Annotated in this window: 51 protein-coding genes (1 of these 51 only partly in view); 24 read left to right on the top strand and 27 right to left on the bottom strand. The window is 61.7% G+C overall.

All coding sequences use genetic code 11. The features are described 5' to 3' along the window. The 3 genes in view from ENGE1_RS12775 to ENGE1_RS12765 are tightly spaced (at most 13 nt apart) and all read left to right on the top strand, a layout consistent with a single transcriptional unit that may run on beyond the window. Window positions 1-161: the 3' end of a nucleoside recognition domain-containing protein gene (locus ENGE1_RS12775; protein ID WP_045288720.1), read on the top strand. The gene continues 553 nt to the left of window position 1, outside the view; only the last 161 of its 714 coding nucleotides appear in the window; its start codon lies off the left edge, out of view; the stop codon is at window positions 159-161. Further along, window positions 158-622, top strand: coding sequence for a YjiG family protein (locus tag ENGE1_RS12770; protein ID WP_043085313.1), 465 nt, complete (start codon window positions 158-160; stop codon window positions 620-622). Before ENGE1_RS12775 ends, ENGE1_RS12770 begins: the two co-directional genes overlap by 4 nt. A gap of 13 nt (window positions 623-635) precedes the next feature. Then, window positions 636-1,748, top strand: coding sequence for a M20 family metallopeptidase (locus ENGE1_RS12765; RefSeq protein WP_048253005.1), 1,113 nt, complete (start codon window positions 636-638; stop codon window positions 1,746-1,748). A 41-nt stretch (window positions 1,749-1,789) separates the two neighbouring features. Here the strand turns inward: ENGE1_RS12765 and entH are convergent, their stop codons facing one another. From entH to entC, 5 genes are read right to left on the bottom strand one after another with little or no spacing between them, the layout of a single operon-like run. Further along, on the bottom strand, window positions 1,790-2,203 hold the full coding sequence (entH, locus tag ENGE1_RS12760; protein ID WP_043085316.1) for a proofreading thioesterase EntH: 414 nt from the start codon (window positions 2,201-2,203) through the stop codon (window positions 1,790-1,792). Continuing rightward, a complete protein-coding gene (gene entA / locus ENGE1_RS12755) occupies window positions 2,203-2,958 on the bottom strand; it encodes a 2,3-dihydro-2,3-dihydroxybenzoate dehydrogenase EntA (protein ID WP_048253004.1) in 756 nt (251 codons plus the stop codon). Before entA ends, entH begins: the two co-directional genes overlap by 1 nt. Next, the gene (locus ENGE1_RS12750) at window positions 2,958-3,809 is read right to left on the bottom strand and encodes an isochorismatase (RefSeq protein WP_048253003.1); all 852 of its coding nucleotides are present in this window, start codon (window positions 3,807-3,809) and stop codon (window positions 2,958-2,960) included. Before ENGE1_RS12750 ends, entA begins: the two co-directional genes overlap by 1 nt. Before the next feature lie 12 nt (window positions 3,810-3,821). Further along, the gene (locus ENGE1_RS12745; RefSeq protein ID WP_048253002.1) at window positions 3,822-5,432 is read right to left on the bottom strand and encodes a (2,3-dihydroxybenzoyl)adenylate synthase; all 1,611 of its coding nucleotides are present in this window, start codon (window positions 5,430-5,432) and stop codon (window positions 3,822-3,824) included. Window positions 5,433-5,441: 9 nt separating this feature from the next. Further along, window positions 5,442-6,617, bottom strand: coding sequence for an isochorismate synthase EntC (entC, locus tag ENGE1_RS12740; RefSeq protein ID WP_048253136.1), 1,176 nt, complete (start codon window positions 6,615-6,617; stop codon window positions 5,442-5,444). A 193-nt stretch (window positions 6,618-6,810) separates the two neighbouring features. On the opposite strand from entC, the gene fepB reads away from it, so the two are divergent. Continuing rightward, window positions 6,811-7,752 (top strand): Fe2+-enterobactin ABC transporter substrate-binding protein, encoded by a 942-nt coding sequence (gene fepB, locus ENGE1_RS12735; RefSeq protein WP_234450629.1) that lies wholly within the window; start codon window positions 6,811-6,813, stop codon window positions 7,750-7,752. Window positions 7,753-7,754: 2 nt separating this feature from the next. On the opposite strand, the gene entS is transcribed toward fepB, so the two are convergent. Then, window positions 7,755-9,038, bottom strand: coding sequence for an enterobactin transporter EntS (entS, locus tag ENGE1_RS12730; RefSeq protein WP_048253001.1), 1,284 nt, complete (start codon window positions 9,036-9,038; stop codon window positions 7,755-7,757). A gap of 108 nt (window positions 9,039-9,146) precedes the next feature. Here entS and fepD point away from each other — a divergent pair, with 108 nt between their 5' ends. From fepD to fepC, 3 genes are read left to right on the top strand one after another with little or no spacing between them, the layout of a single operon-like run. Then, window positions 9,147-10,151 (top strand): Fe(3+)-siderophore ABC transporter permease, encoded by a 1,005-nt coding sequence (fepD, locus tag ENGE1_RS12725; RefSeq protein ID WP_043085325.1) that lies wholly within the window; start codon window positions 9,147-9,149, stop codon window positions 10,149-10,151. After that, window positions 10,148-11,140 (top strand): iron-enterobactin ABC transporter permease, encoded by a 993-nt coding sequence (gene fepG, locus ENGE1_RS12720; RefSeq protein ID WP_048253000.1) that lies wholly within the window; start codon window positions 10,148-10,150, stop codon window positions 11,138-11,140. The genes fepD and fepG overlap by 4 nt, the downstream gene beginning before the upstream one ends. Continuing rightward, the gene (gene fepC, locus ENGE1_RS12715) at window positions 11,137-11,937 is read left to right on the top strand and encodes an iron-enterobactin ABC transporter ATP-binding protein (RefSeq protein WP_045288727.1); all 801 of its coding nucleotides are present in this window, start codon (window positions 11,137-11,139) and stop codon (window positions 11,935-11,937) included. The genes fepG and fepC overlap by 4 nt, the downstream gene beginning before the upstream one ends. A gap of 4 nt (window positions 11,938-11,941) precedes the next feature. Here fepC and cfa read toward each other — a convergent pair whose 3' ends face one another. From cfa to fes, 4 genes are all read right to left on the bottom strand, one after another. Next, a complete protein-coding gene (cfa, locus tag ENGE1_RS12710; protein WP_043085333.1) occupies window positions 11,942-13,090 on the bottom strand; it encodes a cyclopropane fatty acyl phospholipid synthase in 1,149 nt (382 codons plus the stop codon). 170 nt (window positions 13,091-13,260) lie between these two features. After that, window positions 13,261-17,127, bottom strand: a complete 3,867-nt coding sequence (entF, locus tag ENGE1_RS12705) for an enterobactin non-ribosomal peptide synthetase EntF (RefSeq protein ID WP_064360629.1) — start codon at window positions 17,125-17,127, stop codon at window positions 13,261-13,263. Next, entirely contained in the window at window positions 17,120-17,335 is a 216-nt protein-coding gene (locus tag ENGE1_RS12700; RefSeq protein ID WP_043085336.1) for an MbtH family protein, read from the bottom strand. Before ENGE1_RS12700 ends, entF begins: the two co-directional genes overlap by 8 nt. A gap of 23 nt (window positions 17,336-17,358) precedes the next feature. Next, entirely contained in the window at window positions 17,359-18,573 is a 1,215-nt protein-coding gene (fes, locus tag ENGE1_RS12695) for an enterochelin esterase (protein ID WP_048252998.1), read from the bottom strand. A 199-nt stretch (window positions 18,574-18,772) separates the two neighbouring features. Between fes and ENGE1_RS12690 the strand changes: the two genes are divergently transcribed. Both ENGE1_RS12690 and entD read left to right on the top strand, forming a co-directional pair. Then, complete coding sequence (locus tag ENGE1_RS12690) at window positions 18,773-21,028, top strand: TonB-dependent siderophore receptor (RefSeq protein WP_048252997.1); 2,256 nt, start codon at window positions 18,773-18,775, stop codon at window positions 21,026-21,028. Between the two features lie 51 nt (window positions 21,029-21,079). Next, the gene (entD, locus tag ENGE1_RS12685) at window positions 21,080-21,727 is read left to right on the top strand and encodes an enterobactin synthase subunit EntD (protein ID WP_048252996.1); all 648 of its coding nucleotides are present in this window, start codon (window positions 21,080-21,082) and stop codon (window positions 21,725-21,727) included. Here the strand turns inward: entD and ENGE1_RS12680 are convergent. After that, complete coding sequence (locus ENGE1_RS12680; protein ID WP_043085348.1) at window positions 21,719-23,782, bottom strand: choline transporter; 2,064 nt, start codon at window positions 23,780-23,782, stop codon at window positions 21,719-21,721. The genes entD and ENGE1_RS12680 overlap by 9 nt on opposite strands. Before the next feature lie 128 nt (window positions 23,783-23,910). Between ENGE1_RS12680 and betI the strand changes: the two genes are divergently transcribed. The 3 genes from betI to betA are packed head-to-tail and all read left to right on the top strand — an operon-like array spanning window position 23,911 to window position 27,693. Further along, window positions 23,911-24,516, top strand: coding sequence for a transcriptional regulator BetI (betI, locus tag ENGE1_RS12675; protein ID WP_043085349.1), 606 nt, complete (start codon window positions 23,911-23,913; stop codon window positions 24,514-24,516). A gap of 11 nt (window positions 24,517-24,527) precedes the next feature. After that, window positions 24,528-26,000 carry a betaine-aldehyde dehydrogenase gene (gene betB, locus ENGE1_RS12670; RefSeq protein ID WP_064360628.1) on the top strand — a complete coding sequence of 491 codons (1,473 nt, stop codon included), beginning with the start codon at window positions 24,528-24,530 and terminating at the stop codon, window positions 25,998-26,000. A 13-nt stretch (window positions 26,001-26,013) separates the two neighbouring features. Then, window positions 26,014-27,693 (top strand): choline dehydrogenase, encoded by a 1,680-nt coding sequence (gene betA, locus ENGE1_RS12665; RefSeq protein WP_048252994.1) that lies wholly within the window; start codon window positions 26,014-26,016, stop codon window positions 27,691-27,693. On the opposite strand, the gene ENGE1_RS12660 is transcribed toward betA, so the two are convergent. The 5 genes from ENGE1_RS12660 to ENGE1_RS12640 form a co-directional block, all read right to left on the bottom strand. Beyond that, entirely contained in the window at window positions 27,680-28,375 is a 696-nt protein-coding gene (locus ENGE1_RS12660) for a GNAT family N-acetyltransferase (protein ID WP_048252993.1), read from the bottom strand. The genes betA and ENGE1_RS12660 overlap by 14 nt on opposite strands. Window positions 28,376-28,429: 54 nt before the next feature. Next, window positions 28,430-29,860 carry a GntP family permease gene (locus ENGE1_RS12655; RefSeq protein WP_048253135.1) on the bottom strand — a complete coding sequence of 477 codons (1,431 nt, stop codon included), beginning with the start codon at window positions 29,858-29,860 and terminating at the stop codon, window positions 28,430-28,432. A 129-nt stretch (window positions 29,861-29,989) separates the two neighbouring features. Further along, window positions 29,990-30,985 (bottom strand): 4-hydroxythreonine-4-phosphate dehydrogenase PdxA, encoded by a 996-nt coding sequence (pdxA, locus tag ENGE1_RS12650; protein ID WP_048252992.1) that lies wholly within the window; start codon window positions 30,983-30,985, stop codon window positions 29,990-29,992. Window positions 30,986-31,007: 22 nt separating this feature from the next. After that, window positions 31,008-32,309, bottom strand: coding sequence for a four-carbon acid sugar kinase family protein (locus ENGE1_RS12645; protein WP_043085354.1), 1,302 nt, complete (start codon window positions 32,307-32,309; stop codon window positions 31,008-31,010). 135 nt (window positions 32,310-32,444) lie between these two features. Further along, on the bottom strand, window positions 32,445-33,164 hold the full coding sequence (locus tag ENGE1_RS12640) for a DeoR/GlpR family DNA-binding transcription regulator (protein WP_043085355.1): 720 nt from the start codon (window positions 33,162-33,164) through the stop codon (window positions 32,445-32,447). Window positions 33,165-33,333: 169 nt separating this feature from the next. On the opposite strand from ENGE1_RS12640, the gene ENGE1_RS12635 reads away from it, so the two are divergent. After that, window positions 33,334-34,332, top strand: coding sequence for a KpsF/GutQ family sugar-phosphate isomerase (locus ENGE1_RS12635; protein WP_048252991.1), 999 nt, complete (start codon window positions 33,334-33,336; stop codon window positions 34,330-34,332). A gap of 215 nt (window positions 34,333-34,547) precedes the next feature. Here the strand turns inward: ENGE1_RS12635 and ENGE1_RS12630 are convergent, their stop codons facing one another. Next, window positions 34,548-35,885 carry an aspartate aminotransferase family protein gene (locus ENGE1_RS12630; protein WP_048252990.1) on the bottom strand — a complete coding sequence of 446 codons (1,338 nt, stop codon included), beginning with the start codon at window positions 35,883-35,885 and terminating at the stop codon, window positions 34,548-34,550. A gap of 180 nt (window positions 35,886-36,065) precedes the next feature. On the opposite strand from ENGE1_RS12630, the gene ENGE1_RS12625 reads away from it, so the two are divergent. From ENGE1_RS12625 to ENGE1_RS12615, 3 genes are all read left to right on the top strand, one after another. Beyond that, window positions 36,066-36,830: an SDR family NAD(P)-dependent oxidoreductase gene (locus ENGE1_RS12625; protein WP_048252989.1), complete on the top strand. Its 765-nt coding sequence runs from the start codon at window positions 36,066-36,068 to the stop codon at window positions 36,828-36,830. A gap of 95 nt (window positions 36,831-36,925) precedes the next feature. Next, entirely contained in the window at window positions 36,926-37,285 is a 360-nt protein-coding gene (locus ENGE1_RS12620) for a type II toxin-antitoxin system RelE/ParE family toxin (RefSeq protein WP_043085360.1), read from the top strand. Then, window positions 37,269-37,592 (top strand): helix-turn-helix domain-containing protein, encoded by a 324-nt coding sequence (locus ENGE1_RS12615; RefSeq protein ID WP_043085361.1) that lies wholly within the window; start codon window positions 37,269-37,271, stop codon window positions 37,590-37,592. Before ENGE1_RS12620 ends, ENGE1_RS12615 begins: the two co-directional genes overlap by 17 nt. Window positions 37,593-37,655: 63 nt before the next feature. Here ENGE1_RS12615 and ENGE1_RS12610 read toward each other — a convergent pair whose 3' ends face one another. From ENGE1_RS12610 to ENGE1_RS12595, 4 genes are read right to left on the bottom strand one after another with little or no spacing between them, the layout of a single operon-like run. Then, window positions 37,656-38,417, bottom strand: coding sequence for an amino acid ABC transporter ATP-binding protein (locus tag ENGE1_RS12610; protein WP_043085362.1), 762 nt, complete (start codon window positions 38,415-38,417; stop codon window positions 37,656-37,658). Then, window positions 38,410-39,075, bottom strand: a complete 666-nt coding sequence (locus ENGE1_RS12605) for an amino acid ABC transporter permease (RefSeq protein WP_043085363.1) — start codon at window positions 39,073-39,075, stop codon at window positions 38,410-38,412. The genes ENGE1_RS12610 and ENGE1_RS12605 overlap by 8 nt, the downstream gene beginning before the upstream one ends. Before the next feature lie 2 nt (window positions 39,076-39,077). Next, complete coding sequence (locus ENGE1_RS12600) at window positions 39,078-39,725, bottom strand: amino acid ABC transporter permease (protein WP_043085364.1); 648 nt, start codon at window positions 39,723-39,725, stop codon at window positions 39,078-39,080. Window positions 39,726-39,770: 45 nt separating this feature from the next. Next, window positions 39,771-40,622, bottom strand: a complete 852-nt coding sequence (locus ENGE1_RS12595) for a transporter substrate-binding domain-containing protein (protein ID WP_043085366.1) — start codon at window positions 40,620-40,622, stop codon at window positions 39,771-39,773. Window positions 40,623-40,830: 208 nt separating this feature from the next. Between ENGE1_RS12595 and pdxR the strand changes: the two genes are divergently transcribed. After that, a complete protein-coding gene (gene pdxR / locus ENGE1_RS12590) occupies window positions 40,831-42,291 on the top strand; it encodes a MocR-like pyridoxine biosynthesis transcription factor PdxR (RefSeq protein ID WP_048252988.1) in 1,461 nt (486 codons plus the stop codon). A 66-nt stretch (window positions 42,292-42,357) separates the two neighbouring features. Next, window positions 42,358-42,606, top strand: coding sequence for a DUF1158 domain-containing protein (locus tag ENGE1_RS12585; protein WP_043085369.1), 249 nt, complete (start codon window positions 42,358-42,360; stop codon window positions 42,604-42,606). A gap of 8 nt (window positions 42,607-42,614) precedes the next feature. Here ENGE1_RS12585 and ENGE1_RS12580 read toward each other — a convergent pair whose 3' ends face one another. Together ENGE1_RS12580 and ENGE1_RS12575 are read right to left on the bottom strand one after the other, a co-directional pair. After that, a complete protein-coding gene (locus tag ENGE1_RS12580; RefSeq protein WP_064360627.1) occupies window positions 42,615-42,950 on the bottom strand; it encodes a RamA family antibiotic efflux transcriptional regulator in 336 nt (111 codons plus the stop codon). 31 nt (window positions 42,951-42,981) lie between these two features. Further along, complete coding sequence (locus ENGE1_RS12575; RefSeq protein WP_048252987.1) at window positions 42,982-44,088, bottom strand: MBL fold metallo-hydrolase; 1,107 nt, start codon at window positions 44,086-44,088, stop codon at window positions 42,982-42,984. Window positions 44,089-44,273: 185 nt separating this feature from the next. Between ENGE1_RS12575 and ENGE1_RS12570 the strand changes: the two genes are divergently transcribed. From ENGE1_RS12570 to nfsB, 3 genes are all read left to right on the top strand, one after another. Beyond that, complete coding sequence (locus ENGE1_RS12570; RefSeq protein WP_064360626.1) at window positions 44,274-44,855, top strand: TetR/AcrR family transcriptional regulator; 582 nt, start codon at window positions 44,274-44,276, stop codon at window positions 44,853-44,855. After that, window positions 44,852-45,226 (top strand): MmcQ/YjbR family DNA-binding protein, encoded by a 375-nt coding sequence (locus ENGE1_RS12565; RefSeq protein WP_048252985.1) that lies wholly within the window; start codon window positions 44,852-44,854, stop codon window positions 45,224-45,226. The genes ENGE1_RS12570 and ENGE1_RS12565 overlap by 4 nt, the downstream gene beginning before the upstream one ends. A 110-nt stretch (window positions 45,227-45,336) precedes the next feature. Further along, window positions 45,337-45,990 (top strand): oxygen-insensitive NAD(P)H nitroreductase, encoded by a 654-nt coding sequence (gene nfsB / locus ENGE1_RS12560; RefSeq protein ID WP_045288044.1) that lies wholly within the window; start codon window positions 45,337-45,339, stop codon window positions 45,988-45,990. Window positions 45,991-46,024: 34 nt separating this feature from the next. Here the strand turns inward: nfsB and ENGE1_RS12555 are convergent, their stop codons facing one another. Then, window positions 46,025-46,894 carry a helix-turn-helix transcriptional regulator gene (locus ENGE1_RS12555; RefSeq protein ID WP_045288046.1) on the bottom strand — a complete coding sequence of 290 codons (870 nt, stop codon included), beginning with the start codon at window positions 46,892-46,894 and terminating at the stop codon, window positions 46,025-46,027. A 108-nt stretch (window positions 46,895-47,002) separates the two neighbouring features. Between ENGE1_RS12555 and ENGE1_RS12550 the strand changes: the two genes are divergently transcribed. Together ENGE1_RS12550 and ENGE1_RS12545 are read left to right on the top strand one after the other, a co-directional pair. Further along, complete coding sequence (locus tag ENGE1_RS12550; RefSeq protein ID WP_048252984.1) at window positions 47,003-48,424, top strand: MFS transporter; 1,422 nt, start codon at window positions 47,003-47,005, stop codon at window positions 48,422-48,424. An 84-nt stretch (window positions 48,425-48,508) separates the two neighbouring features. Beyond that, the gene (locus ENGE1_RS12545; RefSeq protein WP_064360625.1) at window positions 48,509-49,756 is read left to right on the top strand and encodes a mechanosensitive ion channel family protein; all 1,248 of its coding nucleotides are present in this window, start codon (window positions 48,509-48,511) and stop codon (window positions 49,754-49,756) included. A gap of 426 nt (window positions 49,757-50,182) precedes the next feature. On the opposite strand, the gene pheP is transcribed toward ENGE1_RS12545, so the two are convergent. From pheP to ENGE1_RS12530, 3 genes are all read right to left on the bottom strand, one after another. Next, a complete protein-coding gene (pheP, locus tag ENGE1_RS12540; protein ID WP_043085387.1) occupies window positions 50,183-51,574 on the bottom strand; it encodes a phenylalanine transporter in 1,392 nt (463 codons plus the stop codon). 106 nt (window positions 51,575-51,680) lie between these two features. Beyond that, entirely contained in the window at window positions 51,681-53,891 is a 2,211-nt protein-coding gene (locus tag ENGE1_RS12535; RefSeq protein ID WP_048273012.1) for a TonB-dependent receptor, read from the bottom strand. A 63-nt stretch (window positions 53,892-53,954) separates the two neighbouring features. Continuing rightward, window positions 53,955-55,037 (bottom strand): YncE family protein, encoded by a 1,083-nt coding sequence (locus tag ENGE1_RS12530; RefSeq protein WP_048252983.1) that lies wholly within the window; start codon window positions 55,035-55,037, stop codon window positions 53,955-53,957. Window positions 55,038-55,428: 391 nt separating this feature from the next. On the opposite strand from ENGE1_RS12530, the gene ENGE1_RS12525 reads away from it, so the two are divergent. Then, a complete protein-coding gene (locus ENGE1_RS12525; RefSeq protein ID WP_048252982.1) occupies window positions 55,429-56,073 on the top strand; it encodes a hypothetical protein in 645 nt (214 codons plus the stop codon). Window positions 56,074-56,112 lie beyond the last annotated feature (39 nt).

The raw sequence follows: 56,112 nt of genomic DNA, 5'->3' as shown, positions 1-56,112 counted from the left end.
CCCTCGTGGCGCTGGACGGCAGCGCGGCGGTTCCGACCTCCATCGGCGCCTGCATTGCGGTGATGTTCGTGATGAAAATCGTCGGCGCCAACCTGCTGCGCCTGGCCCTCACTCTCGGCGGGAAGCGATCCGCCGCCGCGGCACAGGGAGAAGCCTCATGAGCGCCCCCTCCTCTAACCCGGTCATCACCGATATCTTCGTCGAAGGCGCCCGCAAGGGCTGGAACATCGCCACCACCAGCACGCTGCCCAACGTGGTGATGGCCTTTATCATCATTAAGGCGCTGGAGATCACCGGCGCCCTGAAGGGGCTGGGGCTGCTGTTCGCTCCGCTGATGGGGCTGTTTGGCCTGCCCGGCGAAGCGGCGGCGGTGCTGATCGGCGGCTGGATGTCGATGGGCGGCGGTATCGGCGTCGCCATCGGCCTGTTCGATAAGGGCATCCTTACCGGCGAACACCTGGCCATTCTCGCCCCGGCCATCTACCTGATGGGTTCGCAAATCCAGTATCTGGGGCGCATTCTCGGGGTCATCGGCACCCGCGCTAAGCGCATTCCGCTGATGATCGCCATTTCGGTGATCAATGCCTTCCTCGCCATGCTGCTGATGAACATTATTCTTTAATTAAGGACGAACGATGGAACTGGAAAAATACATTAAAGAACTGCGCGCGCTGGTCAACGTCGACTGCGGCACCCACACGCCGGCGGGCGTTAACCGCATTGCCGACATCATGCGCGATCTCTGGCGGCAGGAGGGATGGCATGCCGACCTGGTGAATCTTGGCGATGAAGTGGGCTACGGCGTGTTTGCCACTAACAAACCGCAGGCGGCGCGCTACGACGTTCTGCTGGTGGGGCATATGGATACCGTCTTCCCCGAGGGCACGGTGGCGCAGCGGCCGATGAGCCGGGACGACGCCCGCCTGTACGGCCCCGGCGTCGCCGACATGAAGGGCGGCCTGCTCAATATCCTGTGGGCAATGCGTACCCTCGCCCCCGAGCACCGGGAGCGGCTCGCCATCGCCGTGGCGATGAATCCGGACGAAGAGACCGGCAGCGTCCACTCCCACGAATGGATCGGCGGGCTGGCGAAGCGTTCGCGCTGCGTGCTGGTGTGTGAGGCGGCGCGGGCCGACGGCTCGCTGGTCAAGGCCCGCAAGGGGATGGCGGGCTACCGGCTTACCTTTACCGGCGTCGCCGCCCACGCGGGCAACGAGCCGGAGAAGGGCCGCTCGGCCATCACCGCCTTTGCCCGCGCGGTGCTGGCGATTAATGCCCTGGCCGACAGCGGGTCCGGGACGACGCTCAACGTCGGCGTGGTCGAAGGCGGCAGCGCCGCTAACGTCGTACCGGAGAGCCTGACGGCCGAACTGGACGTGCGCTTCTGGCAAAACGAGGAGTACGCGCGGGTGGACGAGGCGCTGCACGCGCTGTGCCGCGAGGGCTTTCTCACCGGCGTGGAGACGCAGCTTGAGCTGCTGACCCACAAGCCGGCGATGGCCGCAGGCCCGGAGACGGAGCAGCTGATGCGCCTGGTGGAGCGGGCGGGCGAGGAAGAAGGGGTTGATATCCGCTGGCAGGCGGTAGGGGGCGGCAGCGATGCCAACCACACCGCCGCCCTCGGCATCCCGAGCCTCGACGGCTTCGGCCCGGTGGGCGCTGGCTTCCACAGTCCGGCGGAGTGGCTGGAGATAGCGTCGATTGCGCCGCGCATCGGGCTGCTGCGGCGGGTGGTATCAATGCTGTAAGTCAGTTATGCCGGGCAGCGCCCGCTGTCCGGCACTCCCACTCATCCCAGCACCATCGTACTCAGCCGGCAGGTGCAGCAGCGCCGCCCCTGCTCGTCGAATACCGTTATCTCCCAGCTCTGGGTCTGGCGTCCGAGGTGCAGCGGCCGGCACACGCCGCGCACCTTGCCTTTTGACACCGCGCGGTGGTGGGTGGCGTTCAGCTCGGTGCCGACCACCGCCTGGCCGTCAGCGGTCATCAGCCAGCCCGCCATCGATCCCAGCGTCTCCGCCAGCGCCGCCGACGCGCCGCCGTGCAGCAGGCCGAAGGGCTGGTGGGTGCGGCGATCCACCGGCATCTCTGCCTCAAGCAGATCGTCGCCCAGCCGGGTATAGACGATCCCCAGATGCTCCACCATGGTTTCGCCGCTGGTGGCGTTCAGTTCTTCAAGCGTTAAGTGGCGTCGCCAGATCATCAGGCCCCCAGGGTTGAGCCGCCGTCCACCACGATGTCCTGCAGCGTGATGTGGCTGGCGAGATCGGATGCGAGGAACAGCACGGTGCTGGCGATCTCCTGCGGGCGGGCGATTTTGCCCAGCGGAATGCCCAGCTTGAACTGCTCCCCGAAGCCGCGAATGCGCTGCTGCTCGGCGTCTTCGCTGACCCACAGCGTGCGCTGCATATCGGTGTCGGTGGAGCCGGGCGAAACCAGGTTACAGCGCACGCCGCTGGCCGCCAGCTCCAGACCGACGGTGAGGGCGAGGCTTTTCAGCGCCGCCTTCGACGCACCGTAGGCGCTCATGCCGATGCGCGGGGTGTGCGCGGCGTCTGAGGCGACGGTAACGATAGCCCCGCCCCGCTGCTGGCGGAACTGCGCCATCGTCTGTTGAAACAGGTTAAACGCGCCGCCGACGTTGACGGCGAAGGTCTGCTGCCAGTCGTCAACGCTAATCACATCGGTCGCGCCCATGCGCAAAATCCCGGCGGCGTTAACCAGTACATCCAGGCGCGGGGTCGCGGCCAGCAGGCGGCGGCAGGTTTCGGCCACCTGGCCCGCATCGGCGACGTCCAGCACTTCGGTGGTGAACGGGTAGTCGGCCTTGTCGAACTGCAGATCGAAGCCGACGACCTCCGCCCCGGCTTCAGCAAAGGCCAGCGCGGTGGCGTAGCCGATGCCTTTTCCGGCGCCGGTCACCCAGACGCGCCGGCCGTGAAAATCAAATCCGGCCATCACTTCACCTCGCGGGAGAGCAGCGCCCACCAGGCGTCGATGGTGGGGTTCTTCGCCAGCACCACGAAGTCGATATCGGCGTGAACTTTGCGCCAGCGCGCCGCCAGGGACATCATGCGCACCGAATCAAGACCGTAGTCAATCAGGTTTTCGTCGTCCATCGGCTCGTCGGATTCGTCGAGCAGCGGCAGAATGGCCGCCCGCAGCGCCGCTTTCGAGGACGGCAGGGTCAGCAGGTCTTCGGTCATCACCACCCGGCCCGAACGTCCGGCAACGTACTTCAGCGACATCAGATGCTCTTCGCGGCTGAAGTCCGCCAGCGCGTCGGCCACGAAAAACGGCTTAATGTCGCGCATGAAAGCGTCGGTGGCGGTGGTCATGCAGCCGATATGGGCGTATACGCCGGTGATGATCAGCTGATCGCGGCCGGTCTCCTTCAGGGACTGCTCCAGCGGCGAGCGGTGGAAGGCGCTGTAGCGCCACTTCACCAGCACCGTGTCATCGGCGTCCGGCGCCAGGTCGGCCACAATTTGCTGCTGCTCCGGGGAGCGGGTCAGGCCCGGTCCCCACATGTCGTTGAGCAGAGCGCGGTCCTCGTCGCTCTGCTCTTTCGGCTGGGCGGTGTAGTAGACCGGCATATCGTGGCGCTTGGCGAAATCGCGCAGCGCTTTGATATTGGCGACGACGGCCTGCATCATCAGACTGTCTTCGCCCCAGAAGTTGAGGAAGTACTCCTGCATATCGTGGATCAGCAGCGCCGCGCGCGCCGGTTCAAAGGCCCAGTCAACCTTGTTTGCCGGCATGTCGGCGGCGGTAGGCAGCGCATAGGCCTGCAGCTTAGGAATTGCCATTATTTATCTCCTTCAGGACTGAGCGCGCAGGGCCAGCCACTCGCGTAATTTTTTCTTATCCACTTTACCGACCGGCGTCAGCGGCAGGGCGTCAACGCACTCCACGCGGTCCGGCAGCTTAAATTCGGCCACGCCCTGCTCGCGCAGGAAGCGGCGCACGGCGACGGCCTTCAGCGGCGCGGTCACCACCAGGTAGGCGCAGCTCTTCTCGCCGAGCAGACTGTCCTCCATGCTGACCAGCGCGGCGTGGATCACCGCCTCGTGGCGCAGGAGCAGGTTCTCGACCTCTTCGGCGGCGATCTTCTCGCCGCCGCGGTTGATCTGATCTTTCTCGCGGCCCTGCACGGTGATGTATCCGGCGTCGTCGATTGAAATCAGATCGCCGGAGCCGTAGAAACCGTTGTCATCGAAGGCGCTGGCGTTGTGCTCCGGGCTGTTGTAGTAGCCGCGGAAGGTGTACGGGCCGCGGGTCATCAGGCGCCCTACTTCGCCGCGCGGCAGCGGATCGCCGTTTTCGTCGGCCACCCACACCTCATCATCCGGGCACATCGGATAGCCCTGGGTGTTAATAATGCGCTCCGGGGTATCGTCCAGCCGGGTGTAGTTCACCAGGCCTTCCGCCATGCCGAACACCTGCTGCAGTTGGCAGCCGATCTCCGCCGGAATGCGCGCCGCCAGCGTCGCCGACAGGCGCGCGCCGCCGACCTGCAGAAGCCGCAGGGAGCGAAGCTGCGCGTTACTGCCCCACTCGTGGATCGCCTGCAGCCAGAGGCTAACCGCGGGCGGCACCAGCGCCGCGACGTCAATCTGCTGCTGTTCAATCAGCGGGAAGCAGAGCGTGGCGCTCGGATCGGCGGCCAGCACCACGCAGCCTTCGGCCATAAACACGCCGAAGGCGCCCGGCGAGCTCATCGCATAGTTGTGGGCCGCCGGCAGCGCGCAGAGGTAGCGGGTGCTGCCGTCAAAGGCGCAGATTTCGTTGCTGCGGCGGATGCTGTAGAGGTAGTCGTTGTGGGTGCGCGGGATGAGCTTCGGCGTGCCGGTACTGCCGCCGGAGAGCTGGAAAAAGGCCACTTCGCCGGCGTCCGTCGGCGTCGGGACAAAGTTATCCGCCGGACGGGCAGCGGCCGCCGCCAGGTCGCGTTCGCCGCCGTCGCCGCGCAGCAGTACCGTGCGCAGGGAAGGATGCTCCTCGCGGAACGTCGTCAGAAAGCCGTCGTCAGCAAACAGGGCATGTTCGCGATCGGCCACCAGCACCGCCGGCTTAATCTGCGCGGCATAGGCATTGAGCTCGCTGCGCTGATGGCTGAACAGGGCGTTCACCGGCGCCACGCCGATGCGCAGCAGCGCAAAGAAGGTGATGTAGAACTCGGCGACGTTGCCGAGGTGGACCAGCGCCGTCTCGCCGCGCATCGCGCCTTGCTGCTGTAATGTACAGGCAAGATTGTCGATGCTGCGGTTCAGTTCGCGGTAGCTGATGCGGCGCTCGCCGTCGATCAGCGCCAGCGCATCGCTGCCGGCGTGGCGGGTCAGCAGATCGGTCAGCGGCAGATCCTGCCAGTAGCCCTTTTCGCGGTAGCGGGCGGCAAAGTCGTCCGGCCAGGGCGTAAATGCAACACTCATAGTCAATCCTTAATTGAGACCAAACGCGTTAAGCATGGTCGTCAGCTTCACGCCGGTCTCGCGCCACTCGCCCAGCGGCGAAGAGGCAGGCACAATGCCCGCACCGGCAAACAGACGAATATGGTTTTCGCGCACCCGGGCGCAGCGGATGGTCACCACCCACTCACCGTTACCCTCGGCATCGCACCAGCCGACAATGCCGCCGAACAGCTCGCGGTCGAACGGCTCCAGCTCGGCAATAAGCCGGGTGGCGACGTTGTGCGGGAAACCGCTCAGGGCGGGGGTCGGATGCAGGAGACAGGCCAGCGTCAGCGCGTTTTCATCGGCTTTTGCCTGCCCTTCGATGGGCGTGGCCAGATGCCACAGGGTCGGGGTGGTCACCAGCTGCGGCGAGTCGGGCATCACCAGCGATTCGCAGCGCGGCGCCAGCACTTTCTTCATCGCCTGGGTCACCAGCTCGTGCTCGTGCCTGTCCTTTTCCGAGGCCAGCAGACGGTTGCCCGCCTCCCTGTCCAGCGCGTCGTCCGGCTGGCGGCGGGCAGAGCCCGCCAACGGCAGGGAGCTGAAGTGGCGCCCCTCTTTGCGCAGCAGCAGCTCGGGGCTGGCGCCCAGCAGCACGCCGCCGTCGGGCAGCGGCACGTGAAAGTTAAAGCTCGCGGGGTTCTGGGCGATAAGGCGTTCCAGCAGCGCGCCGGTATTAACCTTCACGTCAGTATCCAGCTCGATAAGCCGCGAGAGCACGATTTTATCGACCTGCGGCGTCGCCGTAGCGGCCGCGCCTTCGGACACCATCGACATAAACGCCTGCTGTTCGGGGATCTCCCGGCGGGCCGCGATGTTCATCGGCGGTACGGCTGCGGCATACGGAGCCGCGTGCTGTTTCTGCGTGCGGGAGAACGGCGTGCTCTCCTGCGGGATAAACAGCGCCGAGGGTTGCGCGGTATCAAATGGGATCGCCCCCACCAGCACCGGCTTATCAATTCCCGCCGCCTTCGCATCGGCGAAAGCCTGCGCCAGCGCCTGCTGGAAATCGCTCTCCGGGGCATCGGCTCCGGCTACCGGCTGCGTCAGGCGGCGGAAGCACCCCGACGTGGTAAAGCTGCGGTAGGGCGACATAAAAAAGAAACTTTCTGGCGACAGAAACATTTCAGCATCCTGCATCTTCTCCTCCCATAACGTTTCCATATTATCCTCCAAAAAGATAAAGATAGTAAGAATAATTATCATTTATGATTTTGGGCGGTAAGCTAAAAGTAAAATGCCGCAATGTCAACGCTAACCCCATCCTCTGCTTGCATCCGCGGCGGCGCATAGTGAAAATGAGTATCATTATCCAGGCACAATACAGGACCCTTACCTCGTGAAATTAACCACCTTTTTGCGCAATACGCTGCTGATTATCGCGATTGCCGTTTCCGGATTAAACTCAGCACTTTCTGCAAACTGGCCCCGGCAAATTACCGACGCCCGCGGCAGCCATACCCTGCCCCACAAGCCGCTGCGCATTGTCTCCACCAGCGTGACCCTCACCGGATCGCTGCTGGCGCTCAACGCGCCGGTTGTCGCCAGCGGCGCCACCGCCCCTAACAACCGGGTCGCAGACGACCAGGGCTTTCTGCGCCAGTGGGGCGAGATTGCGAAGCAGCGCAAGCTGGCGCGCCTCTATATCGGTGAACCGAGCGCCGAGGCCGTCGCCGCTCAGATGCCGGACCTGATCCTCATCAGCGCCACCGGCGGCGACTCGGCGCTGGCGCTGTACGACCAGCTCTCGACCATCGCCCCGACGCTGATTATCAACTACGACGATAAAAGCTGGCAGCAGCTGCTCACCGAGCTTGGCACCATCACCGGCCAGGAGAAGCAGGCCGCCGAGCGTATCAGTGAATTTAACCAGCGGCTGGCGGCGGTGAAGGCAAACATGAAGCTGCCGCCGCAGCCGGTCAGCGCCCTGGTCTACACCGCCGCGGCCCACAGCGCCAACCTGTGGACGCCGGAGTCGGCCCAGGGCAAGCTGCTGGCGCAGCTGGGTTTTACCCTCGCCGAACTGCCCGCGGGCCTGCATACCAGCACCAGCCAGGGCAAGCGCCACGATATTGTCCAGCTCGGCGGTGAGAACCTGGCCGCCGGGCTGAACGGGCAGACGCTGTTCCTGTTCGCCGGTGACCAGAAGGACGCCGATGCGGTGTACGCCAATCCGCTGCTCGCCCACCTTCCCGCCGTTAAGGAGAAGCGGGTCTACGCCCTCGGCACCGAGACCTTCCGCCTCGACTACTACAGCGCCATGCGCGTCCTCGACCGCCTGCAGAAGCTCTTCGGTTAACCTTACGCTTTCTCCCCTCTCCCCGTGGGAGAGGGGCCGGGGGTGAGGCTATCCGGCTGCACGGCCTCCTGCCGGAAGCGACGCAGCTGCGCCAGCGCCAGCATCAGTACCGCCCCGACGATCGCCAGCCCCCAGCCGCTGGCGCTTGCCGCCGCCGCCGGCGTGAGCATCGCGCCGAAGCCGCCGAGCAGCGCCGCGCCGACGGCATCGCCGGTCACGTTCTGCGCCGTCCACAGGCCGTTAATGCGCCCGAGCATCGCCTCCGGCGTCTGGGTCTGGATCAGCGTGTACTGCAGCAGGGAGCTGACCGCGCTCAGCCAGCCGAACAGCGCCAGGCACAGCGCCGCCAGCGGCCACAGCGGCATCAGGCTGAACAGGCCTATGGCGACAAACGCCGCCATGCTGGTCGCCAGCATCAGCGCGCCCGGACGCGGGCTGTGCGCCAGCCGGCCGCTGGTCAGCGCCCCGAACGCCGCGCCGAGCGGGATCGCCGCATACAGCAGGCCAATCTGCGAGGCCGACATCTGCCAGCCCAGCGCCAGCGCCGGATAGAGCACCCGCACCGCGCTTGCCATCGTCAGCAGCGCGCCCATCAGGGCGATACCGCCGATCAGCGGGCTGCTGAAGAGAAAGCGCAGGCCGGTCATCAGCGAGGTCAGCGGATGCTCGCGCGGCTGCGGCGGCGGAGGTAGCTGCGGCAGGCGCAGCAGGGTCAGGGTAGTGATAAAGGTGCCGATGGCCGCCAGCAGATAGTTCCAGGAGAAGCCGCCGCTCGCCAGCAGCAGGCCGCCGACCATCGGGGAAATCACCGACCCCAGGCGCACCGTCAGCATGGTGATCGCCCCCGCCTGCATCAGATTCTCGCGCCCGACCAGCGCCGGGGTCGCTGCCAGCAGCGCGGTCACGCCGATAGAGGCAAACAGCCCGTCCCAGATGCCGAGCAGGTAGATAGCCGCCAGCGACGGCTCGGGCATCAGGGCATTGAGCCACAGCCCGAGAAAGCCGATGCCGCAGGTGCCGCGCGCCAGCAGAATCAGCTTTTTGCGCTCATAGCGGTCCGCCAGCACCCCGCCCAGCATCAGCCCGACGAACATCGCGCTGCCGGTGAGCGTCACCGCCAGCCCCACCTGCCAGGTCGAGTGGGTAAGCATCTGAATCTGCACCGGAACGGCAACGCCGAGCAGGCCCAGAGAGAGAATCGAGATAAAGCGGGCGATAAAGACGGCGCGAAACGCCGGATGGGTCTTCAGCAGGCTCAGATTGAGCAGCAGGGATTGTTTTTGCATGCGGGGCCTTAAGCGAACTTTCTACCATTTTTTTCTGCGCGCATGGTAACATAACCACACAAGATCGATAACGATAAGCACTATCATTATCATATCAGGGATGTCGATATGCCGTTCACACCCGCCGCACAGCGCGCCGTCGCGGTGCCCGGTTTTTTCATACTGCTACTGCTCGCCGCGGCACTCAGCCTGCTTATTGGCGCTAAACCGCTGCCCGTCTCCGTGGTCGTGGACGCCCTGAGCGGCAGCTGCCAGAGCGCCGACTGTACCATCGTCTTAGACGCCCGCCTGCCGCGCACTCTCGCCGGCCTGCTGGCCGGCGCCGCGCTCGGCCTGGCCGGGGCGCTGATGCAGACCCTCACCCGCAATCCGCTGGCCGACCCCGGCATCCTCGGCGTCAACGCCGGCGCCAGCTTCGCCATCGTGCTCGGCGCGGCGCTGTTTGGCCTCACCACGCCGCAGGAGCAGCTGGGCCTGGCCTTCTGCGGAGCGCTGATTGCCTCGCTGCTGGTGGCCTTTACCGGCAGCCAGGGCGGCGGCCAGCTCAGCCCGGTGCGCCTGACGCTGGCGGGCGTGGCGCTGGCGGCGGTGCTCGAAGGCCTGACCAACGGCATCGCCCTGATCAATCCCGACGTTTACGACCAGCTGCGCTTCTGGCAGGCCGGATCGCTGGACATCCGCTCCCTGCAAACCCTCAGGGTGGTTGTGCTGCCGGTGCTTATCGCCATCGCGCTGGCGCTGGGGCTCAGCCGCTCGCTCAACAGCCTGAGCCTCGGGGCCGACACCGCCACCGCGCTCGGCAACAAGGTGGCCCGCACCCAGCTGCTGGGGCTGCTGGCCATCACCGCCCTCAGCGGCAGCGCCACCGCGCTGGTGGGGCCGATTGCCTTTATCGGCCTGATGATGCCCCACGTTGTCCGCTGGCTGGTGGGGGCCGATCACCGCTGGTCGCTGCCGGTGACGCTGCTGGCGACCCCCGCCCTGCTGCTTTTCGCCGATGTGATCGGCCGCCTGCTGGTGCCCGGCGAACTGCGGGTATCGGTAGTGAGCGCCTTTATCGGCGCACCGGTGCTGATTTTCCTCGTCCGCCGCCGCGCCGGAGGTGGCCGATGATTGCCCCGCCGCGTCGCCTGGTTCTCAGCTGCGCGCTGCTGGCGGCGGCCGCTCTGCTGGTCTCCCTCTGGGGACTGTGCAGCGGCGCCGTGCCGCTTGACGTCAGCCAGGTCATTCAGGCCCTGACCGGCAGCGCGCCGCGCAGCGTAACGATGGTGGTCACCGAGTGGCGGCTGCCGCGGGTGGCGATGGGCCTGCTGGTCGGCGCGGCGCTCGGCGTCAGCGGGGCGATTTTTCAGTCGCTGATGCGCAACCCGCTGGGCAGCCCGGACGTGATGGGCCTCAACGTCGGCGCCTGGAGCGGCGTGCTGCTGGCGATGGTGCTGTTCGGTCAGCATCTGACGGCGGTGACGCTCACCGCGATGGCGGGCGGCATTGTGACGGCCCTGGCTATCTGGGCGCTGGCGTGGCGCAACGGCATCGATACCTTCCGGCTGATCATTATCGGCATCGGCGTGCGGGCGATGCTGATGGCCTTCAATACCTGGCTGTTGCTCAAGGCCTCGCTGGAGACCGCCCTCTCCGCCGGGCTGTGGTACGCCGGTTCGCTCAACGGTCTGACCTGGGCGAAGACCCTGCCCGCCGCGCCGCTGCTCCTGCTGCTGTTTTTTGCCGCCGCCCTGCTGGCGCGGCGCATGAGGCTGCTGGAGATGGGCGATGACAGCGCCTGCGCGCTGGGGGTCAGCGTCGAGCGCTCGCGGCTGCTGCTGATGCTGGTGGCGGTGCTGCTCACCGCCGCCTCCACCGCCATCGCCGGCCCGATTTCGTTTATTGCCCTGGTGGCGCCGCATATCGCCCGCCGCCTGAGCGGCACCGCCCGCTGGGGCCTGACCCAGGCCGCGCTGTGCGGCGCGCTGCTGCTGACGCTGGCCGACCTCTGCGCCCAGCGGCTGTTTATGCCCTACCAGCTGCCGGTGGGCGTGGTGACCGTCAGCATCGGCGGCCTCTACCTTATCGGTTTGCTTATTCAGGAGTCCCGTAAAAGATGACCACCTCCGAGGCCCGCCTGCGCGGGGATCAGTTGACGCTGGGCTACGGCAAAAAAATTATTGCCGACAACCTGAGCGTCGCCATTCCCGACGGCCACTTCACGGCGATTATCGGCCCCAACGGCTGCGGAAAATCCACTCTGCTGCGTACCCTGAGCCGCCTGATGACGCCCCGGCAAGGCCACGTTTTTCTCGACGGCGAACATATTCAGCGCTACGCCAGCAAAGAGGTCGCGCGGCGCATTGGCCTGCTGGCGCAGAACGCCACCACGCCCGGCGATATCACCGTTCAGGAGCTGGTGGCGCGCGGGCGCTATCCGCACCAGCCGCTGTTTGCCCGCTGGCGGAAAGAAGATGAAGAGGCGGTGACGCGGGCGATGGCCGCTACCGGCGTACTTGAGCTGGCGGCGCAGAGCGTGGATACCCTTTCCGGCGGCCAGCGCCAGCGGGCGTGGATCGCCATGGTGCTGGCGCAGGAGACGCAGATCATGCTGCTCGACGAGCCGACCACCTGGCTGGACATCAGCTACCAGATAGACCTGCTGGAGCTGCTGAGCGCCCTGAACCGCGAACAGGGCTACACCCTGGCGGCGGTGCTGCACGACCTCAACCAGGCCTGCCGCTACGCCACCCACCTGATTGCCCTGCGCGATGGGAAAATCATCGCCGAGGGCGCGCCGGGCGAGATCGTCACCGCCGGGCTTATCGAGAAGATCTACGGAATGCCGTGTACCATCGTGCCCGATCCGGTGGCGGGCACGCCGCTGGTGGTGCCGCTGGGGCGCTGGGCAAAGTAAGAAATCAGCGTCCGACCCGCAGCCCGCCCTCCACGCCGTGGGTAAACACCACCTGCCAGAGCTGAATGTTGCGGGCGCGAAATGCCCCGGCGCAGGCCTTCAGGTAGTAGGTGAACATATTGCGAAAGCGCGGGGAGTAGCGGTCTTCCAGCAGGTGCCAGCTCTCCTGAAAGCGCTGCTCCCACGCCATCAGCGTGCGGTCATAGTCGCTGCCGAAATTGTGCCAGTCCTCCATCACGAAATAAGGCTCGCTGGCTTTGGCAATGTGCAGCACCGACGGCAGGCAGCCGTTGGGGAAGATATACTTATTGATCCACGGATCGACATTGAGGTCGGTTTTATTCGAGCCGATGGTGTGCAGCAGAAACAGACCGTCGGGACGCAGGTTCCTGTTCACCATGCGGAAATAGGTGTCGTAATTTTTCGGCCCGACGTGTTCAAACATCCCCACCGAAACAATCCGGTCGAACTGCCGGTCGAGATCCCGGTAGTCCTCAAGCAGGATCTCCACGTCCATGTTAGCGCAGCGCTCCTGAGCAAACTGCTGCTGCTCGGCGGAGATGGTCAGCCCGGTGACCTTCGCGCCGTAGTGTTCGGCGGCGTAAGAGGCCAGTCCGCCCCAGCCGCAGCCGATATCCAGCAGCGTCATGCCCTCTTTCAGCTGCAGCTTTTCGCAGATCATCTTCAGCTTGCTCTGCTGCGCTTCGTGCAGGGTGGTGGCCTCTTTCCAGTAGCCGCAGGAGTACTGCATCCACGGATCGAGCATCAGGGTGAAGAGGTCATTGCCGAGGTCATAGTGCTCTTTACCGACGATCCAGGCGCGCTTTTTGGTCTGATGGTTGACGATCCGCGCCCCGGCAATGCGCAGCATATCCTGCACGTTAAGGTGTAAAGAGGATTCGAGATCGGCGTTGATGACGCGGGCGATAAACTCGTCCAGCTGGTCGCAGTGCCACCAGCCGTCCATATAGCTTTCGCCCAGCCCCAGCGAGCCCTGCTGCAGCACGCGCTTAAAGAACTTAGGATTGGTGACCTGAATATCCCAGGGCCGGCTGCCGTTGAGGGTGATACCCGCGCGGGCGAGAAGCTCCTCGCCAATCTGCTGCCAGTGGTCGGCCTTTGCCGGCGCGTTAAGTACGTTTTCCGTTGCCATATAACCTGCTTACGCTGCGTGAGCGCTTTATTTTATTTGTCATACAAATCTACAAATAGAGTACATCAGGCAGGATAAGTCGGAAAAATGAAATAAATGAATGGCAATGATTGCCGGATGGAATGGCGGCAGGCTTGTGCTTTTCGCTCAGGCACAAGCCCGCCCCGCGGCTAGCGGAGAATTTCCCGCAGCCGCGGCCCAATCTGCTCAAACGCCTGCGGCGAGATAATCTCCACGTGGGCGCACGCCTGGCGGTGCACCTCCAGCTCGCCCACCCAGGGCGCCCAGATCTGCTGCGGATCCATCCCCGGCGTCATGGTTTTTTCAGCGGCGAACAGCGTCGCCTTACCGTCGAAAGGCACGCTGTGGGCGGTGGCCAGCAGGCGTACCGCATCGGCGTAGTTGCCCTCGATGGCGCTGAACAGCTCCCCGGAGGCCTGTCCCTGCTGGGCGGCAAGAAACGCCTCGCGCTCGCGTTCGATCTCCGCCAGCACTTCCGGATCGAGGCCGTTGGCCTCTTTCTCGGACCAGTTCTGAGTCTCCGGCGGCCAGGTATCCAGCAGACCGAGGAAGGCCACCTCCGCGCCGCGCTGGCGCAGGCGGGCGGCGACGCCGTGGGCAAGCGTGCCGCCGAGGGAGTAGCCGAACAGGTAGTACGGCCCCTGCGGCTGCTGCACCAGCAGCGTTTGCAGGTGCGCGTCGCAGAGCTGGTCGAGATCCGCGCTGGTCGCCATCGGTCCGGCCGGGCGCGGCGACTGGATGCCGGTAATCGACCAGCGCGGAGAGAGCCAGCGCGCCAGGATGCTGAACTGCCAGGCGAAGCCGGAGGCCGGGTGGAAGCACCACAGCGTGGGGCCGCCGCCGTCGCGCAGGGGCAGCAGCGTCTCATACCCCAGCCGGCGGGCCTGCTCGTCGTCCTCTGCCGCCAGCAGCGCGCTGAGCCTGCCGACGGTGGAGGCGACCATCACCTGCCCCGGCGTCACCTGCCGGGCGAAGCGGCGGCTGAGCAGCGCCGCCAGACGCATCGCCAGCAGCGAGTGGCCGCCGAGGGCGAAGAAGTCGGCGTCAACGTCGCCCACCTCGCAGCCGAGCAGCGCGCTGAAGGCCTCTGCTACCGCAATCTCGGTCTCGCTCTCCACCGCTCTGCCCGCCGATGTTTGCGTCAGCTCCGGCAGCGGCAGCGCTTTTCTGTCGAGCTTGCCGTTGGCGCTGAGCGGCAGCGCCGCAAGCTGCACCAGCACCACCGGTACCATGTGCGGCGGCAGCTGCTGGCGAAGCTGCGCCAGCAGGGCATCGTCGTCAAGCGGCTGCCCCGATTCGCTGACCAGGTAGCCCACCAGCTGGCGGGCGTCGCCGCCGGTGGCGGCGGCCTGGTTAAAGACGCAGGCGTGGGCCACCGCCTGGGCGACGTCCGGCAGGCCCTGCATCACGCGGTCGATCTCGCCGAGCTCAATGCGCTGGCCGCGGATCTTAAGCTGATCGTCGCTGCGCCCGAGGTACTCCACGGCGCCGTTTTCCAGCCAGCGCGCCACGTCGCCGGTGCGGTACATCCGCTCGCCGGGGGCAAAAGGATCGGCGATAAAGCGGCTGGCGGTCAGATCCGGGCGGCCGAGGTAGCCCTGCGCCAGCTGTACGCCCGTCAGATAGAGGTCGCCCGCCACGCCGAACGGCACCGGGCGCATCATCGCATCGAGGATGCGCAGGCCGGTGTTCCACACCGGGAAGCCGATGGGCACGCTGCTGCCGGTCACCGCCGCCAGCTCAGGGCCGAAGGCCGGATACCAGCTGACGTCCACCGCCGCTTCCGTCGGGCCGTAGAGGTTGTGCAGCGGGACGCCGGTCAGCGTTTCCCACTCGCGGCATAGCCCGGCGGGCAGCGCCTCGCCGCTGCAGAAGACGCGCCGCAGGCTGCGGCAGGCGGCACTTTCCTGCTCCAGAGAGGCGACAAAGGCCGCCAGCATCGACGGCACGAAGTGGGTGGTGGTCACGCCGCAGTCGGCGAAAAACTGCTGCATCGCCAGCGGATCGCGGTGGGCGTCCGGCTCGGCCATCACCAGCGAAGCGCCGGCGATAAACGGCCACCAGAACTCCCACACCGAAACGTCAAAGCTGCACGGCGTCTTCTGGGCCACCACGTCGTCGTCGCCCAGCGGATAGTGGTCCTGCATCCACAGCAGGCGGTTGACGATCGCCTGCTGGCCGACCATGACCCCTTTCGGGCGGCCGGTGGAGCCGGAGGTGAAAATAATGTAGGCGGTCTGCTCCGGGCGCGATAGCGCCAGCGGCGCGTCGTCCCCGGCGGGCAGCAGGCTCTCGTAGCAGAGGGTTTCAACCCCGGTAAAGCGGCTCAGCTGCTCGTTGGCCGTAATCAGCAGCGACGGCGCGGCGTCCTCCAGCATCATCCGCAGCCGTTCGTCGGGATAGCCGGTATCCAGCGGCAGCCACGCGGCGCCCGCTTCAACAATGGCGTGCAGGGCCAGAGTGAGGAACACCGAGCGCGGCAGCGCCACCGCCACGCTGTCGCTGGGCTTCACGCCCCGGGCGCGCAGCAGGTTCGCCAGGGCCACCACCTGCTGGCGCATCTGGCGGTAGCTCAGCCGGTGGCGGGCATCCTCCAGCGCCGGGGCGTCCGGGGTCTTTGCCGCCTGGCGGGCCACCAGCGCGCTTAGCGTGGTTGCCTCGACCTCTTTGGCCGTGGCGTTAATCTCCGCCAGCCGCCGGTATTCATCGGCGCTGACCAGATCCACCGCGCCGCAGGGCAGCGCCGGATTGGCGGCAAACTGGGCCAGCATCGCCTCCAGCCGGGCGGCGTGGCGCTTCAGCTCCTCTTCGCCGTAGCGCTGCCGGTTCGCCAGCACTTCGACGGAAAGGCCGCCGGTCTCGTCCGGGAACAGCGCCAGCTCCAGATCGTTAACTGGGCCGGTCGCCAGGGTGTGGGTCGTGGCCATTGTGCCCGGCATATCGAGGCGGTAGTCAAAGACCTTGACGTTAAATACCGGCCCGAACAACGGCTCATCGCCGGCGGCCCGACCGCCGTCGCGGACGATCTGCTCGGCGTCGTAGCGCTGGTGGCGGCGCATCTTTTTCAACTGCCCGGCCAGACGGGTCGCCAGCGCGGAGAGCGTCTCCTGCGGGTGGATGGTCACCGCCAGCGGCAGAACGTTAAGCACCGGGCCGGTGGCGGTCAGTGCCGCCGAACCGAGGCGGCGCATAAAGATATAGCCTGCGGCGTAATCGCTGCGCCCGCACAGGCGGCCGAGCCACAGTGCCGCCAGCGCCAGGGCCAGATCGGCGCGCTGGACATCATCCGATGCGGCGGCCAGGCGGCTGAAGGCATGCCGGTCGGCGGTCAGCTTCAGGCGCCAGATATCGGTACTGGCGGCGCGTCCGGGCAGCGGCGCGGCGGAGAGCGACGCCGGGGGCGGCAGGTCGGCGCGCTGCTGCGCCCAGAATGCCTTATCGCGCCGGCAGGCATCGCTATCGCGGTAGCGCTGATACTCTTCCACCACCTCGGCAAACGGCGTAAAGGGCGAGTCCGGCAGCGGCTCGCCGGCCAGCAGCGCCGCGTAAATTCGCGCGATGTGGCGGGTAATGGCCGGGAAGCTGAAGCCGTCCACCAGCAGGTGATGATAGCGCTGATACCAGAACCAGCGGCGTTCGCCGACGCGGATCAGCCTGTGGCAGAGCAGCGGCGCGCCGCTGTCCGCGCGCGTATTCTGCTGCAAATCGCCCTGCATAATGGCCTCTGCGGCGGCCTGCGGATCGGCGGCGGCGCGCACGTCGGCCTGCGCCGGCAGCGCCGGGCGCCACGCCGGATCCGGGCGCTGCCACACATCGCCGTTCTCCTCTTCGAAGCGCATCCGCAGCGTATCGGCATCGGCCAGTCCGCGCACGATGGCCTGCTGGAGCAGCGCGGCGTCAAGCTCGCCCTCAAGCTCAACGTAGTGGGCCACGCTCCAGGCATTCGTCAGGGTCGAGAGCTTCTCCGCCATCCAGATCCCCGGCTGGGCGGCCACCAGCGGTAAACGTTCACTCATGGCAGGCTCCCGCATAGCTCCCCGGCATCAGGGTCGTCCAGCGCTGCGCCAGCCAGGTGTTGCAATCCTCCAGAGGCTGCGGTTGGCAAACGGGATGCCACCCGGCGGGCAGCGGACACTGCTGCGGCCAGAGGCTAAAGGCCGAGCGGGCGTTCTGCAGAATATAGAACTGCCCCTGCGCGTCGTCGAAGGGATTACTGACTTGCATACAAACTCCTCGGAAAAGTGCGCTCAATCGTCGTTCAGGGGCTGCGGCTGCCATAGCTGCATCAGCCCGGCGGTAAGGCCCCCGCGCCAGCAGAGCGCGTCGTGGCCGCCATCGGTCGGCTGCCAGAATACGGGACAGTGTTGCTGCGTGAGCTGGTGCCATAGCGCCTGATTGGCCTGAAAAATAACGGGTTCGCGCCGCCCGGCCTCCAGCCAGATGCGCAGGCCCTGCGGCCTGAGTTCACCGCGGGCCAGTTGTTCAATAATCACGCCGCCGCCCTCGCCGCGGCGGGGCCACCAGAAGGAGCCGGACTGGCTCAGCACGCGGCCGAAGCGCTGCGGCCAGCGCAGCCCGGCGAACATCGCCGCCAGGCCGCCGAAGCTCTGGCCGGCGACGACCGTGCGGGCGGGGCTGTCGCTAAAAGGCTCGACGGCGCGGACCTGCGGCAGCAGCTCCTCCTGCAGCGCCAGCCAGAAGTCGGCGTTGCAGGGCAGCTCCTCGCCGCGCGTAGCGGTGTCGATAGCATCCACCAGCAGGTAGACGGCGGGAGGCAGTTTGCCTTCGCGGGTCAGGGCCGCCAGCGCGGGCCAGACAGGCATACTTTCGGCCCAAAACTGGCCGTCGAGCAGCAGCGCCAGCGGGCGCGTTTTTTCATCCGCCTCGCCGGTGGTGTAGATCCACACCCGCCGGGTATTGCCGAGCCGATCGCTCTGCCACTGCATGAGGCGCGGTTCCCCGTAGGGTTCAGCGGGATGGTCCCAGCCGGGCTGCGGCGGCGCGTCGGGCATCGACAGAGCCGAAACGCCGTGCCCGCGCCCGCCGCGCCAGCTGCAGGCGTTAAGCGGGTCGGCAATCGCCTTCGGCAACAGCCGCCGCCAGCCGTCGCGCAGCAGCCTGCGGTCCGGGGCATCGCCGCGAAACAGCGCCGGGTCGAAATCGTCCTCGCGATCGGAAGGAATAAAGCAGTAGCTGCCGCGCCAGCCGGCGGGTAGCAGGGTTTGCCACTGCCAGACGTCGGTGCCCGGTAAGCGGGTAAGCGTTTGCGGAAATGCGTTTTGATGGTGGTCGGTGACGCCGGTGATGTACAGCCAGACGCGCGCAGTGGCGGAATGGTGTTCGCTGCCTGCGGGATCGCGCCAGTAAAAGGTGACCCGGCAATGATCTCCTTCCCGCTGCTGCCGCGGGCCGTCGAGGCTGGCCCACCAGGCATCGCTCCCTGTCGTTAACTTCTGCGTCACGTTAGCCCCGTGCCCACTGTGAAAATATGTGTCGTAGATAAAAATTTATCAACAATCATATTGATAATTATTTGCATTTGCAATAGCGTATTGCCGCGCAATTTCATATTAACGCCTCAAATCATCCGGGTATTTGCCCGGCTGAAGACGCTGGACGCGCGGGGGGCGGATAACAACGATGAGCAGGGCGATAACGATAATGCATAGCAAAGTAAAATCACTGGCTTTGATGGTCAATCTGGGTATTTTTGGCACCGCGCTCCCGCTGTACGCGGCGGACACTGCCGATACGAAAAAAGACGATGCCGATGAGACTATCGTCGTCACCGCCGCCCAGCAGAATCTGCAGGCGCCAGGCGTTTCAACCATCACCGCCGACCAGATCCGCAAAGATCCCCCGGCGCGCGACATCTCAGAGATCATCCGCAAGATGCCGGGGGTTAACCTGACCGGCAACTCCACCAGCGGCCAGCGCGGCAACAACCGTCAGATCGATATTCGCGGCATGGGCCCGGAGAACACCCTGATCCTGGTTGACGGCAAGCCGGTCACCAGCCGCAACTCCGTGCGCCTCGGCTGGCGCGGCGAGCGCGACACCCGCGGCGACACCGCCTGGGTGCCGCCGGAGATGATCGAGCGTATTGAAGTTCTGCGCGGCCCGGCGGCGGCGCGCTACGGCAACGGCGCGGCGGGCGGCGTGGTCAACATCATCACCAAGAAAGGCGGCAACGAGTGGCACGGTTCGTGGGACACCTACTTCAATGCCCCGGAGCACAAGTCAGAAGGCGCCACCAAGCGTACCAACTTCAGCCTCAACGGCCCGCTGGGCGGAGACTTCAGCTTCCGCCTGTACGGCAACCTTGATAAGACGCAGGCGGACGCCTGGGATATTAACAAAAGCCACAGCTCGGAACGCACGGGCAGCTACAGCGATACCATGGCCGCCGGGCGCGAAGGGGTGATTAATAAAGACATCAACGGCTCGGTGCGCTGGGACTTCGCCCCGATGCAGTCTCTGGAGTTTGAGGCGGGCTACAGCCGCCAGGGCAACCTCTACGCGGGCGATACCCAGAACACCAACACCAACGATCTGGTAAAAGAGCGCTACGGCAAAGAGACCAACCGCCTCTATCGCCAGACCTACTCCCTGACCTGGAACGGCGGCTGGGATAACGGCATTACGACGACTAACTGGGCGCAGTACGAGCACACCCGCAACTCGCGCACGCCGGAAGGTCTCGCGGGCGGCACCGAAGGGATTTTCGATCCGAAGGCGTCGCAGAAGTATGTTGATGCCGACCTGAGCGATGTCACCCTGCACAGTGAGGTTAATCTGCCGCTGCAGATGCTGGTCAATCAGACGCTGACGCTCGGCACCGAGTGGACGCAGCAGAAGCTGAAAGATGAGCTCTCCAACTCGCAAACCTTTATGGGCGGCGCGATCCCAGGCTACGACAGCACCAACCGCAGCCCCTACTCAAAGGCGAAAATCTTCTCGCTGTTTGCCGAAGACAATATGGAGCTGACCGACAGCACCATGCTGACGCCGGGCCTGCGCTTTGACCACCATTCCGTCACCGGCGACAACTGGAGCCCGTCTCTGAACCTCTCCCAGGGGCTGGGCGACGACTTCACGCTGAAAATGGGCATCGCCCGCGCCTATAAAGCGCCGAGCCTGTATCAGACCAACTCCAACTATATCCTCTACAGCAAGGGCCAGGGCTGCTACGCCACCGGCGCCAGCAGCGGTATCGGCTGCTACATGATGGGTAACGACAATCTGGATGCCGAAACCAGCGTCAACAAAGAGATTGGCCTTGAGTTCAAGCGCGACGGCTGGCAGGCGGGCGTGACCTGGTTCCGCAACGACTACCACAACAAAATTGAAGCGGGTACGGTGCCGATTGCCAGTACCAATAACGGTAAAACCGACATCTACCAGTGGGAAAATATCCACCGCGCGGTGGTTGAAGGGCTGGAAGGTTCTCTCAACGTGCCGGTCAGCGATACCGTGACCTGGACCAACAACCTGACCTATATGCTGCAGAGCAAGAATAAGAAGACCGGCGAACGCCTGTCGATTATTCCGGAGTACACCCTCAACTCGACCCTGAGCTGGCAGGCGCGCGCGGATCTCTCGCTGCAGTCCACCCTTACCTGGTACGGAACCCAGAAGCCGAAGAAGTATGACTATCAGGGCAAACGCGTATCCGGAACGGACAGCCGCGAGGTCAGCCCCTACAGCATCGTCGGCCTGAGCGCGACCTGGGACGTAACCAAAAACGTCAGCCTGACCGGCGGCGTGGAAAACCTGTTTGATAAGCGCCTGTTCCGCGAGGGCAACGCCCAGACGACCGGCGATATCAAAACGGGTGCCTATATGGCGGGCGCCGGGGCCTACACCTACAACGAACCGGGCCGCACCTGGTATATGAGCGTTAACACCCACTTCTGATATGCTGTCCCTCCTCCCCTCTTCCGGGGAGGAGTTTTAAGGGGCCGCGCCATGCATATCCACCACTCGATCCTTACTCTCGCCGGAATAAACCTCCACCGAATTGACTTCGATCCCGCCACGTTAACCGACGCCGATCTGCACTGGCTACCGCACCGCGCCGCGCTCGATCGCGCCGTGACCAAGCGCAGGGCGGAGCACCTCGCCGGCCGCATCGCCGCATTTCGCGCCTTGCAGGCACAGGGTATCGACCACATCGCGGGGATCGGCGAGCGGCGCCGGCCCCTGTGGCCCGCGGGCTGGTTCGGCAGCATCAGCCACTGCGAAGGCTGCGCGCTGGCGGCGGTAGCAAAACGTCCGGTCGGCGTGGATATAGAGAAAGTGATGGCGGCGGAGCAGTGCCGGGAGATGGCCTCCGGCATCGTCGATGCCGGAGAGCAAAAGGTGCTGGAGGAAAGCGGGCTGCCCTTCCCGCTGGCGCTCACTCTGGCCTTCAGCGCCAAGGAGAGTCTGTATAAGGCGCTGTCGCACCGCATCGCCCACCTTCCCGAATTTAGCGCCGGGAAGGTGGAGGCGCTCGGCGCATCAGCGCTGACGCTGCGCCTGAACGCCGGGTTTGACCCGGCGCTGGCGGGCGCCGTCTACCGCCTTCCCTGGCGGCAGTCGGACGATCGGGTGATCACCCTCTCGTCAGGCTGACTCCCGCTCAACCGCCGCGTCCGGGAAGGTGACGTTATTCCCCGGCGCCTCGCGGTGCAGGTGGATAAAGTTCATGTGCCGCTCGTACTGGTCGAGAATATCGGTGATGACCTGCTCTTTGCTGTAGTCCATCAGGTCATTCCCCTGGCTGCCCTCCAGCAGGAAGGTTTCCAGCCGGTAGTAGGTCGATTTGCCGTTGCGGGCGCGGATAGTGAAGCCCGGCACCGAGTAGCGCTGCGGCCAGATCTGATAGATGAAGTTCTGCTCATCGCCCAGGTGCACCAGCAGCGACAGGTGGCCGAGCTTCTCGCCCGGCTCCGGCGCCAGCTTCTTCAGCTCGACGTAGGCGCCGCGCAGCTTCAGCTCCTTCGCGACCTCCTCCATCGCCGGATAACAGACATTTTCCAGCATCTGCTCGGTATAGCGGCTGCCCGGATAGTTCATCAGGCGCGACAGGCGCTTCTTCCAGTTAAGGCGATCCTGCAGGCCGATGGCGCGCGGCGCGGTTTCGCGGCTGGCGCTGGCGCGGCGGTAGTCCTCGACTTTTAACGACTTATAGAGCCCGGCCATCACAAAGAAGATCACGAAGCTGAACGGTAGTCCCATGATCACCGTGGTGTTCTGCAGGGCGGAGATGCCGTTGGTCATCAGCATGCCGATTGTCAGCAGACCGATGGCAATGGACCAGAAAATGCGCAGCCAGTTCGGCGCGTCGCTGTTGATATCCTTCAGCTTCGAGGTGAAGTTACCCAGCACCAGCGCCCCGGAGTCTGCGGAGGTCACGTAGAACAGCAGGCCGGTAATGGTGGCGATGGAGGCGCTGAAGGTAAAGCCCGGATACTGCGCCAGCAGGCTGTAGAAGCCGCGCTCCGGATAGTTCATTGCCTGCTGCGCAAACGCCGCGCCGCCGTGCATAATTTCATGCAGGGCGCTATTACCGAACACCGACAGCCACAGCAGGGTGAAGGTAAACGGAATGATAAGCGTCCCCAGCACGAACTGGCGAATGGTGCGGCCGCGCGAAATGCGGGCGAGGAACAGACCGACGAACGGCGACCACGCCACCCACCAGGCCCAGAAGAACAGCGTCCAGTTGTTCATCCACTCGGTGGGCTGATCGAAGGCAAAGCTGTTGAGGGTCATGCCGACAAAGCGGTTAACGTAGTCGCCGACGTTGAGCACCAGGGCGTTGAGCAGGAACGAAGTATCGCCCATAAACAGCACGAACAGAATCAGCCCCAGCGCCATCAGCACGTTCAGCTCGGAGAGAATGCGGATGCCCTTATCGACGCCGGAGGTCACCGAAATGGTGGCAATCACTACCGACAGCGCGATCAGCGCCGCTTTCGCCGCCATGCTGTCCGGAATATCAAACAGTATGCTCATGCCATAGTTCAGCTGCACCACGCCGATCCCAAGCGTCGTGGCAATCCCGAAGATGGTGCCGATGACCGCCGCAATGTCGACCGTATGGCCAATGGGGCCGTTGATTTTTTTACCAAAGATGGGATAGAGCGCAGAGCGGATCGTCAGCGGTAAATTATAACGATAGCTAAAGTATGCCAGCGCCATGCCCATCAGGGCATACATCGACCAGCCGGTCAGCCCGTAGTGAAACAGCGTCCATACCATCGCCTGGCGCGCGGCCTCGATGGTCTGCCCCGCCCCTTCCGGCGGCTGCATGTACTGCGTTACCGGCTCGGCCACCGAGAAGAACATCAGGTCGATGCCGATCCCGGCGGCGAACAGCATCGCCGACCAGCTGAGCAGGCTGAACTCCGGCTTAGACTGTTCCGGTCCGAGCTTCACCGAACCGAAGCGCGACCCGGCAATACAGACCACGAAGACGATATAGATCGTCGCCGCCAGCAGATAGTACCAGCCGAAGGTGGCCGACACCCAGTTCAGGGCACGGCTAATCCACGTTGCTGAAAAGTCGCTGAAAAAGATTGTCGTCAGGGAAAACAACAAAATCAGCCCCGCCGACGTGTAAAAAACCACCGGATTGACTTTGTCCTTTTCTCTGTGTTCCGCAGGTGGTGAAAGGTTTGACATCCCATTTCCTCACTGTTGTTAGTAACCAATAAACCCAAAAACGGTAACAATTAAGACACAATTTATATTGAACGTCCAATTAAAAAACGGTTAAATAGATAATTCATACTTATGGATGGAACAGGAAAATGCCCAAAGTAGGAATGCAGCCGATCCGCCAGCGGCAGCTGATTGACGCCACCTTAGAGGCGATCAATGAAGTAGGACTGCACTACACGACCATTGCGCAGATCGCCCGCCGGGCCGGCGTCTCTACCGGCATCATCGGCCACTACTTTCGCGATAAGAACGGCCTGCTGGAGGCCACGATGCGCGACATCACCAGCCAGCTGCGCCACGCGATTCTTGAGCGGCTGCGGGCTCTGCCCGGCGCCAGCGCCAGGGTTCGGCTTGAGGCCATCGTGGCGGGTAACTTTGACGAGACGCAGATCCGCCCCGCCGCCATGAAGGCGTGGCTGGACTTCTGGGCCAGCAGCATGCACCAGCCGATGCTTTACCGGCTGCAGCAGCTGAGCAACCGCCGCCTGCTGTCGACCATAACGGTCGAGTTTCGCCGCGAACTGCCGCGTGAAGCGGCGCGCGAGGCCGCCTACGGCCTATTGGCCCTGATCGACGGACTCTGGCTGCGGGGCGCGCTCAGCGGCGCGCCCTTCAACCCGCAGCGGGCCGAAGCGCTCGCCAACCGCTACATCAGCCAGCATTTGCCTGCACATTTTCCTGCCCAATCACAATAACGGAGGACAGCATGACCCGAATGGCCGACCAACAGCTCTACATTCACGGAACCTACACCCCGGCAACCGGCGGTAAGACGTTCGACACCATCAATCCGGCGAACGGTGAAGTGCTGGCCACTGTACAGGCCGCAGGAAAAGAGGATGTCGAGCGCGCCGTGAAAAGCGCCCGCGAAGGACAAAAAGTGTGGGCGGCAATGACCGCCATGCAGCGTTCGCGCATCCTGCGCCGCGCCGTCGATCTGCTGCGCGAGCGCAACGACGAGCTGGCGCGCCTGGAAACGCTCGATACCGGTAAACCATTCAGCGAAACCTCGACGGTCGATATCGTTACCGGCGCCGACGTGCTGGAGTACTACGCCGGGCTGATCCCGTCCCTGGAAGGCAGCCAGATCCCGCTGCGCGACACCTCGTTCGTCTACACCCGCCGCGAGCCGCTGGGCGTGGTCGCCGGGATCGGCGCGTGGAACTACCCGATCCAGATTGCGCTGTGGAAATCCGCGCCGGCGCTGGCCGCAGGCAATGCGATGATCTTCAAGCCGAGCGAAGTCACTCCGCTGACCGCCCTCAAGCTTGCGGAGATCTACACCGAAGCGGGCGTGCCGGACGGCGTTTTCAACGTCCTGCCGGGCGTCGGGGCCGAGACCGGCCAGCTGCTCACCGAACATCCGGGCATCGACAAAGTCTCCTTCACCGGCGGCGTGGTCAGCGGCAAGAAAGTGATGGCCAACGCCGCGGGCTCCACGCTCAAAGAGGTGACGATGGAGCTGGGCGGCAAGTCGCCGCTGATCGTGTTTGACGATGCCGACCTCGATACCGCCGCCGACATCGCCATGATGGCCAACTTCTTCAGCTCCGGCCAGGTGTGCACCAACGGCACCCGCGTGTTCGTCCCGCAGGCGCTTAAAGCACAGTTTGAACAGAAGATTGCCGAACGCGTGGCGCGCATTCGCGCCGGTGATGTATTTGATGAAAGCACCAACTTCGGCCCGCTGGTCAGCTTCCCGCACCGCGACAACGTGCTGCGCTTTATTGAAGCCGGCAAGCGCGAAGGCGCCACCCTGCTATGCGGCGGCCACGTACTGAAGGGCGACGGCTTCGACAGCGGCGCCTGGGTCGCGCCGACGGTGTTTACCGACTGCCGCGACGAGATGACCATCGTCAAAGAGGAGATCTTCGGCCCGGTGATGAGCATCCTCAGCTATCAGGATGAAGACGAGGTTATCCGCCGCGCCAACGACACCAACTTCGGCCTCGCCGCCGGCCTGGTGACCCGCGATCTGAACCGCGCCCACCGCGTTATTCATCAGCTTGAGGCGGGTATCTGCTGGATCAACACCTGGGGCGAGTCGGCGGCTGAGATGCCGGTTGGCGGCTATAAGCACTCGGGCGTCGGCCGTGAAAACGGGGTGATGACGCTGCAGAGTTACACTCAGGTGAAGTCCATCCAGGTTGAGATGGCGAAATTTCAGTCCATTTTTTAACTGAGGGGAACGCATGGAATTTGACTACATCATTATCGGTGCCGGCTCCGCCGGCAACGTACTGGCTACCCGACTGACGGAAGATGCCGACACCACCGTGCTGCTGCTGGAAGCCGGCGGGCCGGATTACCGCTTTGATTTCCGCACTCAGATGCCGGCCGCGCTGGCCTATCCGCTGCAGGGCAAGCGCTACAACTGGGCCTATGAAACCGAGCCTGAACCGCACATGAACAACCGCCGCATGGAGTGCGGGCGCGGCAAGGGCCTCGGCGGCTCGTCGCTGATTAACGGCATGTGCTATATCCGCGGCAACGCGATGGATCTCGACGGCTGGGCGCAAGCGAAGGGCCTGGAGCACTGGAGCTACCTCGACTGCCTGCCCTACTACCGCAAGGCGGAGACCCGCGACATCGGCCCCAACGACTGGCACGGCGGCGACGGTCCGGTCAGCGTGACCACGCCCAAAAATGGCAATAATCCGCTGTTCCACGCCATGGTGGAAGCGGGCGTGCAGGCGGGCTATCCGCGCACTGACGATCTCAACGGCTACCAGCAGGAGGGCTTCGGCCCGATGGATCGCACGGTCACGCCGCAGGGCCGCCGCGCCAGCACCGCGCGCGGCTATCTCGACCAGGCAAAGCAGCGCCCGAACCTGACCATCAAAACCCATGCCCTGACGGACCATATTATTTTCGACGGCAAGCGCGCCGTCGGCGTCGAGTGGCTGGAAGGCAGCGGCACCGCGCCGGTGAAGGCCACCGCCCGCAAAGAGGTGCTGCTGTGCGCCGGGGCTATCGCCTCGCCGCAGATCCTGCAGCGCTCGGGCGTGGGCGATCCGGCCCTGCTGCACCAGTTCGACATTCCGCTGGTGCACCCGCTGCCGGGCGTCGGCGAGAACCTGCAGGATCACCTGGAGATGTACCTGCAGTACGAATGTAAAGAGCCGGTGTCGCTCTACCCTGCCCTGCAGTGGTGGAACCAGCCGAAGATCGGCGCGGAGTGGCTATTCGGCGGTACCGGCATCGGCGCCAGCAACCAGTTTGAGGCCGGCGGCTTTATCCGCAGCCGCGAGGAGTTCGACTGGCCGAATATTCAGTACCACTTCCTGCCGGTGGCGATTAACTACAACGGCTCGAACGCGGTGAAGGAGCACGGCTTCCAGTGCCACGTCGGCTCGATGCGCTCACCGAGCCGCGGCCACGTGCGTATCAAATCGCGCGATCCGCACGATCACCCGGCGATCCTGTTCAACTACATGTCCACCGAGCAGGACTGGCAGGAGTTTCGCGACGCGATCCGCATTACCCGCGAAATCATGCACCAGCCGGCGCTGGACAAGTATCGCGGCCGCGAAATCAGCCCCGGCGAGGCGTGCCAAACCGATGAGCAGCTTGACGAGTTCGTGCGCAATCACGCAGAGACCGCCTTCCACCCGTGCGGCACCTGTAAAATGGGCTACGACGAAATGGCGGTGGTTGACGGCGAAGGCCGGGTGCACGGCATGGAAGGGCTGCGGGTGGTCGACGCTTCGATCATGCCGGTTATCATTACCGGCAACCTGAACGCCACCACCATCATGATCGGCGAGAAAATTGCCGACGCGATCCGCGGCCAGCGCCTGCCGCGCAGCACCGCCGAGTACTACGTGGCCGGCGATGCGCCGGTGCGCAAAGCGCCGCTCAGGACGTTCTGAGGCGGCTAAGCTGCTGGCCCTGGGCGTCGAAATTGACCGGGGCCAGCCAGCGCTGAATGGCCGCATCCACCTGCGGCCATTCATCATCGATAATCGATAGCCAGTCGCTGTCGCGGTTGCGCCCCTTGCGCACCATCTTCTTGCGAAAGCGCCCTTCGAAGGTAAACCCCAGCCGCTCCGCCGCCCGGCGCGAGGCGACGTTCAGCGAATCGCACTTCCACTCGACCCGGCGATAGCCGCAGGCAAACGCCTCCCGCAGCAGCAGCCAGACGGCCTCTGTGCCAATCGCACTCTGCTTCATCGCCCGCGACCAGGTGACGTGGCCTATCTCCACCGTGCCGTTGGCGCGGTCGATGGCCATAAAGCAGACCACGCCGACCGCCCTCTCCGAGCGGGCGTCAATCACCGCGAAAGGCACCAGCGCCCGGTCCTCGACCTTAGTCTGTATCCAGGCCGTCGTTTCGGCGAGAGACTCGGGACGATTGCCGACAAGCCAGGTCCAGTCGCGGTTATCGTCCACCAGCGTGTAGGCGGCAAACAGATCGGCGGCGTGGACCTGCGCGCTGAGCGGCGCCAGGCGGGTGAGTCTGCCGTGAAGGGTATGGCGCTGGAGCAGGTCGGCGCCATGCCAGTCGGGAAGCGGTGTACCGACCAGCTGGCCGTAGGGGTTAATTTCAGTCATCTTCCTTCCTGTCCGGTATTTTTATACTTTACGACAGCTTATCCGGAAAAGACCTCAAAAGAACAGCCAGTTTACCACCAGCAGCGTGACGGAGCCCGCAGCCCACAGGATAGTGGAGGTTACGCTCCAGACGCGGATCTGCTCCTGCACTTCGGTTACCCCTAGCGAGCGGTTTACCACCCAGAAGTAGGCGTCGTTAAAGTAAGAGAACATAAAGGATCCCACCGTGCAGCCCAGACCGGCGATAATAGGATCTACGCCAAGCGTTTTTATCATCGGCGCGGTAATGCTCGCCGCAGTGATCATCGCCACCGCACCGGAACCCTGAATCAGGCGAATAAGCGTGGAGAGCAGCAGCGGCAGCAGAACGCCCGGTACGCCTATCTTGACGATATAGCCCGCGATCATGTTGGCCGCGCCGGAGTCGCGCAGCACCATGCCCAGCGCCCCGCCGCCGCCAATCAACAGCAAAATGATCCCCGCCGAGCGAATGGCATTGTCCATACTCTGGATCACCTCTTTGCGCTCATAGCAGCCGCCAAGGCCGATTACGGCAATCAGCAGACCGGTGCCGACCGCGACAACGGGATGTCCGAGGGTAATGCACATCTGCCCCAGCGTGCCCTGCCACTGCCCCTGGTAAGCCGCTAATATTCCCGTTTCACGAAAAAAGGTTGCCAGCAGAATCAGCAGAATCGGCACAATCAGCGGCGCAAATGAGATAACCTTCCCCGGAAGATGCTCATCGGCGGAGGCGGTTTCCGAGGGCTGGATGCGCTCTCTTGAGAAGCCGTCCCCATCCTCGGCAGGGACGATATAAATCTTTTCGCCCAACCGTGAAGTGTAGAGATAGCCGCAGATCGTAACCGGGATTGCCACGACCATGCTCCAGAGCATAAAAGTGCCAATAGGCATATCAAACTGAGAGGCAACCCCAAAGGGTCCTACGGCAGGCGGGATCATGCTGTGGCTAATGACAAGCCCGGCAGCAAGCGTAGCCCCCAGACCCACGATCGATTTACCGCTGGAGCGCGACAGTGACTTCACCAGCGGCGTGAGGACGATAAACGCCGAATCGCAGAAGACCGCCATGGAGACGATCAGACCAATCAGCACCAACGCCAGCTCCTCGCGCTCTTTGCCGAGGAAACGAATGAAAGTGAGCGCCATCCTGCGCGATGCCCCGCTAAGCTGCAGCAGCGCGCCCATCATGACGCCAAAGCCGATGACAATTCCGATATGCCCCAGGGTGCCGCCAAAACCTTTGGTGATGGACTGGATCATGACATCGCTTTTCATTCCGCCCAGAGAGCCGGTAATAATTCCGGCAATAATTAATGCGGGAAACGTTGAGATGCGTGTTTTTAAAATCATAAACAGCAGTGCGGCAATGGCAATAAGCAGACCGCCGATCACCCGCGAACTTTCTAACTGGCTACTCCCCTTGCTGCCAATAAAAAAAATCGCCAGGCCGATAATAACCATTGAGACGCCTTTAAACCCGGGGCCTGAGAAAAAACTGCCCGTATCCTTTTTATTTTCGGACATCATTATTTCACCTGTAGAGATAGAGGTTGCTACTCCCACCGATGCGGCGGGAGTGAACAGATTGTCTTAGCGAACAAAACAGGGCGCATAGCGTGCCGCCAGCCTGACGGCTTCGATCATGCTGACAGGATCGGCGACGCCTCGCCCGGCAATGTCATTGGCCGTACCGTGATCGACCGAGGTACGCAGAATGGGCATACCGTTAGTAATTGAAATCGTGCGGTGAAAATCCACCATTTTTGTAGCGATATGCCCCTGGTCGTGATAGGGCGAGAGGACAGCGTCATACTCTCCCTGCAGCGCAAAATGGAATACGCTGTCGGCGGGTTTCGGGCCGCTGATATTGATGCCCCGTGCCCGCGCCATCTCGATTCCGGGCAGCAAAATATCATCATCCTCGGTGCCAAACAGGCCGTGCTCCCCACCGTGGGGATTAATCGCCGCCACCGTCAGGCGCGGCTGCGCCAGCCCCAGCCGGTTAAGCGCCCCGGCGCTGCGCACCGCATAGTCACATACTTTTTCCGGCGTCAGACTGCGGATCGCATTTACCAGCGACAGGTGACGGCTAAGGAAAAAGACGCGTAAATCGCGAACCTGGAACATAGTCAGCGGATCGGCTGTTCCCGTAAGCTTGCCGAATATCTCCGTATGGCCGATAAAGTCGACTTTCCCTGCCTTAAGCGATTCTTTATTAATCGGCGTCGTGGCGACAGCATCCACCTCTCTGGCCATTGCCATCATAATCACCTGCTCAATACAGTCGTAGGCGGCTTTGCCACACTGTCCCTGTATTTCACCCAGCCGCAGCGTTGAGAAATCAATATTTCCGCGCTGAATAAGATTTACCACGTCCGGAGAGTCAATAAATTCACTCAGGCTTTCAATAACGTTGATGTTTAATGTTACGCTGGAAAATTCGCAGGCCTGTTCCAGCACCTGCCGGTCGCCGACGACAACCATGCGGGCATATTTCTGCGCCTGCGGGGAGGCGATAGTTTTTACCGTAATCTCCGGGCCGATGCCGGCCGCATCCCCCATCGGGATAGCAATCAATGGTCTCATAGTGGATCCTCAGATTTTTTATTTACGCAATTTCTGCTGCTGATTTTTGGGTTGATACTTTTGTTGCCAGATAGTCAATACAGTGGACGAGCGTATTATCATCGCCGACAAAACCGCCTTTCGTGATAACCGGAACGCCGCGGCAGAGGCCGCCGGTAAGATGGCCATAAACGGTCAGCGGTTCGACTTCATCTTTGAGTATCACGCCATTGCCCTTTAGCCGCCGGGTAATCGCCACCACAACATCGCCGCCGCTGCTGTACAGCGCGCTGATGGGAGAGTTTTCCGCCCCCAGCACCTGGGCCGTTACTTCCGCGATCCCCTGATTAATGAGCAGGCTGATACCGTGCTCATCAAGGGCATATTTCTTTGCCAGACTTTTCAGGCAGCAGACGTGCTCCGGCAGTTCGACGGTATCAATGCCTACCACATCGTACTGGCGAGTTGTTTCAATAATCCCGCTGGCGATAGGCGAGCCCTGTTCCGGGTGCAGGGCGATATCAATAAGCGCCTCTGCGCTCAGGGTCTGAATACTGACCTGTCTCTCATAGCGCAGCTTCTTAATTTGCCGCTGAGTAAGCTCAGAGACGCTGCCAATAGCGACAAAAATTTTGTTGGCTCTCTTTCTGCCGCTGGCATAGTGCATATAGGCCAGATGGGCGGTAAACACGCCAGGATCGACGCAAAAGAAAGGGACTTTTGCTTTTAACACCGCCGCTGCAATACAGTGAATATCTTCATCGGTAGTGGCATCCATCACCACAATTCTGACGTTTTTCTGATAGAGATCTTTAAGCTGTTGCGCCAGCTCCCTCTCGCCCTTCAGCACCTGGCTAAGTGGAATATAGCCAACGCTCTTATTGGTCTGCTGACGAAAAAGCGCAATCACGGAGGATTCTGTCATCGGATTTTTTGGATCATTACGCATCGCCGTATTCTGCAGCGGAATGCCATCAACCAGCAGCGAGCCTCCTACGCAGATGCGCCCGCTGGAGGGATACACCGGCACGACTATCGCCATCAGCTGCGGATACCGATCTATGACTGCATCCACCTCAGCACCTAAATTACCGCGCAGAGTGGAATCAATGCGTTTGCTGATGGTGGTCGTATCCGGATTCACCAGCTCAAGGTAGCGGGACACCCGCTCATAGGCCTCCCTGGCGGGTACCGAGCGTGAGTCTGTGGAAAAAGAGATAACATCGTAGTCTTCCCCACTCTGCGGATTATCGAGACAGGTTAATGTGGTAAAACCCCGGGTACTTAGCAGGGCCGCGGTCGCATTCGCCCCGGTTAAATCATCGGCAATAATGGCTACTTTCATATCAGTATTTTCCCTAACAGGTTCTAATACTCGTCGTCCTTCGAGCTGCTAATAGGTTATCCTCTGCCATTGCCGAAACGTGAATAACACGTTGCGGCAATTTCAGTAATACTGATAGTGTGCAAGTCAAATGATTCAGAGTATCAATGCATTGTCATCGATTATTACTTCACTAAAGAAATCCAGGTCGGCTATTTTATAATTACAGAAAACATTTTCTTTTGTATGGTCGAGCAGCAATATTGATTTCGCCGCCCGATGCGCGGCCATCCATTTACAGTCCGCTTTCGCCTGGCTGGTGGTCATCGCTCCATACTCTTTGCTGAAGCCGTCCGCGCCGATAAAGGCAATATCGCAGGAGTGATCGGACAGAAAGCGCAGCGTTTCGGTACTGTAGGCCGATAAACTCTCCCGTACCAACTCCCCCGGACAGAGAATAACTTTAACGTATTGATTTTCGTTTAAAATACTGGCAGTGCTAATATCATTCGTCAGTACCGTAAGCGGCATATCTACCCGGAGCGCAAGCTCCTTAATCGTGGTGCCGCCGTCCATATACACCACCTGCCCCGGCTGTAAGAAATGCCAGGCCTTTAGCGCTACGTTTTTTTTATAAGCGGTATTTTCTCGCGCTTTATTATTGTAAGGGGGACTAGTCTCAATAAAGTTTTTTACAATTTTGCCGCCAAAAACGACTTTTATCATCCCCTGCTTTTGCAACTCCTCAATATCTCTGCGGATCGTCATATGAGAAACTGAAAAATGGTCAGCCAGTTCACTGATGGTGACGTGACTCTCTCTGCTAACGCGTTCAATAATGCGTTTAACCCGCTCTTCTTTGTTATATCTGGACACTCTTACTCTTTCCACCTGGCTAGCCTTACCATGACGCAAGATTAAAATAACTCCAGACATTAAAATGAGATCAAAATCACCAATTCACATCAAATTCACGTTTTAACATTGAGTTTCACACCATCTGTGTTTCCATAGCCGAATCTTACCTGAATCCATGAGGTGAACTATGTACCCGACAACTGATGACAAGCGTAGCGATATTATTGAGTGCGCCAGAGCGGTCCTGATTAACGAAGCCCGGACGCTGATAGATGCCGCCCCCCGGCTGGGAGAAGGGTTTATCAGCGCCGTGAATATCCTGCTTAAGACCCGGGGACGGGTAATTGTGACGGGTATGGGAAAACCCGGCTATATCGCCCACAAGATTGCCGCCACGCTTGCCAGCACCGGCACGCCAGCTTTCTGGCTTCATCCGGCAGAGGGTGTACATGGTGATTTGGGGATGGTGACATCTGCAGATAGCCTGCTCATCCTCTCTAACAGCGGCGAAACGCCGGAAATCCTGGCGCTTCTTCCGACACTAAAGCGTATTGGCGTACCGATTATTGCTCTGTGCGGCAATCCTGCCTCTTCACTGGCTAAACATAGCGACGCGATTCTTGATGCCAGCGTTGAGGAAGAGTGCTGCCCGCTGAGGCTGGCGCCGATGAACAGCACCACCCTGGCGCTGGCGCTGGGCGATGCGCTGGCCGCCGTCCTGATGAAAATGCGTGACTTTAAGAAAGAGGATTTTGCGTTTTATCACCCCGGTGGCTCACTCGGCAAACGTCTGCTGCTGACCGTAGGTGACGTGATGAAAGCCGGAGAGTCGTGCTGCGCCGTCCGCCAGACGGCAACCATCCTGGAGACGCTGTTTACGATGACCAGCAGCAAAACGGGCGCCGTTTCCGTCACCGATGACGACCAGCGGCTCATTGGTATTGTCACTGACGGGGATATACGCCGCTATGTAATGTACAACAACCTGTTTCTCGACAATCCGGTAACAGAAGTGATGACGACAGCACCCACCTGGATCTACGCGGACGAACTGGTGGAGGCGGCCATCAGAAAGATGGAGCAGCACTCGCCTGCGGCGATAACGGTACTGCCGGTACTGGATCGGCAAGAGACCGTGTGCGGTATTCTGAATGTGGCAGACCTGATGAAGCATCATTTGCTGTGAATGACAGCATAGCGCCTCTGGCAACCTGGCCCATTTATTCCCTACCCGGGAAGCCGTTGTTGATGGTTACCTGGCGAAGTGAGCATTAGCGCGTTTAGTCAAAAAAGTAGGGACTATTTTCCCGAATCACCACAACCCTCTTATCAAAAAAACGAAAAATCATACCGTCCGCCAATCTCATCATTTAAAACGGACGGTATTGCACTCACTAATAATTACTCCACCAAATGCCCAAACGCTCCCAGCACCGAATCCAGGATTCCCAGCCCCTGCGTCACCTGCTCTGCGCGGATAACGCACGGCGGCACGACGTGGATGCGGTTTTCCACCACGAAGCTGAGCAGGCCCGCTTCGGTGAGGGCCGACTTGATGGCGGCCATCCCGGCGGCGGCAATCGGTTTTTTGGTTTGCCGGCTGCTGACCAGCTCCAGGGCCTGGAACAGGCCGCGGCCGCGCACTTCGCCGATGATGGCGTGCTTTGCCGCCAGGGCGTCGAGGCCGGGGCGCAGGGTGGTGCGACCCACGGCGGCGGCGTTTTCGACCACGCCCTCCTCTTTCATCGCATCGAGGGTGCCGACGATGGCGGCCATCGCCAGCGGATGGCCGGAGTAGGTCAGGCCGCCGGCGAAGAAGTGGTCGTCGAAATAGCGGGAGATCGGTTCGCTGATGAGGACGCCGCCCGCCGGAACGTAGCCGGAGTTGACCCCTTTGGCGAAAGTAACCAGATCGGGCACCACGCCGTCCTGCTCAAAGGCGAACCAGCTGCCGGTGCGGCCAAAGCCCGCCATCACCTCGTCGAGGATCAGCACGATGCCGAACTCGTCGGCCAGCGCCCGTACGCCCTGCATGTAGCCGGCGGGCGGCACCAGAATACCGGCGGTGCCGGGCACCGATTCCAGCAGGATGGCGGCAATCGCCGCCGGGCCTTCGCACTCGATCACCCGGCGCAGGTGGGCCAGCGCCCGGCTGCACTCCTCCTCTTCGGTTACCGCGCTGAACTCGCTGCGGTAGAGGTAGGGGTTAAAGAAGTGGACGTGGCCCCGGGAGTATTCGTTGGGCACCCGCCGGGCGTCGCCGGTGGCGGCGATGGCGCTGCCGGTGTTGCCGTGATAGGAGCGGTAGGCCGAGAGTACCTTATCGCGCCCGGTGTAGAGCCGCGCCATGCGGATGGCGTTCTCATTGGCGTCGGCCCCGGCATTGGTGAAGAACACCTTGTCAAAGCCCGCCGGCGCCAGCTCAACGATGCGTTTCGCCGCCTCGCCGCGCGCCAGGTTAGCGGTGGCCGGGGCGATAGTCACCAGCGCGTCAAGCTGCGCCCGCATTGCCGCCAGCACTTTCGGATGCTGGTAGCCGATGTTGACGTTCACCAGCTGGCTGCTGAAGTCGAGATAGCGCTTGCCGTCGTAGTCCCACAGCTCGCAGCCCTCTGCCCCGGCGATCACCAGCGGGTTGAGGCCGCCCTGCGCCGACCACGAATGGAACACATACTCGCGGTCCAGCTGGCGTACGTCCTGATTGCTGACGGCGGTAGCGTTGTTAAATAGCGATGTCATACTCTGCTCCTCGCGTAGGTGGTTAGTCGCTTCATCATTGATGGCAGCGGCGGCGCGGCGTTAGAGCCAGACGGCGGCCGCGGTCGTGACACCGTGTCACAGCGGCGCTTCCTGACTGTCACTGTAGTCAGCCCGGCGGGATTTTTATAGTGGAGGGACATCAGAGAGCGGGAGCGCATTATGACAGTCAGTAAAGTGGTGTTTATTACCGGAGCAACATCGGGATTTGGCGCGGCGGCGGCGCGGGCGTTTGCCGACGCGGGCTGGGGAGTAGTGCTGAGCGGCCGCCGCCTGGAGAGGCTTGAGGCCCTGCAGGAGACGCTGGCTGCCAGCGTGCCGGTGCACATCATCGAACTGGACGTCCGCGACGCCGGTGCGGTGCAGGCGGCGGTAGCCGCCCTGCCCGCAGCCTTCAGCGACGTGCGGGCGCTGATCAATAACGCCGGGCTGGCGCTGGCGCCGCAGCCGGCGCAGAAGGTGGAGCTTGCCGACTGGCACACCATGATCGACACCAACGTCACCGGGCTGGTGAACGTCACCCACGCCCTGCTGCCGACGCTGATTAAGCACGGCGCCGGGGCGAGCATCATTAACGTCGGATCGATTGCCGGGCAGTGGCCCTATCCCGGCAGCCACGTCTACGGCGCCAGCAAGGCGTTCGTCAAGCAGTTCAGCTACAACCTGCGCTGCGATCTGCTCGGCACCGGCGTGCGGGTCACCGATCTGGCGCCGGGAATAGCCGAAACCGAGTTTACCCTTGTACGCACCAAAGGCGACCAGGCCGCGTCGGATACGCTCTATCGCGGCACCACGCCGCTCAGCGCCGCAGATATCGCCGGACAGATGCTTTACATCGCGGAACTGCCGGACCATATGAACATCAACCGCGTCGAGGTGATGCCGGTGCGCCAGGCGTGGCAGCCGTTTGCGATTGACAGGGATTGATGGCTATAGATTAAACGTCGAGCGCTTTCATTGTGCCAGAAAAAAGCGCAGTATAGCACCTGGTGCTATACTCAGGATAACAGGATGTTGACCTCATGCGCGTATTCAAAACCAAATGGTTCAGTAAGGCGGCCAAATCTCACGCCATCAAAGATAGCGAGTTATGCCAGGCTGTTGAGGCGGTCATGCAAGGGAAAGCAGACGATCTCGGCGGAGGCGTTTATAAAAAGCGGCTGAACCAGAATCGCGATCGCGCCATCATCCTGGCGAAAGGGGGACAGCATTGGTTTTACACGTTCCTGTATGCCAAACAGGATATGGTAAATATCAATAACCGCGAACTGGCCGGATTTCGCGAATTAGCAAAGCACTATGCTGTACTTGTCGATGAAAAGATTATGGCACTCATCGAGAGTAAAGAACTGGTGGAGATTTGCCATGACTGCAAAAAGTAAATTTAAGAGCCCAGCCTTTGAGGCTATCCATAGCGCAGCCGCTGGCTTATTGAGCGTCGACGCTATCCCGCAGGAAACAATGCGCAATTTCGATGAGGCGTGCCTCAGTAGTGTGGACGATCTTCAGCCTGTTGAAATAAAAGCGCTGCGTGAGAAGCTGAACGTCAGTCAGCCGGTTTTCGCACGCTATCTGAATACCAGCGTTTCAACGGTGCAAAAATGGGAAAGCGGCGTAAAACGCCCCAGCGGGCTATCGCTGAAACTGCTCACCGTGGTTCAGAAGCATGGTTTAAAGGTATTAGTTTGATTAACTAAATCGCTTCAGACACCTCGATTGAGGTGTCTGTCAATAATGCGTCTTTTTTTATCCCTACCCCCGGCTCTGCAAAAACTGCCTCACCCGCTCCGAGTCCGGCGCGGTAAAAAACTTCTCCGGCGGCGCTTTCTCAATCAGCAGCCCTTTTTCCAGAAACACCACTTCGTCAGAGACCTGGCGGGCGAAGGCCATTTCGTGGGTGACCACCACCATGGTGTAGCCCTCGGCGGCCAGCGCCTTCATCACCCCCAGTACCTCGTTTACCAGCTCCGGGTCGAGCGCCGAGGTGGGCTCGTCGAACAGCATCACCTCCGGCGACATCGCCAGCGAGCGGGCGATAGCCACCCGCTGCTTCTGCCCGCCGGAGAGCGTCACCGGCCAGGCGTCGGCCTTATGCGCCATCCCGACCTTAGTGAGCTGCTGGAGGGCAATGCCGTTAGCCGCCTCGCGCTTCATCCCCTTCACCCGCACCAGCGCCTCGCTGACGTTGTGCAGCACGCTGAGGTGCGGCCAGAGGTTGAAGCTCTGAAACACCATCCCCACCCGGGCGCGGACTTTCGCCAGCTGGCCGTGGGACATCGCCCGGCCCGAGGCATCGTCCACGCCGATGCGCTCGCCGCCGATGCGGATCTCGCCGCGATCCGGCTGCTCCAGCCAGTTCATGCAGCGCAGCAGCGTCGATTTCCCCGAGCCCGAGGAGCCGAGGATGCTCACCACCGAGCCCTTCGCCACCGTCAGGTTGATATCCCGCAGGACCTCGACGTTATCAAACTGCTTGGAGACGTTTTTGACGCTTACCGCCGCGTTATCAGACATGGCTGACTCCTCTTCGTTTTCCGTAGTTGCCGAGGCGCTTTATCAGCAGCTCCAGCAGAATGCTGATCCCCCAGTAGAGCGCGATCGCCACGATGAAGGCATTAAAGGGAATAAAGTAGGTCGCCTGCACGCCGTTGGCGGCGGCGGTGATCTCCTGCACGGTGATAATGCTGAGGAAGGCGGTATCCTTCAGGCAGATAATCAGCTGGTTGCCGAGCAGCGGCAGCGCCGAGGAGAGAATATTCGGCGCGATAATGTGCCGCCAGGTGCGGTAGCGCGAGAAACCCTGGGCAGTAGCCGCCTCGATATAGCCGCCCGCCAGCAGCCGCCGCTGGCTGCGCAGGATCTCAAAGAAGTAGGCGCCGTGATAGATAATCAGCGCCAGCAGCCCGGCGCTCCACGCCTCCATGCTGATGCCAAGCTCCGGCAGACCGTAATAGAGCAGATAGGCGAGGATCAGAAACGGGATCGCCCGCATCAGGTTGACGAAGCCGGTAATCAGCCGGTTGACCAGCCGCTGCTGATGCTCGGTGACGTAGCTCAGCAGCAGCCCGAGCAGCAGGCCCGCAACCGCCGCGATGATAAACAGCTCCAGGGTGACCAGCAGGCCGTCGATAAAGCTCTGGCGCGCGGACCAGATAACAGACCATTGATTCATTGCTACTCCTGGCGCATCAGGCGCTTGGCTTTGCGTTCCGCCAGCCCCTGCAGCTTGAGCAGCAGGCCGACGATGATCACGTACAGCAGACCCGCCGCGAGAATAGGCGACAGCGGCTCGTAGGTGACGGAAGAGATGCGGTTGGTGACGCGGGTAAGATCGACCACGCCGATCACCGCGATCGCCGGGCTGCCCTTGATCAGAAACGACATCTCGTTGACCAGCGCCGGCAGGCTCTCTATCCACATCTGCGGCAGCATAATGTAGCGGAACCACGCCCAGCGCCCCATGCCGACCGATACCGCCGCCTCGCGCTGTCCTTTCGGAAAGTTGCGAAAGGCGTTGCGCCAGATCTCGGCGTTAAACGCCGAGGTGTTGAGCGTCAGCGCCGCGATGGCGGCGGCGGTTTTATCAAGATTAATGCCCATCGTCGGCAGCGAGAGAAACAGAAACAGCACCAGCGTCACCAGCGGCGTGGCGCGGGCGAGGCTGATATAGACCACCAGGATCTGATCGATAACCGGGATCTTCAGCATCCGCACCAGGGCGATCAGCAGTCCAATCACCACGCCGAAGGCGATGGCGATGGCCGAGATCCACAGCGTCGTCCAGGCCCCCTCAATCAGTAACTGCCAGGCAATAAGATCCATGCGTTCCCCTCACGTTCACGGGCGGCGGTCTTCCGCCGCCGCAGATTACATCCCGGTCAGCTTGTGAAACTGCGCGGCGCTGGTGATGGGTTCAGTGGGCAGGTCATCGTAAGTTTCGCCGAACCACTTCATCTGCAGCGCCTTGAGCTTGCCGGTTTCCCGCATGTGGTTCATAAATTTGGTCATATACTCCAGCAGCTGCGGCGAGCTTTTCGGTATCGGCCAGCCCATATAGCCCGGCCCGGAAACCGGCAGGCCTTTAGCAAAGACCTTCGGGCGCTGCTTCACCAGATCGTTGACCGAAATCACGACGTTAATCACGTAGTCGAGGCGCTTGTTCGCCAGATCGGCATAGGCTTCCGGGTAGGACTGATACTCCACCACCGGCCCCAGCTTGCCGCCGGTTTTCTCCAGCATCGCCTTCAGTTCCGGCAGCCTTGCCAGCAGGGCGCTGCCCGCCTGCACGCCGACTTTTTTGCCGCTCAGATCGGCGATGGTATTGAGGGAGTTATCCCCCGCGCGCTTGACAAAGTAGTGCTGGGCCGAGGCCCACGGCGGGGTAAAGTTGAAGACATTCAGGCGCTCATCGGTGACCACCGCCCCGGTCAGGGCCATGTCGTACTGGCCGGTGGAGACCGCCGCCAGCAGGCCGGTCCACGGCAGGATGCTCTGCTCAACGTGGAATTTGGCGTACTTGCGCAGCTCCTCCAGCATGTCCTTATTGAAGCCGTCGGCCTGGCCGTTATTCATGAAGTTAAAGGGCGCGTAGTCATCTTCGGTCGCGACCTTGAGGGTGCCCGCCTTCTCAACGGCCGGCAGATCCGCAGCGACCGCTTGCCAGCTAAAGGCCAGGGCAATAACGGCGGCGAGACAAAAAGAACCAGTGGATTTTTTCATTGTTCACCCCTGAGTAGATCGCAATGTGGTTAAGCAAAAAGAGTGCCGAGGGCGACTTTCGCCGGGCGCTAAGGGACCGCGTTTTTACTGTAGGGAAGCTTTTCGATTTATGAACAGAGACAGTTGCCGCGCAAGGATGTGTCAGCCGGTGTCAGAGTGGTACAGAACTTGCTGAGATCTCCGGGGGAACAACACCGGGAGAAGAGTGATGATTAAACATCTGCTGCACGTCGACTTTGACCGCCAGCGCGGCCTGCAGGAACAGGTGCGCGAGACGCTGGTCAGCGCCATTCTCAGCGGTCTCTTTGATGCCCGGACGCCGCTGCCCTCCTGCCGCCAGCTGGCGGCCCAGCTTAACGTGTCGCGCAATACCACCGCGCTGGTGTTCGAGAGCCTGGTCAACGAAGGCTACCTGATAAGCCGCCCGCGCAGCGGCTACTACCTGCACCCGGAGTACCAGCAGGCGGTGGCGAATATGCCGGAACGCGCTCCCGCCGACGAGGCGCATGCACCGCGCTGGTGCAGCCGGCTGAAAATTACCCCCAGCCAGCAGGAGTCGATCCTCAAGCCGGCGGGCTGGATGCACTACCGCTATCCCTTTATCTACGGCCAGCCGGACACCCGCCAGTTTCCTCTCGCCAGCTGGCGGGCGGCGGCGAGCTGGCTGCACGGCGGCGGCCGCGAGCCGGACTGGGTCGTTGACCATATCGACAAAGACGTGCCGATGCTGATTGAGCAGATCCGCACCCGCATCCTGCCCCGGCGCGGCATTGCCGCCTGCGCCGATGAGATCCTGATAACCCTCGGGTCGCAGAACGCCCTCTATCTGCTGACCCGCCTGCTGCTGGCCCGCGGCACCCGAATGGGCGTGGAGAATCCCGGTTTTCGCGAGGCGATCAATACCTTCCAGCTCAGCGGCTGCGATATCGTGCCCCACGAGGTCGATAGCGAGGGGCTGCGCCTCGGCGAGGCGCGCTGCGACTACTACTACGTTACGCCCGGGCACCAGGTACCTACCGGCGTCGCCATGAGCAACGCCCGGCGCAGCCAGCTGCTGGCGCACGCGGCGGCGAGCGATGCGGTGATTATTGAGGACGATTACGATTCCGAGAGCAACTTCACCCGCAACCCGCAGCCGGCGCTCAAGGCCGGCGACGCGCAGGGGCGGGTTATCTACGTCAGCAGCCTGTCAAAGGCGCTCTCTCCCGGCCTGCGGCTGGGGTTTATGGTGGCCGACCCGGAGCTTATCGACGAGGCCCGCGCCCTGCGGCGGCTGACCTATCGCCATCCGCCTACCAACATTCAGCACCAGATGGCGCACTTTCTCGCCCAGGGCCACTACGACACCCACCTGCGCCGCTACCGCGACGACTCGGCGCGCCGCTGGGACCGGCTTGACGCCGCGCTGAAGCAGCTGCTGCCGGAGTGCCGCCCGCTGCCCGGCAGCGAACACGCCAACGCCTTCTGGCTGCGCACGCCTTCCGGGGTGAACACCCAGCAGCTCACCTGGCGCGCCGCCCACGCGGGGGTGCTGATCGAGCCCGGCGCGCGCCATTTTCTCGACGACGCCCCGCCGGAAAACTACTTTCGCATGGGCTTCCACGCCATCGACCCGGAGGCCATTGCGCCGGGCGTGGCGATACTGCAGGACCAGCTGGCGCGCATCTGAGGGGGAAGATTGCGTCCGGGAGGGATTTCCCGGACAATACTTTTTTAACTGACGGTTAACCTGACGATGAAGCACCCTCTTGAATCCCTGACCACCGCCGGCGGCATCCTGCTGATGGCGTTTCTCTCCTGCCTGCTGCTGCCCGCCCCGCTGCTGGGGGTCACCCTGGCGCAGAAGTTAATGGGATTCTTTCATCTGATGGATCTTAACCAGCTCTACACCCTGCTGTTCTGCCTCTGGTTTCTGTTGCTCGGCGCGGTGGAGTTCTTCGTGCTGCGCTTCGTCTGGCGCCGCTGGCTGGCACCGGGACGCTGAGTCCGGCCTCAGTGCGCCTGATGCTCTTTACGCCAGGCGCCCGGCGGCTGCTTAAAGGCGCGGGTAAAAACGCAGGTAAAGGTCTGCTGGGAATCAAAGCCGTACTTGAGGCTGATATCGTAGACCCTTTCATCAGTGTCGCGCAGATCCCGCGCCGCCAGGTACAGTTTGCGGGTGCGGATGTAGCGGCCGAGGCTCTCGCCCTTGTACTGTAAAAACAGGCGCTGCAGGTGCCACTTTGAATAGCCCGCGTGGCGGGCGATATCGTCGATGCGCAGGGGCCGGTGCAGATTGTCGTCAATCCACTCGACGATGGTCTCTATAACCTGAGCGGAAATCGTCATTGCTCCTCTCCTTCTGTTATCGCTTAGGGCGTTACTCCCACCAGACGCGAAATTGTTGGTCTTTATCCGCCACGCTCACCGGCTCGCCCTGAACCGGCGTCAGCAGGCGATAGTCTTTATCTGCGCTGGCCAGGGTTAGCTGCTGGTAGGGGTCGTTCCAGCGGTGGCGCGCCAGCACAAAGCGCCCGGAGTGCCCCGGCAGCACCGCTGCGGCGTTAACATCCGCCGCCGCCCGGGCGGTTTCATCCGGCATCATGTGGACGTGATGCCAGTCCGGGTCGTACTGGCCGTTTTCCATAATGGCAATATCGACGGCGCCAAACTGTTCGCCGATGGCCCTGAAGTGCGGGCCGTAGCCGCTGTCGCCGCTGTAGTAAATTTTCTGCGTCGGCGTCACCAGCATAAAGCTGGCCCACAGGGTCTGGTTACGCTTCAGGCTGCGGCCGGAAAAGTGCTGCGCGGGCAGGACGTGCACCGTTAAGGTGTCGTCAATCTTCACCTGCTGCTGCCAGTCCGCCTCGGTAATAATGTCGCCGCGCATTCCCCAGTAGCGCAGGTGCGACCCGACGCCGAGCGGCGTCACCACCCTGCGCACCTTCGGCAGCAGCCCTTTGATGGTGGCGTAATCGAGATGGTCATAGTGGTCGTGGGAGATAATCAGTAGATCTATCGGCGGCATGTCGTCCGCCCGCCACGGGTAGTCGCCGGGAAACGCTTTATTAATAAAGGAGAACGGCGACGCATAGCTGCTGAACACCGGGTCAATCAGAATGCGCTTGCCGGCGAGCTGCAAATACCATGAGGAGTGCCCGAGCCAGACGATGGTGTCCTGCGCCAGCGGCAGCGTGGCCAGATCGGTGGGTATTACCGGCAGCGGCGCGTCGGGCCAGGCGTAGTCGCGCTTCTCGGTCACAAAGCTCCACAGCGCGGCCAGTTTGCTGCGCTGCGGCTGGCCGACGCGCACCGGCGCCGGGACAGCGTTGCGAAATTCCCCGTCGCGGTAGTTCGGTGAACGCTGAACGGCATCCAGACCGTCGCCGCTGGGCGCCTGGCCAAAACCGGCATTCAATACGAAGGGAAAACTTCCTGCACTGGCAATTAACATAACGACGACCACGCTGATTGAGAAACGCTTCATTATGTGACCTACCCCAGGCTTCTGAATCCGGAGTAAGGGGAAGACTTGATTATGAGTGAGTAGGCACTCATTATAGGGGAGAGCTGAAAACCGTCAAGACGATTTTCATTTTTTGACATTGCCATTGAAGTCGCACCCGGGGCGTGTTTCAATCGCCGCTTTTCTAAAATCAGGAGAAAAATGCCGTGGCTCGTCCCAGGAGTGAAGATAAGAAACAGGCGCGGCTTGAGGCCGCAACGGTGGCTTTTGCCCAGCAGGGCATTGCGGCCTCAACGGCCACGATCGCCCGCAGTGCCGGCGTCGCCGAGGGCACGCTGTTTCGCTATTTCGCCACCAAAGACGATCTGCTCAACGCCACCTACCTGTACCTCAAAAGCGCGCTGTGCGAGACAATGCTGGCCGGCATTGCGCCGGGCAAAACGCCGAAAGAGCAAACCCGCGATATCTGGAACAGCTATATCGGCTGGGGGATCGGCAACACCTACGGCCACCGGGCGCTGCGCCGCATGGCGGTCAGCGAAAAAATCACCGCCGGGACCCGTCAGCAGGTCAATGAAATGTTCCCCGAAGTGCATAAGCTGTGCCAGCGCTCGGTACGTAAGGTCTTTATGAGCGACGAATATCTCCCCTTTGGCGATGCGCTGTTTCTGTCGCTGGCCGAAACCACCATCGAATTTGCCAGCCGCGATCCTGCGCGCGCCGGGGCTCTGACCGCCCTCGGCTTCGAGGCGATGTGGCTGGCGCTGGCGGAAGAGAGCCCGCAGTGAACGGCGATGAGGTGGTGCGCTTCGCGCGTGAGTATGCGCTGACGCTGCCTTTCACCGAGCCGTGCTGGCCGTTCGGACCGGAGTACGACGTCTTTAAGGTCGGCGGAAAAATGTTTATGCTCGCCGCCGTTATTCAAGGCCGACCGCTGATTAACCTCAAGGCCGCGCCGGAGATGGCGCTGCTGCATCAGGCTATCTATGACGGCATCCGGCCCGGCTACCATATGAACAAAAAACACTGGATAAGCGTTTACGGCGGTGAGAACATCACCTCAGAGCTGCTAAAGACGCTTATCGACGACTCCCGGCAGCGGGTGATTGATACGCTGCCCGCGCGCGTACGCCAGCGCCTTCGCCCGCCGCACGGATAAGGCCAACACGTGCGGTTAACGCATTTTACCCTTTACCCCTTTCCCTCTCTCCCTGTACTCTGATTTTCACTGAATGCGCCGCAACGCGCTGTATCTATTGAGGAGTTATTGTGGATATCATCTCTGTTGCTAAAAAACGTTACTCAACCAAAGCCTTCGATGCCGGTAAGAAGCTGACCGCTGAACAGGCGGAAAACCTGAAAACGCTGCTGCAGTACAGCCCGTCGAGCACCAACTCGCAGCCGTGGCACTTTATCGTTGCCAGCACCGACGCGGGCAAGGCGCGCGTGGCGAAATCAACCCAGGCAAACTTTGCCTTCAACGATCGCAAAATCCTCGATGCCTCTCACGTCGTCGTGTTCTGTGCGAAAACGGCAATGGACGACGCGTGGCTGCAGAAAGTGGTCGATCAGGAAGACGCCGACGGCCGCTTTGCGACGCCGGAAGCCAAGGCGGCCAATAACAAGGGCCGCGTCTTTTTCGCCGACATTCACCGCAAGGAGCTGAAAGACGACGGCCACTGGATGCAGAAGCAGGTCTACCTCAACGTCGGCAACTTCCTGCTCGGCGTGGCCGCAATGGGCCTTGATGCGGTACCGATCGAGGGCTTTGATGCCGCTGCGCTGGACGCGGAGTTCGGCCTGAAAGAGAAGGGCTATACCAGCGTGGTGATTGTGCCGGTTGGCCACCACAGCGCGGAAGACTTCAACGCGGCGCTGCCTAAATCGCGCCTGCCGCTCTCCGTCACCCTGACGGAAGTATAATGTTTCCGGGCCCGGCAGCCGCTGCCGGGCCCGCTTACTTCTGCCCGTCCAGCCACGCCAGCGCCCGCTCTCCTTCTTCATCCACCGGCAGATAGACCAGCAGCCGGGAGCCGTTGCGCGGCGCCGAATACCAGTACATCTGCTGCAGCTGAAAGCGCCCCAGAGCCGGGTGGGTGAAGGTTTTTAGCTGGTTTTCAACGCCCCTGACTTCATAGCGCTGGCGCCAGAGCGCCTCAAACTCCTGCGACGCGGCAAAAAAGCGCGCCAGCTTCTCTTCCCAGGCGCGCTCGCCGCGGTGCTCGGCCATCGCCGCGCGGAAGTAGGAGACAAAGGTCGGCAGTACGTCGGGATTCGCAATGCGCCCGCGCCAGGTTTCATTGGTGAGATAGAGGTAGATACAGTTGCGATCCGCCTCGGGGATCGCGGCAAAATCGAGCCCCATCAGCCGGCAGAAGCTGTCGTTCCACGCCACGATATCGAAATTCGCTTTCTGAATGCTGGCGGGCTGCGGCATCAGGCTGTCGAGCATCCGCCGGGTGCCCTCGCCGATCCCTTCACACTGCGCCTGTAGCGGAGATTCCGGCGGCGTCAGCCCGGCGAGCACGAACAGGTGGCGGGTCTCCAGCGGCGAGCACTGCAGAGCGCCCGCTACCGCTTCCAGCACCGTCGGCGAAGGATTAACGTCCCTGCCCTGCTCAAGCCAGGTGTACCAGGTCACGCCTACGTCGGCGAGCATCGCGACTTCTTCCCTGCGCAGCCCCGGCGTGCGCCGTCTCCCCGTGCGCGGTAACCCCAGGCGCTGGGGATCGAGACTTTCACGCCTCGCCCGCAAAAAGGCCGCAAGCTGCCTGCGGCGCTCATCGTGGTGGTTGAGGGGCAAATCGGCGGCAGCGGTCGGTAGCATATAACCTCCAGCAGGGTAGCGTCAGTACCAGTATAAGCAGGAACTGGTACCCGTTTGTGCATTGGGCGATGCTACGTCGAGTTACCGAAAGACGCAATGGAGAAGACCATGAATTCGCCTGCTGTTTCAAATTATCGCCCGGCCCTGCTACTGCTGCTGACCGGGCAGATGCTGCCGCTTATCGACACCTCGATTACCAACGTGGCGCTGGATTCGATTACCCACTCCCTGCGCACCGGCCCGACCCAGCTGGCGCTGATTGTCGCCCTGTACGGCGTTGCCTTCGCCACCTGCCTGGCGATGGCCAGCAGGCTCGGGGATAATTTTGGCCGCCGTCGGCTGTTTACGGCGGGCGTGGCGCTGTTCGGCGCGGCGTCGCTGCTGTGCGGCTTAGCCAACAGCGTCGCATTTCTGCTGGCCGCCCGCACGCTGCAGGGCATCGGCGCGGCGCTGATCGTCCCGCAGATCCTCGCCACGCTGCACGTCACGCTCAGGGGCCCCGCCCACGCGCGGGCAATTAGTCTGTATGGCGGCATCGGCGGCATCGCGTTTATCGTCGGCCAGGTCGGCGGCGGCTGGCTGGTCTCTGCCGATATCGCGGGGCTGGGCTGGCGCAACGCCTTCTTTATTAATGTGCCCATCTGCCTGCTGGTGCTGGCCCTCAGCCCGCGCTTTATTCCCGAAACCCGCAGCGAGGCGCGCGCAGGCATCGACTGGCGCGGCACGCTGCTGCTTGCCCTGCTGCTCTGCTGCCTGCTGTTTCCGCTGGCGCTGGGTCACGATCTGCACTGGCCGCCGGCGCTGAAGCTGATGCTGACGGCAACGCTGCCGCTTATCTGGCTGATGTGGCGCAGCGCGCGGGAACAAGAGCGACGCGCGAGCCCGGCGCTGCTGCCCCCGCGTCTGCTGAGGCTTCCCAGCATCCGCTTTGGCATTGTCATCGCCCTGCTCTTTTTCAGCGCCTGGTCGGGATTTATGTTCTGCATGGCGCTGACCCTGCAGGCGGGGCTGGGAATGACCGCGATGCAGTCCGGCAACAGCTTTGTCGCCCTCGGGGTGGCCTATTTTATCTCGGCGCTGAACGCTAGGGGATTGATTGCCCGTTACAGTACCGGCCGGATCCTGCTTGGCGGTCTGGCAGTGCAGATAAGCGGCCTGGCGCTGCTGGCCGTCACCTTCTGGTGGGCGGGAAAACGCGCCGATGCGCTGGTGCTGTCGCCCGCCACCGCGCTGATAGGCTACGGTCAGGCGCTGATTGTCAATAGCTTCTACCGCATCGGCATGCGCGACATTGCGGCCAGCGACGCCGGGGCGGGCAGCGCCATCCTGAGCACGCTGCAGCAGTCAACTCTGGGGCTGGGTCCGGCGCTGCTGGGCAGCCTGTATCTGGCGCTGGCGGGCACCGGCGGCGATATCTTCGCCATCACCGGCTTTTTGGTGCTGGAAATTGCCATGATGCTGCTGCTGGCGGCAGCGGCCGTCGGCTATCGGCGCCACCTCAGCGCCGAACAAATAATTCCCTGCAAATGAGCGATTTTTGCTGCCAGATAGCCTGAAATTTGCATCTTATTGCCGCAGCCGTCATCATACTCTTTGCCATTAAAAGGAGAAATTATGCAGGAGTTATTGTTAAAAATTCAGGACCTGGGCATTGATATCAACCACACCACGTCGCTGTTTATCCGGTTTGGTATTATTGTGCTCACCGCCGTCGTGCTGCACATCATCCTGCACAAGGTAGTGCTGCGCGGCTTTGAAAAACGGGCGACGGCCAGCAGCCACCTCTGGCTGCAGATAATCACCCAGAACAAGCTGTTTCACCGCCTGGCCCTGACGCTGCAGGGTATCGTGGTGCAGATCCAGGCCGAGCTGTGGCTGCAAAAGGGCAGCGAGCCGGCCACTATTCTTATCACCTGCGCCCAGCTGTGGGTGATGCTCTACGCCCTGCTGTCGTTCTTTTCGCTGCTGGACGTGATCCTCAACCTTTCCCGCCGCTTCCCGATGGCGGCGCACCTGCCGCTGAAGGGCATTTTCCAGGGCATCAAGCTTATCGGCGCTATCCTGGTCGGGATCCTGATTATCTCGCTGCTGATGGGCCAGTCGCCGGCCATTCTGATAAGCGGCCTCGGCGCGATGGCCGCGGTCCTGATGCTGGTGTTTAAGGATCCGATCCTCGGCCTGGTGGCGGGCATTCAGCTGTCGGCAAACGATATGCTGCGCCTCGGCGACTGGCTGGAGATGCCGAAATACGGCGCCGACGGCGCGGTCACCGATATCGGCCTGACCACCGTGAAGGTGCAGAACTGGGATAACACCATTACCACCATCCCGACCTGGTCGCTGGTCTCCGATTCGTTCAAAAACTGGAGCGGCATGTCCGCCTCCGGCGGACGGCGCATCAAGCGCAGCATCAGCATTGATACCACCAGCATCCACTTCCTCGGCGAAGAGGAGCAGCAGCGGCTGATTCAGGCGAAGCTGCTTAAGCCCTATCTGGAGAGCCGCAGCGAGGAGATCAGCAAGTGGAACGAGGAGCACAGCAGCGGCGACTCGGTGCTCAACAGCCGGAAGATGACCAACATCGGCACCTTCCGCGCCTATCTCAACGAGTATCTGATCAACCATTCGCGCATCCGCAAGGATATGACGCTGATGGTGCGCCAGCTGGCGCCGGACACTAACGGCCTGCCGATTGAGATCTACTGCTTTACCAATACCGTCGCGTGGCTGGAGTATGAGGCGATTCAGGCGGATATCTTCGACCATATCTTCGCGGTGGTGGAGGAGTTTGGCCTGCGCATTCACCAGACGCCGACCGGGAACGATATTCGCGCGCTGGAAGGGGCGTTCAGGCAGCAGTAGATTAACGCGCGCAGAATGGAGAAGAAGAAAAGGCACCGTTAACGGTGCCTTTTCTGTTGTTATCTTCGCTACACTTTACAACGTGCCGTTGTCCTGTCCGCTTCCCAGGATGTGAATTCTGTCCCTTACGGACTGGCTACACGCGCGCAGCGCGGACGGCGTTCGATAATTTACAGAGCAGGGCCGCTCATACCAGCTCTGGATACAAAAATGATTATGCGCGCGATCGACCGTAACCAAAAGTGCAGCTGTATCTACCGTGAATCCCATCAGCGCCTCCCTGGCCTGGCCATGAACTCATTTCAAAGATGATTTTCCGGCATACGTCCTTAATTCCCAATTCAGCGAAATTAAATAAATAACCTCGCCCACGCAATGCATTTCGTCGTCTGTTTGGCTACACGAATGCAAAGGCGGGCGAATAGATTACTTAGCGGCCCTCAGCGTCTTAAACGCCGCAAACAGCACCAGCACCCACACCGGCAGCAGAATGGCCGAGGTGCGCATACCGTCGATGGTGAGCATCAGGATGAAGATCATCAGCATGAAAGCGATGCACAGGTAGTTGCTCGCCGGGGAGAACAGCGCGCGGAACTTAGGCTCCCTGCCCTTGCGGCGCTGGGCGGCGCGGAACTTGAGGTGCGCCAGGCAGATCATTACCCAGTTAAGCAGCAGCGTCGCCACCACCAGCGCCATCAGCAGGCCGAGGGCGTCGTGCGGCAGAACGTAATTAATTACCACCACCAGGGAGGTGATCGCCCCGGAGAGCAGCAGCGAGTTGACCGGCACGCCGCGGCGGCTGATGCGGGTGAGGAACTTCGGCGCGTTGCCCTGAATCGACAGGCCAAACAGCATCCGGCTGTTGGAGTAGACGCCGCTGTTATACACCGACAGGGAGGCCACCAGAATGACGAAGTTCAGCGCCGAAGCGACGATGCCGCTGTCGAGGTTGTGAAAAATCATCACAAACGGGCTGCTGTCGGGCTTGATATGGATCCACGGATAGAGCGACAGCAGCACCGTCAGCGAACCGATATAGAACAGCAGGATGCGGTACACCACCTGATTGACCGCTTTTGGAATCGATTTCTCCGGTTCCCGCGCCTCTGCGGCCGTGATCCCCACCAGCTCAAGGCCGCCGAAAGAGAACATGATCACCGCCAGCGACAGGATGAGCCCCTGCCAGCCGGTCGCCAGGAAGCCGCCGTGCTTCCACAGATTATCGAAGCCGACATTCTTACCGCCGTGGCCGCTGAACAGCATCCACAGGCCGAAAGCTATCATGCCGACAATCGCCAGCACCTTGATCAGCGCAAACCAGAACTCGGTTTCGCCGTACAGGCGCACGTTGACCAGGTTCACGGCGTTAATGATGACGAAGAAGGCAGCGGCCCAGATCCAGGTGGGAACGTCAGGCAGCCAGTACTGCATGTAGATCCCGGCGGCGGTCAGCTCCGCCATGCCCACCAGTACAAACATCACCCAGTAATTCCAGCCGGAAAGAAAACCGGCGAACGGGCCCCAGTATTTGTACGCGAAGTGGGCAAAGGAGCCGGAAACCGGCTCTTCGACGACCATCTCGCCGAGCTGGCGCATAATCAGAAAAGCGATAATCCCGGCAATGGCGTAGCCCAGAATAACGGCGGGACCGGCAATCTGAATCGCCGGACCGATGCCGAGAAACAGGCCGGTACCGATGGCGCCGCCGAGGGCAATAAGCTGGATATGGCGGTTGTGCAGGCCGCGTGTGAGCGTCGGCTGATTCTCCGGCGCGGCATCCTGAAGTTGCTCTTTGGATGCAGATGACGCGTTTTTCACGTCGTTCCCCTGTTGCATTTTTACAGAAGGGGCACCTTTTAACACTTCAGGCGGCCTGCCGCAAGCGGCATCCCGGCGCCGATGCGCCGGAATGCGCTGGGCGCTATCAGAAATCGTAACTCATAGAGACTTTTACCGTGCGCGGCGCGCCCATGTAAAGGTACTCGGAGGTGTCATTCGCGCCGGACCAGTACTTCTTGTTCGTCACATTATCGACGCCCAGCCGCCAGACCATCTCATTCTGATCGGCGTTAACCCGGGTGCGGTAGCGCACGCCCAGATCGAGCGTGGTGTAGTCGCTGAGCTTCTTGTCGTTCTCCTTATCGGCATACTGCGAACCGGTGTGGTTCACGCGGGCGGTGGCGGTCAGCCCCTCAATCGGCTTGATGTCATACTCTGCGCCCAGCACCATGTAGAAGCGCGCGACGCCAACCGCGCGGTTGCCATCGTATTTGCCGCCTTCGGTTTTATTCATCTCCGCATCAAGCCAGGTCGCGCTGCCGTTGAGGCGCAGGCCGAGCATCGGTTCGCCGAAGACGTTCAGCTCCACGCCGCGGTGGCGCTGCTTGCCGTCCAGACCGTAGCGCCCTTCATCGTTGATGATAGCCAGCGGCTTTTTAATCTGGAACAGCGCCAGCGAGCCGCCGATGCGCCCGTAGTCCACCTTGGCGCCAACTTCATTCTGCTTAGAGTGCAGGATGCCGACGCTTTCGCCTTTGTTGGTCACGGTGTCATTTACCGGCGCGCGGCTGCCGGGCTCCAGCGCCTCGGTATGGTTGGCGTACAGAGAGAGCGTTTCCCACGGCTTGTAAACGATGCCGTAGGTCGGCATCCAGCGGCTGTCGGTGAAGCGCGAACTGAGCGTTTCATCACCCGTTGCATTGCTGTAGTTACGCACCACGACTTTCTGGCGGCGCGCGGCGGCGGTGACCAGCACCTGGTCATCAAAGAAGCCGAGCGTGTCGCTGAGCAGCCAGCCCTGAATGCGCTGGCGGCCGGAGGTTAACGGGTCGTGATAGTTGCCGCCAAAGAAGGTGTTATCCGGCTCGGCCACGTTGTGATTGTCGTAGATATTGGTGGTCGGCAGCGCCGTCGCCATCCGCCAGGCCGTTTTATCCTTCTGGATCCGCGCCGAGTAGCCGATGTTGACCTTATGGCTCACCGGGCCGGTGTCAAAATCGCCGCGCAGGCCGCCCATGCCGCTCCAGGTATCGGTAATACGGTTAGTGTCCATCCGGCTGACGGTGGCGTCGCCCGCGCGGTCGAGCAGCTTCGGCGTGCTGTAGGTGCCGGTTTCGTGGGCGTGCTGGCCGCCGAAGGCCGCGTAGGTGGTCCAGCTGTCGGTAAGATCATACTCCGCCTTCGCCATGCCGAACTCGTTTTCGATATCGCTGTAGCCCCACTTCTGGCCGTAGTTCTTGCGGTTGTCGGGCACCTTCGGCACAAAGTCCACCGCGCTGGTGTTAAGGCCAGTTTCACCGCCGTGGAAGGTCTTCTTCTGATAGCCGGCGTCCAGCGAGGTGCGCAGGCGATCGCCGCGATAGTCGAGGCCCACCGAGGCCAGGGTTGTGCGGCGGCGGTCGTCATTGGTCGCCGTATCGCCTTCGCGGTGCACCAGGTTGACCCGGGCGCCGAACTGGTTGCTGTCGCCGAAGCGGCGGCCGAGGTCGAGGGTGCCGCCCAGCTGCGAATCGGAGGTGTAATCCACGCCGACGCTGGTAATCGGAGTATCTTCCGCCCGCTTCGGCTCAAGATTAATCAGCCCGCCGACGCCCGATGAGGCCGCGCCGTTGACCAGGCTGTTGGCCCCTTTAAACACCTCCACGCGCTCCAGCATCTGGGTGTCCATCACCTGCCTCGGCACGACGCCCGCCAGGCCGCCCATGGTCATATCATCGCCGTCAAACTTAAAGCCGCGAATACGGTAGCCCTCGCCGAAGTTGCCGAAGCCCTGCACCGGCTGCACGGCGGCGTCGTTGCGGACCACGTCGGTGATGGTTTTCGCCTGCTGGTCCTTAATCAGCTTTGAGGTAAAGCCGATAACGTTGAACGGGACGTCCATCGCCTTCTGCTCGCCGAGCATGCCCAGGCGGCCGCCGTGGGCTATCTGACCATCGAGATAGGCGGGGACCAGCTGGTCACCGCCGGGTTTAAAATCGCTGCCTTCCGTGGCCTGCACAACCAGAGTCTCTTCCGATGTATTGCTGCTCTTCGCGGCGGTGCTGTCTGCCGCTGAAGCGGCGTAAGACACGGCGCCCACGGCGAGCGCGATCAGCGTTTTGCGAAAGGCAAACGCGGTCATGGAGGTATTTTGCATGGTAAATTTTACGAGACTAAGTGGAAAAAAAGCGGCCCGCAGGCGGGCCACGGCGGCGTGAAATTATTTATCCAGCGCGATGCGCACCACGCTGTCCGGACCTTTGGTGGTGTGGTCCTTGTTAAAGGCCTGCTTGACGGTCACGTACAGCGTCTGGCCGTCGGCAGAGAGCAGCAGGCTGTTAGGATTCGGCTTCAGATCCCAGCTCCGCTTCACCGCGTAAGAGGTGGCATCGAGGCTCAGCACCTTGCCGGACTCGCGCTGCGACACGTAGATTTCGCGGCGTTTCGGGTTGAACACCACGCCCAGCGAATCGCCAATGTCCAGTTGCTTAATCAGCTTGCCGGTGTGAATATCCAGCACCAGAGTGGTTTTCGCCTTCGAGTTATCGGTCACGAACAGGCGGCCGGTATCGCGGTCTTCAGCGATGTTGAGCAGTAGGGCAGGCTTGTCGCCCAGCGGCTTCCAGCGGTGCTCCACGCGGTTGGTGCGCGGGTTAATCGCCAGCACCTCGCCGCCGCCGTTGGCGACATAGATGCGCCCGGTGGACGCTGAGTAGTGGAAGCCGGTCATCCACTTGCCGGTATTCCTGATGCGGGTCTTCAGCTTGAGGGTATTGGCATCGACCACCCAAATCAGCGCCGGATCGGCCACCGCGCCGACGTACAGGGTATTGTTATGCAGCAGAATCTGACGCGCGCCGTAGGGTAGCCCCTTCTCATTGCGCTCCGGGAACAGCAGGCGCTTTTTCACCTTACCGTCGGCGGTGTTAATCGCGGAGATGCCGCCGTCAAGCGAGTTGGTGACAAACAGCGTGCTGCCGTCATCGGACAGCGCGGCGCCGAAATTCTTCAGGTCGGTATAGGTCAGGCCGAGAGTTTTGAGGGTCGTCGGGTCGAGCTTATAGACCGCCCCACCCTGCACGTTCCTGAAGCCTTCAGCGCTGGCAACGTACAGCGCATCGCCTTTCGGGCTCAGGGCCATCTCATACAGGCCATCGGCCAGCTCGCGCTGGGTCAGATCACTGGCAGCCGGCGCGGTCTGCTGCTGCGCGGCGGGCGCAGCCGTCTGCTGAGCGGTGTTGCTGTGCGCGGCGCAGCCGCCGAGGGCCAGCGCCAGGGCGATAACGGAAAGCTTCAGCTTCATTGGACAATCCTTGCAAAGATCAAAATGAAAACGAGAACTATACGCATTATCTTTTAATGTTCAAGAGAGATTGTCACTTGAGGGATAAGCGCCAGGCAACGTTTAGCGCCAGGAAGGAAACAGTACGGGTATGCCGCAAGCGACATTGCCACAGGCAGTCGTTCGCCTCTGCCGGGTTGTTTCGTGGCGGGATGAGATCAAATCTGAGCGTCAGCTTTGAGCGAGGAGCGGACATCCATAATTGTATGCATGCTGCCATCACGGTGTATGAATCGACCGGGAGCAGGTCAAAGTGTTACGCCTTGCGTGATCATAAATTGTTCGAAAAAACATCCTTTATTTGCCCATTCCTCAAAAATGAATTATTATAATCGTCAAATGGAGGTGCATAATGATTAAACACACCACAGCAGAAAGAGAAATCAACACTTCAGCTAAGCTGAATGAGTACCAGTTGAACCTTCTGAAAAGGATTAACAACCTCGCTATTTCCCTGATGCCTGAGTTTGAAGACAAAAATCAGGCTATGGATGCTATCACGCTGGATGACGGTTCTCTGATGCAATTGCTCTATACCGTTCAACTCGAGCAGAAGACACGCGTCAACGACTACGAAATGCGTAAAGTGCGCCGTCGTCGCGAAAATCTGGAAAGATTTTATCGTGAGCTTCAGGAATTGGGCGGTACGCTTAAGGTGAACGACGTGGTCGATATCCTTGGTATCACACGCCAGGCGATCAACATTCGCGTTAAGAAGAACAAGCTTTTAGCATTCAAACAAAACGGGGATTTTATTTTCCCAAAATTTCAGTTCACTGATAATGGGCTAATTCCCGGCTTTGAAGACGTGATGGCGGCATTCGAAGAGGATACACATCCAATGTTGCGGTTGGGTGTGCTGAAATCACCGATAGAGGTTAATAGTGAAGGCCTACAAAAGACGCCGATTCAAATCATGCTGGACGGTGCTAAAAAGTGTGAACTTAGTATGGCCATACGTGCAGCTAAACAGTTCGGAAATCAAGTAGCCAGTTAACGGATTTAAAAAGAGGGGCCAACCTGCCCCTCTTGGATT

It is taken from the genome of Pluralibacter gergoviae ATCC 33028 = NBRC 105706 (assembly GCF_001598855.1).
GTDB lineage: Bacteria > Pseudomonadota > Gammaproteobacteria > Enterobacterales > Enterobacteriaceae > Pluralibacter > Pluralibacter gergoviae.
Note: the sequence above shows the minus strand (reverse complement) of the source record. Positions and strands in the feature narration are given on the sequence as shown.

Excerpts from the sequence above, each read along its gene's own strand:
- ENGE1_RS12600 (WP_043085364.1), bottom strand. The coding sequence starts at position 39,725 with ATGGATCTTATTGCCTGGCAGTTACTGATTGAGGGGGCCTGGACGACG.
- entA (WP_048253004.1), bottom strand. The coding sequence starts at position 2,958 with ATGGCCGGATTTGATTTTCACGGCCGGCGCGTCTGGGTGACCGGCGCC.
- ENGE1_RS12555 (WP_045288046.1), bottom strand. The coding sequence starts at position 46,894 with ATGCTACCGACCGCTGCCGCCGATTTGCCCCTCAACCACCACGATGAG.
- fepG (WP_048253000.1), top strand. The coding sequence starts at position 10,148 with ATGATTGCCCCGCCGCGTCGCCTGGTTCTCAGCTGCGCGCTGCTGGCG.
- ENGE1_RS12630 (WP_048252990.1), bottom strand. The coding sequence starts at position 35,885 with ATGACATCGCTATTTAACAACGCTACCGCCGTCAGCAATCAGGACGTA.
- ENGE1_RS12690 (WP_048252997.1), top strand. The coding sequence starts at position 18,773 with ATGCATAGCAAAGTAAAATCACTGGCTTTGATGGTCAATCTGGGTATT.
- ENGE1_RS12595 (WP_043085366.1), bottom strand. The coding sequence starts at position 40,622 with ATGAAAAAATCCACTGGTTCTTTTTGTCTCGCCGCCGTTATTGCCCTG.
- betA (WP_048252994.1), top strand. The coding sequence starts at position 26,014 with ATGGAATTTGACTACATCATTATCGGTGCCGGCTCCGCCGGCAACGTA.
- entF (WP_064360629.1), bottom strand. The coding sequence starts at position 17,127 with ATGAGTGAACGTTTACCGCTGGTGGCCGCCCAGCCGGGGATCTGGATG.
- ENGE1_RS12700 (WP_043085336.1), bottom strand. The coding sequence starts at position 17,335 with ATGCAAGTCAGTAATCCCTTCGACGACGCGCAGGGGCAGTTCTATATT.
- pdxR (WP_048252988.1), top strand. The coding sequence starts at position 40,831 with ATGATTAAACATCTGCTGCACGTCGACTTTGACCGCCAGCGCGGCCTG.
- ENGE1_RS12745 (WP_048253002.1), bottom strand. The coding sequence starts at position 5,432 with ATGAGTGTTGCATTTACGCCCTGGCCGGACGACTTTGCCGCCCGCTAC.
- ENGE1_RS12620 (WP_043085360.1), top strand. The coding sequence starts at position 36,926 with ATGCGCGTATTCAAAACCAAATGGTTCAGTAAGGCGGCCAAATCTCAC.
- ENGE1_RS12750 (WP_048253003.1), bottom strand. The coding sequence starts at position 3,809 with ATGGCAATTCCTAAGCTGCAGGCCTATGCGCTGCCTACCGCCGCCGAC.
- betI (WP_043085349.1), top strand. The coding sequence starts at position 23,911 with ATGCCCAAAGTAGGAATGCAGCCGATCCGCCAGCGGCAGCTGATTGAC.
- ENGE1_RS12530 (WP_048252983.1), bottom strand. The coding sequence starts at position 55,037 with ATGAAGCTGAAGCTTTCCGTTATCGCCCTGGCGCTGGCCCTCGGCGGC.
- ENGE1_RS12625 (WP_048252989.1), top strand. The coding sequence starts at position 36,066 with ATGACAGTCAGTAAAGTGGTGTTTATTACCGGAGCAACATCGGGATTT.
- ENGE1_RS12660 (WP_048252993.1), bottom strand. The coding sequence starts at position 28,375 with ATGACTGAAATTAACCCCTACGGCCAGCTGGTCGGTACACCGCTTCCC.
- ENGE1_RS12550 (WP_048252984.1), top strand. The coding sequence starts at position 47,003 with ATGAATTCGCCTGCTGTTTCAAATTATCGCCCGGCCCTGCTACTGCTG.
- cfa (WP_043085333.1), bottom strand. The coding sequence starts at position 13,090 with ATGGCAACGGAAAACGTACTTAACGCGCCGGCAAAGGCCGACCACTGG.
- ENGE1_RS12680 (WP_043085348.1), bottom strand. The coding sequence starts at position 23,782 with ATGTCAAACCTTTCACCACCTGCGGAACACAGAGAAAAGGACAAAGTC.
- ENGE1_RS12545 (WP_064360625.1), top strand. The coding sequence starts at position 48,509 with ATGCAGGAGTTATTGTTAAAAATTCAGGACCTGGGCATTGATATCAAC.
- fepC (WP_045288727.1), top strand. The coding sequence starts at position 11,137 with ATGACCACCTCCGAGGCCCGCCTGCGCGGGGATCAGTTGACGCTGGGC.
- entS (WP_048253001.1), bottom strand. The coding sequence starts at position 9,038 with ATGCAAAAACAATCCCTGCTGCTCAATCTGAGCCTGCTGAAGACCCAT.
- ENGE1_RS12610 (WP_043085362.1), bottom strand. The coding sequence starts at position 38,417 with ATGTCTGATAACGCGGCGGTAAGCGTCAAAAACGTCTCCAAGCAGTTT.
- ENGE1_RS12525 (WP_048252982.1), top strand. The coding sequence starts at position 55,429 with ATGATTAAACACACCACAGCAGAAAGAGAAATCAACACTTCAGCTAAG.
- ENGE1_RS12585 (WP_043085369.1), top strand. The coding sequence starts at position 42,358 with ATGAAGCACCCTCTTGAATCCCTGACCACCGCCGGCGGCATCCTGCTG.
- ENGE1_RS12645 (WP_043085354.1), bottom strand. The coding sequence starts at position 32,309 with ATGAAAGTAGCCATTATTGCCGATGATTTAACCGGGGCGAATGCGACC.
- ENGE1_RS12605 (WP_043085363.1), bottom strand. The coding sequence starts at position 39,075 with ATGAATCAATGGTCTGTTATCTGGTCCGCGCGCCAGAGCTTTATCGAC.
- entD (WP_048252996.1), top strand. The coding sequence starts at position 21,080 with ATGCATATCCACCACTCGATCCTTACTCTCGCCGGAATAAACCTCCAC.
- ENGE1_RS12575 (WP_048252987.1), bottom strand. The coding sequence starts at position 44,088 with ATGAAGCGTTTCTCAATCAGCGTGGTCGTCGTTATGTTAATTGCCAGT.
- pdxA (WP_048252992.1), bottom strand. The coding sequence starts at position 30,985 with ATGAGACCATTGATTGCTATCCCGATGGGGGATGCGGCCGGCATCGGC.
- entH (WP_043085316.1), bottom strand. The coding sequence starts at position 2,203 with ATGATCTGGCGACGCCACTTAACGCTTGAAGAACTGAACGCCACCAGC.
- ENGE1_RS12535 (WP_048273012.1), bottom strand. The coding sequence starts at position 53,891 with ATGCAAAATACCTCCATGACCGCGTTTGCCTTTCGCAAAACGCTGATC.
- betB (WP_064360628.1), top strand. The coding sequence starts at position 24,528 with ATGACCCGAATGGCCGACCAACAGCTCTACATTCACGGAACCTACACC.
- ENGE1_RS12655 (WP_048253135.1), bottom strand. The coding sequence starts at position 29,860 with ATGGTTATTATCGGCCTGGCGATTTTTTTTATTGGCAGCAAGGGGAGT.
- ENGE1_RS12765 (WP_048253005.1), top strand. The coding sequence starts at position 636 with ATGGAACTGGAAAAATACATTAAAGAACTGCGCGCGCTGGTCAACGTC.
- ENGE1_RS12615 (WP_043085361.1), top strand. The coding sequence starts at position 37,269 with ATGACTGCAAAAAGTAAATTTAAGAGCCCAGCCTTTGAGGCTATCCAT.
- ENGE1_RS12635 (WP_048252991.1), top strand. The coding sequence starts at position 33,334 with ATGTACCCGACAACTGATGACAAGCGTAGCGATATTATTGAGTGCGCC.
- entC (WP_048253136.1), bottom strand. The coding sequence starts at position 6,617 with ATGGAAACGTTATGGGAGGAGAAGATGCAGGATGCTGAAATGTTTCTG.
- fepD (WP_043085325.1), top strand. The coding sequence starts at position 9,147 with ATGCCGTTCACACCCGCCGCACAGCGCGCCGTCGCGGTGCCCGGTTTT.
- ENGE1_RS12770 (WP_043085313.1), top strand. The coding sequence starts at position 158 with ATGAGCGCCCCCTCCTCTAACCCGGTCATCACCGATATCTTCGTCGAA.
- ENGE1_RS12580 (WP_064360627.1), bottom strand. The coding sequence starts at position 42,950 with ATGACGATTTCCGCTCAGGTTATAGAGACCATCGTCGAGTGGATTGAC.